The sequence below is a fragment of the Thalassolituus alkanivorans genome (assembly GCF_020447205.1).
GTDB lineage: Bacteria > Pseudomonadota > Gammaproteobacteria > Pseudomonadales > Oceanobacteraceae > Venatoribacter > Venatoribacter alkanivorans.
This window is the reverse complement of the sequence record NZ_JAJAEL010000024.1, coordinates 116,989-158,231: the sequence shown is the minus strand read 5'-3', so window position 1 is coordinate 158,231 and position 41,243 is coordinate 116,989. Positions and strand designations below refer to the sequence as shown.

The window sequence follows — 41,243 nt, the reverse complement described above, 5'->3', positions numbered from 1 at the left end:
AAAAAAAAGAGCCGCTATGCGGCTCTTTTTCTCAGATATTTTCTGTTTATCGGTCAGTCTGTTACCAAACAATTCCCCCACTCGCAGCGTACCAGCAGGTAGCTGTTATCCGGGCAACGAGCATCATACACCTCATGCGGCCAGGCATTTTTCAGCAGGTGAACTTCTGCACCGGAACAACCATTGCGCTTCGCCATTTTTTCTACCACATAAAAAGAGCGGCCATACACTTTTCCGGTTTTTTGCTCAACGGCCGCACGCTTTAAATTCAGATCCGTACCATCACGCTGTGAGCGTCGCTGTAAATTTACCAGTGATTCGTACACTTTATCCTGACTGCGCAGGTCGCGTTCGCCCTGGTTATATTGTGATAACACCCGTAAACAGAGGTCTTCTTTATCACCACTGGCACTCAGCAATTCCTGCACTTCGGCCTCTGCCGTCTCAACCACCTGCCAGGTCAGGGCCATCGCCATGCGGGCACCGGTTTCAGTACGGTCATCGGTTACATGAATAATATCGTAGGCCAGTCCAAAATCGGCGCTCTCGACAAAAGCACCGTTACGCTGCCACCAGTTTTGCTTCGCGGTATAGGCCGCCTGCTTGGCTTTGGCGCTGACATCATCACAGGCATCGACCCAGGTGCGCAGCGTGGTATCAGTCTGCAGCGCGTAATAAACCGCCTCTCCGGTGGGTGACAGCTGATTGCTGGAGCAGCCTTGTAACAGCGCCAGCGAAGCCAGGATCAGTCCAGATAAAATCCGCATGGTAATCATCCTTTTATTCAGAAATTAGTTCAGGTTGAGCGCTGCTCTGCAGCCAATTCAGCAGTTGCGTCTCATCGAAGGGCCAGTCAAGTTCAGCCCCGCTTTGTTCATTCAGCAGCACCGGAATTCGCAAACCATAGCGTTCCACCAACGCTTCTGTTTCAGCAATATCTTCGACATAAACATCGAGGGAAATCTGGCCGGCGACATTCACAATAACAGCTTGTGCCAGCTCACACAGATGACAGGCCTCTGTGCCAAATAAAACCAGAGCCATCAGGCAGTTCCAGTAAAAACAGACAGGGGAAGTATAGCGGTTAGCACCGGGGCATGACAAAAAGTCTGCCCCTGAGAAGCGGAGAAAAGAAAACGACTGTCAGGCTTTGTTAGCAAGCAGTGAATTCAACCCTTCATGGAAAGAATTCCAGACCGGTAAGCGTTCTTCTTCCGGCAACAATTGATTCACCAGATCCTGCAAAGTCTGCGGAGCATCAGCCAGAGGTCTGGCCTTTTCCAGCGCAGCCATATAAGCATCCACATAAGACGCCAGCGGTGCTTTCAGCGATTCCAGCTCTGGTGTAGGCAACTGCGGCTGAACACTGGCATAGGCTTTGGTTGAGGTCGCAACCGTTTGCTGAGTCAGATTAAGACTCATCGCCGCCAGCTGGCTGCCATCAAAGCCAAGGTCCATTGCCTGTCCCAATGCCGCACCGATATCACCGGCAAAGAAACGCTCACTCAGTGACTGTACATCATCAAACAGGCCAGCCAGCGCCGTCCGCTCGGCATCACTCAGGCTGCCATTCACTTCCATACTCCAGTTTTGCTGAGCCGAAGCCTGCAGACTGAAAGCCGAATTACCCTGCCCATCCTGGCTGATTGACGTGCTGAGACTGCTGCCCTGGGAGAAGCGTACCGTGACCCGGTCGCCTTCCTGAGTCAGAACCTGCAGAGACAACTCATTAGCCACGCTGAGCGAGCTTTTACTGGCAAGCAACGCCCGACTCTGTTCTGCCGGTCGGGCGAGCTGATCCAGTCCATCGTCGACCAGTTGGCGTCCGGCGGCAATCTGGCCTTTTAATTCGTCATCCAGCAGCCCCATACCGTCCAGCATCTCTGTTGCCTGGGCATAACCTTTGGCAATGCCTTCACGGGCGGCCTGCAGGCGCTGATCGATGCGGCTCTGATCTGCCCCCTGGGAACGCAGCTGGTTAATACCATTTTGTACATGGCGCAGGATGGCTGAAGCGGTTTCCTCCGGACTCTGTTTTTTATCCAGCTGAATAACGCCGGGAAGTGCCTTAGCCAGGGATTCGGCGGCTGCCCCCTGTTTTACATCGCTGGCAGAAGCTCCGGCCTTTTTACTGCCCTCAGGATTCTGGGTGCCGTAATTCCGGTATTGCGAGGGGGTAATTGTGATTGCCATATAGCCTCCGCTCAGACTGTGTTGCTGTTCTTTGGGTTATCGGCCAGAACAGCCGGAAATTGAACCCTGTGACAGTTTAGTCAGTAAACAAAAAAAGCCCGCAACTGGCGGGCTTTTTTTGTTTGCGCTAACAGGCTGATAAAAGTACAGGCCTGCAGGTCAGTAGCAGACAGCGCCCTGATGATAGTCGTAGCTGAAATCCAGTTTCCAGCAAACTTTATTACGCTCGATCTCATTCATGATGTGATCCGGGTGCTCATTCAGCAACTGCATGATTTTAAATGTTTTATACGCTGCATGCAGAGCATTCTGATCAAGGGCGATGACTTCTTCTTTACTCATAATTCCCTGATTGAGCAGGGCCTGACGCCATTCTGCAACGTCCTGAGTCTGCATCATGTGCTCAACCAAGGGTTGAATCAGTGATAATTTCTGCGTCTGGCTCATAACAAATCCTCCGAATAAAAACCCGATTACAATGGCTCAGGCACACGAAGAAAACCAGATCAAAAAATGAACACTATTATGACAATAAGTTAAAGATTCACGACGACTGAAAGTATTACCCTGCAAGAAAAGGCTAATCAGCCCACTTCATAACTGTTTACGCTGATTGCGGTACTCAACCGGTGTCTGGCTGGTCCAGCGTTTAAATGCCCTGTAGAAAGTACTCGGTTCAGAAAAACCGGTAAGGTAGACAATCTCGTCGATACTCTCATCGGTACCGGATAACAGACGTTTAGCCAGGTTGCAGCGGTAGTCTGCCAGCAACTGATTGAAGTTAGTGCCCGCTTCCGCCAGACGGGTACGTAATGTGCGGGATTTAATGTCCAGCCGCTCCGCGACATCTTCCAGACTGACCTGTCCCGTTTCCAGAATTTCGCCGAAGACCCTGTATACCCTGGTCACAATATCCTGACGCTCCAGCTTGGCCACATGCTCAATCGCCAGTTTTTCGTGCAGCTGCAGCAGTTCCGGCTCAGCATGGGAAGACGGCATATCCAGCAGCTGGGTATTGAAATAAATACGGTTGTCATCCTGTTCAAACAGAACCGGACAGGCAAAAATCCGCTCATGCTCCGTACTGTCAGCCGGTTTTTCATGGCTGAAATGAACGCAGGATGGCACAAAGGCATCATCGGTTACATAACGGAAGAAACGGATCAGGCCAAGCGCCATGCATTCATTCAGATGGCGCAGGCCGGCCACACGGTCGCTGGCACTCTCGACCAGAATATATGCCTGATCGCCTTCCGTGCCGGTACTGGCCTGAGAAGCATCGCTGAGCAGGCGCTGATAATTCAGTGCTCTTTTCAACCCCTCACCAAAGGTCGGACTGGACAGAAACAGGTACTGAAGCACCTGCCCCTTATATACAGGCATATGTTCGCCAAGATGCAGACCGATATCAGCATCCTGGCTGACCTCTTCCAGCACATGCCAAAAGATCAGCTGAGCTTCGTGTGGTGTGCGGATATTCCTGTCTGCCAGCAACTCAGGGGTAACCCCCAAACGCGCAAACACCGCATCCACATCCAACCCCATTTTCAGCATGGCCTGATGAGCCAGCTGGATCATGACGCCAGAGTCACGCAGTTCTGTCATTCCACCGGACATAAGTCGTTGAAATTCCTGATGAGTGTTGGCGAATTCTGCCAGATAAACAGGCCGCTGCAAGTCCTATTGACCAAACTGACGCCGCACACGAAGTGGCTGCGCCAATGGCCCTCTGCAAGCTGCCTCTATACTCCCCTTTCTCACCCTTGTCTGATCAGAATATTAATTAAGGACACCGTGGCCATGACTCAAGCTATACGCATGCAATTCAGTGCGACTCCGGGAACTCTGAGCCAATACGCCCGGGCGCTGCTGGCACGTGGCGCCGGCCAGCGTGATATACAGATGCCTGATATTGAAGCTCTGCTGGTTGGTGTGAAAGCGCGCCCGGAGCGGGTAGCGGCTTACGCCAGCGTCTGCGGCTTCCGCACTCAGACATCCTTGCTGCCGCTGACCTACCCACACGTACTGGCATTCCCGCTGCACATGGAGCTGATGCTGCATAAGCAATTTCCTCTCGCCCTCATGGGGCTGGTGCATATCCGCAATGAGATCACTCAATACCGAGCCATTCGCCAGGAAGAGAAACTGGATATCCGCTGTCATTTTTCCGGAAGCACAAAAACCGATAAAGGGCTGGAATTTGATATTCATACCGAAATAACCATCGGCGGTGAAAAAGTCTGGGAATCAGTCAGTACCAATCTGGCGCGCATGCGCAGCACTGAAGCCAAAGGAGCGAAAAAAGAGCGACCACCACTGGCCAGCTTCGCCACCGTAGAACGCTGGACGCTGCACAGTAATCTGGGTCGGCGCTATGCGCGGGTTTCCGGTGATTCCAATCCCATTCACCTCTACGCTCTGTCAGCCAAACTGTTCGGTTTCAAAAGCCACATTGCCCATGGTATGTGGAGCAAAGCCCGTACAGCGGCGGCGCTGCAACCCCTGCTGCACAGCGATGCTTGTCGCCTGACGACTGAATTTAAGCTGCCGGTCTTCCTGCCATCCGCTGTCGAATTGCACTACAACCTGCACGAAACACTCAGCAGTGATCAGCCAAACAACGCTGGCATCGACTTCGAGCTGCGCAGCGTCCGAGGCGAAAAGGTTCATATGAAAGGACGGATTGAGAAAATCTGAAGAGACAGAAGCAGCCTTCAGGCTCAGCCATGCTGAGCCTGAGCGGCTATCCCCGTCAGCCAGCATTCGGCCTCATCACGCTGATCAAAGCGTTGCACCGGATAGGCGGGAGCGTGATAACTGAGAAACATCGCCGTCAGATGACGCAGCATAAAAGAGTCGCCCACAATCGCCAGCGCTGTTGTGGTACGCAGAAGATCGGGGTGTGAAGCGAAAAGCTGCACCTCGAAATCAACGGTAAGAATATCCTGCCCCAGCAGTAATACAGGTCGCTTGCGCTGCCCCGCAATCCGCCCATGAGCATTGTGCATAAAACGGACAAGATCGATCGTCAAATGGCTGAAGCCGTGAAGGTCGTGGTAGACAATGCCGTTTTCTCCCAGCCAGGTAGCTGGCTTTGCCGGAGAATTCACACCTCGAATTGTCATATTAACCGTAGTTTTAAGAATTGATTTTCATAAACGATAGCAAAATTCGCCGGAAAATAAAGGCAATTATTGCCATATTTTCCAATATCAGAGGCTCATCGGACAGACTTAATGACAAATAGGCCTATATCTCCCGGACCTCCATCCACAGTGCGCTCTGCCAGACGCACTCCAGAACGTGCAGCCTGCTGCATCCGGCTGCGGTTTTATAACGTAAATTGCCCGAAGAGTGGCTTTATATTGAAGCGGTGGCTGGTATCATGCGCAAACGTCAGGAATCTGTAGCGAATACCGCTGAATTCCTGCCAACAAAATAACAAGATAATTCCTGCTCAGGCAGATCAGAACAACTATAAAAATGGACTCCCTCACTATGGCCTCATATTCCTGCACACCTGCACGTGGTGGCATGCTGACTTCGCTGGCGCTGAGCTCTCTGCTCGGTTTATCCCTGCTATCCCCTGCAGCACAGGCTGAAGGCGGATTTGTTGGCCTGCAGGGCGGTATCACTGACTCTCAGGATATGGACTCTTTCGGCAACACCATCAAACTGACATTCGGACCCAACATTACCGACCGGCTGGCTCTGGAATTCGGCATTATGGATATTGGTGAGGCCAGTTACGATGATCCGAAAGCCGACTTCACTGATGTGGCTGATGATAAGCCACCGACGTTTAAAAACGCGAAACACGGCACAGTAGCCGGAACCAAAGCAACAGCCAGCGAACAGGCCTATGCCACCTACACCGGCTTTGCCAGCGCCCGTCCGCAAAGTTTTCTTATTACTTTCCGCTACCGTTTCCCACTGACCGACAGTATCGATTTTTTCCTGAAAACCGGTGCCAACCTGTGGGTGGCTGATTATGACACTGTTGAAATCAAAGCATTCCAGGACCAAACCATCAGCCGCCGTATCGTCAGCACCAAACAAACATCTGCCGTTGACCAGATTTCCGGTGGCGGATTCTTCTGGCGCGCGCTTCCTGATCTGGCATTACGCGCCGAATTGGAGACAACGGCGCTGGATAGCAAAGAGTTCAGCCGTGTTCGCTTCCAATTGATAACATTGGGTGCGCAGTACGAATTCTGAAAAAGCGAACAACCGTACCTTCTTCACCTCCTGCCCGGACAAGAAAATGCTAAAAAAACCTCATTCCGGGTAGGTTTATGCCAATAATTGTTAGATTCGTCACAATATAACCTTTCTCATTAGACCAGAATGGGGGCTCGGGTAGATAAGTGCCAGCCCTTTGTTACCTACGGTAACACATGACAAATTTGGTCACATTCATTTACCATAATGCCTGCTCTTTTTACCAACCTATCAGTGGCATACCGCTTGCTATTGAGTAAGGTTAAAAAACAAAAACCGAATCAGATTAGACGCCTATGAACATGGAACAAGGTTACGTATCCACCGCATTGGTTCGTCCTCTGCTGGAAGCTGCAGGCCCTACGTTTTTTGATCAGCTGCCGGACAGTGCTTCCGGTGCGATTCAGCGTGTGCTTAAGCAACTGAAAGATCCTGACAGCCGGATCAACGCAGAAGATGCCGATGAATTAATCAGCCAGCTGGTTAAGCGTACAAATGACGAGTCACTGTGTGTGCAGTCGTCACATAAATTCAACGTTCACAGCAGCTGCCAGCTGCAGCACCTGTTTCTATGCTGCAACACCCTGCGCGAAGCACTCTATTATCTGGAGAAGTTTTCCTCCCTGCTGAGTGATCAGCTGGAAATTCAGGTAACCCGTACCCGCGATAACATCATTAAGGTAAAACTGCCGGTTGAAGAGAACTTTATTGTTTCAACTCAGCGCCGTCGCACCGAAATCATTATCAGCACCCTGCTGAGCTGGCTGCGACAGCTGTGTGGCCCGGAACTGAGCATCAGTACCATCGCCCTGCCATTCCCGGCCACGCAGTACAGTGAGCACTACAGCTCGCAATGGCGCAGCGACGTGCAGTTCAATGCTGACGAATGTTCTATCCAGTTCCACAGTAAGTGGCTGGATGAAGGTCTGCATAACACCAATCCGCACATTCTGAATATGATGAAGCGCGAGGTGGAAGAGCAATACCGCAAACTGGCACGCTCCGGCTCTCTGGCTGAGCGCATCCGCAAGGCTTTCCTGCAGAACAAAATACGCCTGAATGCCAACCAGCAGGAAGTTGCTGATTACTTCCACATCAGTGCCCGCACTCTGAACCGCCACCTGCACCGCGAAGAAACCTCGCTGAAGCAGATTGTAACCAGTGTGCGTCTGGAAACCGCCAAACGCCTGTTGGTTAATACCGATGAAAGTATTGAGCAGATTGCGCTGAATATCGGCTTGTCCGGCCGTCGCACTCTGGACCGGATCTTTATCAAAGAAATTGATCAGAGCCCGGCTCAGTATCGTCAGTCACACAAGCAGATGCCGATAGCCGCCAACGGCTGACCCGGTAACCGCCTGGTAAAAAGAGCAATAAAAAAGGCAGCGTGGCTGCCTTTTTTATTGCTCCGATGCTTCTCATCGGCTTAGCCGATACGCTCCTAGTCTGACGGTGCCAGCCTGAGAATTCGTCGCCAGTACAGCTGCATCAAGAAAAATATTCCGGCCAGTGTCCCGAACAAATGTGAGCGGGTTTCAACCCGGCCACCAATCACATCCGCCAGAGCCATATCGTCATACCAGAGAGTTTGTTCCCAGGCGACTTTGACCACAATCACCACAAAAAACAGCCAGGCGATACGACGGCCGTAAAAGGGCGAAACAAAGGGCGCAACCAGCAATAAACCATGCGAAGCTCCGGACATTCCGCCATAGCGATACAGATCCGGAGCAAACACATAAAGACCGCAGCCAACAAACAATACACACCAACACAGCAACAACAGGCCGCGCACTGAATTCAGCGAAGGGCCGGCGATATAAGCAAACAAAGCAATCCCAGCCATATTACTCAGCGCATGATTTCCGGAAATATGCACCCAGCTGGCAGTAAACAGGCGCCACCACTGGCCGTCAGCGATTGCCAGACGGTCAAAACGCAGCCACTGGCCGCTTAAGGGCTCTGCCAGTGCCAGGCAGGCAACCACAACAAGCATGAGTAAATAGAGGGTATAGCCCCGCAACAGCGAGGCAAATCTGAACGGAGAAGACAAAGCCCATCCTCGGTTTGTCGGAAAGATTACAGCAGCACTGTGCCGCCGGATTCAGATGGGATTATTCACTCTGTGCCGCGATATGGCTACGGCTGAATAAAAGAAATGCACACGTCAGACGGTGCGACGGCGTAAGCCAAGAAAGGACAAAAGAGGAAATATAAACCACAGAGCCCCCGCCGAAGATGCTGAATCCGCAGCGGCGCCGGTATCCTGACCTGAGCTGACATTGCCTTTACCCGCATCCACGGCAGGCACTTCAATGTCTGCAACAGAATCCACGCTGACCAACAGGCGTACACTGGCGTCAAACCCTGCCTCCTGATATGCCGCAGCATTATCATCCCGCACCCAGGTCTGACCACTGAGGCCACCCTGCTCATCCGTTACCAGAGGCGCCAGGCCAGACAGCGACTGCACACTGATCTGCAGCACAACACTTTCCAGCCCGCTGGCCACTACACGGTCTGACAGCAGTAACCGGTTCCAGCCATTCTGCAGCATAAACTGATGTTCCTGCCCCAGAAGATCCCACCCCTCCCGGCCATCAAAGCTACGGTACAGGGCAATATCCGCCCGGCCATCACCCAGAGCGAACAGGTCCACACCATCAAATGACAACACCCCATCTTTAACCGGCAGAGTCATCAGCACCTGAGCATAACCACCAGCAGCACCCCAGACGGCATTTGGTGGCAACTCATCCAGACCCAGATTATCGCCCGCCGGAGCCGCAGAGAGATTAACGTCCAGCTCCGCGATCAGACCAGCCTGCAGTTGCAGCAACTGTACAGCACCGCTGTTGCTGATCTGCCCTTCTGCGGCGGAATACAGGGTCTGGCCTGATACCGAGCTGAACAGATCGGAAGGCTCTCCCAGATTACTGTTGCTGAGCAGGTCATCACGGCCATCGGCTTCTTCAATGGCCAGCAACCGGCCTTCCTGTTGCGCCACATTCAGGGTGCCGAAACCGGCACGGTCGTTAATACGGCTAACCAGTACGCCACTGCCCGGCAGACCCTGGTCATAGCCAGACTGACGGCGATGCTCGAGCATCAGGCGTTCACCATGGCGGTACGCATCCAGATGCACAGTCAGCGCATCATCACCATCACTGGCGGCACGCAGTGCCACCTGGTTAACACCACTGACTGCTGACTGCGGACGGATAAACCCGGCCTGCTCTTTACTCCATGCCAGCATATGCGCCGGTGTCTCGCCAGCTGCCCCCTCTGTACGGTTCCAGCCCCCCAACCCCATCAGTCCCCAGCGGCCAATGCCCATACCATTACCGCTGCGGTCATACAGGTCAGGCAGATCAAACAGCAGGTGTCCCAGCTCATGGCAGATCACACCGATGGTCGCCAGATGCGTCTGGTGCTGCTCACCAAACATGGCGTATTCCGCCAGATAAAAATTCCCCAGACGGCCCTGATACAGAGTCGATTTATGTGCCCATACCCGAGGATGACTGGTTGCCGAGCCGGCATAGGCCTGTTCATAGCCGGCAATCAGAAACACCACACCCAGTTCATTCGGGTCGAGCCACTGATCGCCGTTGCGGTCATATTCATTCAGATCCAGTTGAGAGCCCAGCTGCGCCAGCACCTCGTGCACCAGCGCCTGACTGGCACTGCCATAGCCGTTGCCGAAATCCGGATGATTACGGCTCAGCACGACACTGACGATGCCATCATCCGCCACACCGTTTTGCTCACGAGCAGGCTGAATATCAAATTGCTGATAGGAGTTCTCGCGGTAGTAATTCTGCACGCTGCCTTCGCTGCCGAAGAAGCGTGCAGCTACCTCGGCATCACTGGCAATAAAGGCCTGATCAGCAAAGCCTACACGCACCACCAGCAGAGACTGGCGAAAGTAAGATGAGCTGGCGTCGTAACGGAAAGGTCTGCGTTGTGGAGCGGCAACAGAAGTGCTGAAGGTAGAGGTTCCGGAGGTGGATAAGCGGGAGGTCGGGGCAGCAAACGTATGAAATGATGGCTTAAGCACGGACTCTGCTGCCGGAGTACCACTGACCAGAGGCTCTCCTGCACTCAGCAGACCATCATCACCGGTCATGGCGTAGTACCAGTAGCCGTTCACTTCCAGCAGGGCTTCCCCGTCGCGGGTCTCAACCCACAACTGGCGCTGATCACCACGGGGCAACACCTCAATCACACGATCATCGCTGAGCCGGATTTGCTGCCACTGCGCCGCAGGCAGCATCGATGCCCGGGAGGCATTGCTGAAAAGCAGCAAAAACAGAAAGAACCAACGGATCATGACTTGAGGCTCGCAAAACGCTTACCTCAAACAATAGTCAACTCACGTTCAGTAAATGGCTGTTTTAACAACTCAATACACGATCACAAAATATTGACGCTGAGATTTAAAGTATTTCGTCAATTATCAGGTCACATATTGCCCACCGACTGACCAGCCGTAACCACCGGAAGACTTCAGTTACGTCAATCACACCCGCTTACATGTGCTGTTTTGCCCGGCAACACCTCAGGACACAGCCACTTCACGGGTAGCCTGTCCAGCAAGGCTTTCCACATCCGCCACAGCATCAGCAATAAAACTCATTGCCCGCTGCTCCATCCAATAGGTCTGATCGGCTGTGCGCTGAATAAACCCCACATGGCCGCCACTGTCCGGCATCTCCAGATGCAGAAATTCATGCCCCGCAGCCAGTTGTTCAGGGAAACATTCTGGCGACAGAAACGGATCATTTCGCGCGTTTACCAGCAACGTTGGAATCTGCAGCCCAGGCAGATAACGCAGGCTACTGGATTGCGTCCAATAATCTTCAGCATCACGGAAGCCATGCAGAGGTGCGGTGTAGCGGTCATCGAATTCTTTGAACGTACGGATATCATCGAAGCCATCCACGCTGACCAGATGCGGGAAACGCTGAGACTTCACCGTCATTTTCTCTTTCAGGTCGCGCAGGAATTTCCACATAAATACACGGTTCTGCCACTTAGCCAGCTGATACGCACTGCCACGCAGATCACAGGGAACCGAAAATGCCACCACCGAACGTACCTCAGTGGGCAATTGCTCAGCTTCGCGCCCGGCGTATACCAGACTCAGATTGCCACCCATCGAATAACCCACCAGGTGAACCTGCTCATAACCCTGCGCCAGAGCATGTTGCACCACCCGGTGCAGATCATCGGTTGCGCCACTGTGGTACATACGTGGCAATAAGTTGGTATCACCACTGCAGGAACGGAAATTCCACGCCAGCGCATCCCACCCCTGACGGTTGGCTTCACGTACCGTACCCAGCACATAAGGCCGGCGCGAATGGCCTTCCAGCCCATGGGAAACAATCACCAGCGTGCGCGAGCCGACACGGCTCCAGTCAATATCAAGAAAATCGCCATCATCGGTGGTGATGCGTTCGCGCAGCAGATGATCGTCATTCAGCTTGCGGAAAAAAGTCGGAAAAATGCTCTGTACATAGCCATTGGCTAATAACCACGGCGGACAGTATGAAGATGTTAAAACGGGCATGGCCATTTCCTAGGGAAAACAATGTCCGCATTCTAACGTCAGACGGTCAGACGGACGAAGGCCGTTCACGCCACAGAGCAATGCCTGAATGTACAGGGGACCAGAATCAGAAGCGGTTTTTCAGATAGTCGAGAATGGCATCCGGGCTGTACAGCCACTGGCCGCCCTGTTCATCATCGACACGTAAACAGGGAACTTTAGGAGCGCCACCGCCATTGAGCAGTTCATTACGGTAGGCATTAACACGCAGGACGTCTTTTTCTACCACACGCAAACCGAGGCGTTCACAGTGGCGTTTAATGGAGATTGAGGAAGGGCAAGTACGGCAATAATACAGGTGCATTCGGCGTGATTCACGGTCCAGCAGCATCTGTTCGTTGGCGCTGCGCATTACCGGTCGCACAGGAAGCAGCCGATCGACTATATCCAGTGCCTTGCCTTTGAGCTGTCTCGTCAGATAATTCATCAGAACTGCCGTACATCAACCTGTCAAGGGGCGGCATTGTATGCCCTTGGCAGTAAATATCCAGTCCTTAAATAGTAAAAATATGTCGCTGCAGATACGACTTTAGTGAAATTAAAGCAAACGCAGAAATAAACAGCGCTTCAGCTGCCGAGATTCAGAAAAGCAACGCTGAATAACACGACGAGAATAGTGATGGTCATCAGCCAGCGCGAACGCTGGCAGAATTTACAGGGGGCTTTCTTAACGGAAGAATTAGTGGATGGCATAAGACGATACCTGTTTATAACGTATCGTCTAAGTGTAGATCAGTCGATCCACTTATTGCGGCCAAATGATGGAATATCACCCCAGCTTTCCCAGTGCATCCACACAGCCACCGCTTTACCGACAATATTTTTCTCCGGTACAAAGCCCCAGCCGCGGCTGTCATGGCTGTTACCACGGTTGTCACCCATCATAAAGTAACTGCCTTCCGGTACATCCCACTCGCCTTCCGGCCCGGCCCAGACCACGGTCTGATTAGTACGCGGGTCACGCCCCACCATCCACTGCACCGTAGCATCAGCAGAATCCAGCTGTTCCTGCGCCAGATACTTCAGCGGACGGTAAGGAGGCTCGCCACCCAGCTCATGGGTTTCGATGATTTCACCGTTCACCTTCAACTGCCGGTTACGGTATTCAATATGGTCACCCGGCAGGCCAATAACCCGTTTAATAAAGTAACGAGGGTCATCCGGTGGGAAAAACACCATCACATCACCGCGCTGCGGCTCACTGACCGGCACCAGTGTGGTACCGAACACCGGCATACGCAGACCGTAATGGAACTTACTGACCAGAATAAAATCCCCTTTTACCAGACCCGGCTCCATCGAACCGGATGGAATCTGAAAAGGCTCAGCGACAAACGAACGCAGAACAAAGACAATGGCCAGAACAGGGAAGAAAGACTTCGATTGCTCGATAATAAACGGCTCGGTTTCAGCCTCATGAATGTCTTCCGGGTGAGCACGCTCAGCGATGAGTGCATCCGCACGCGCTTTACGGCGCTTGGCCAGCCAGAATTTATCGACGCCGGCAATCACGCCGGTGCCCAGGGTAAGCACCATCAGTATCAGGGGAAAATCGATATCCATAGCTCTGCACTTATAACTACAATCTATAAAGTTCCGCATTCTAACCGCCGCGCGGTCACAAGGCGAGCGAGTATCAAAGACCCCAATATGGAGACAAGGTTGCATGACCCACATCCGCACCCCCGATGGCATTGAGCTGGCCTACGAAAGAATGGGCAATCCGGCTGATCCGGCTGTGATCCTGATTATGGGTTTAGGCGCACAAATGCGGATCTGGCCAGACAGCCTGTGTCAGGCTCTGGTTGATAAAGGCTATCAGGTCGTTCGCTTCGATAACCGCGACGTTGGCCGCTCATCACAGATGGATCATCACGGCAACCCCAGCCTGCTTGCCACCTGGCTGGTCACCAAACTCAAACGCAAAGCACAGGTGCCCTACACGCTGAAAGATATGTCGCGTGATGTGCTGGCGTTAATGGATGAGCTGGAGATCGACAGCGCTCATCTGGTTGGTGCCTCAATGGGCGGCATGATTGCCCAGATTCTCGCCGCCAAACATAAAAAGCGGGTACGCAGTCTGACTTCCATTATGTCGTCGGCCACCAGCCCCGGCCTGCCCGACGCCAAACTGAAAGTGCTGCTGCAACTGGCCAAGCGCCCGACACCGTTTAACCGCGAGGCGTCCATCCGCTATACCATGCGTATGAACCGTTTAATCGGCAGCCCGGCCTACCCGATGGATGAAATGGAACTGCGCGCACTAGCCGAAACCAGTTTTGAGCGCACCACCAATCCCACCGGCTTCAAACGCCAGCTGGTTGCCATTACCGCCGCCGGTGACCGCAGCCACCTGCTGCGTAAAATCAAACTGCCAACACTGGTGATTCATGGCACCGACGATCCGTTAATTCCGGTGCGCATGGGCGAAGATACCGCCGCCGCCATCCGCAAAGCCAAGCTGAAAGTCATTCAGGGCATGGGCCACGACCTGCCACCGGCACTGGTGCCGCAGCTGGCAAAAATGATGGGAAAACACCTGAAAAAGGCTGAAAAACGCTGGAAGAAAAAACAGGAAAAAGAACGCCTGCGGGCCATGGAAGAAGCGGCTGCCGGAACGTCCGAAAACAGCCCTGCGGCAAACAACCCGGCAGAAGACAACGCGGCACAAAGCACGACTCCTCTGCCGCCAGCGGCCGAAGTTATCGAATTACGCGCCGGACGCAGCTGAGCTTCAGCCGCGCACCCGCGCCTTCATAAAGTCGATAAAGCAACGCACCGCCGGGCGCAGATATTCGCGCTCGGCATACACCAGGTACAGCGGCGCATCCTGCCAGTAACCCGGCAGCACAACCTGCAGTCGTCCGGCCTGCAAATCAGCGGCGATATCGAGCTGCGATTTGTAGGCAATCCCCAGACCGGCCAGCGCCCATTCGCGCACCAGTGCCCCATCGCTGGCACTGCGGTTACCGCTGACCGTCAGATCGCTCTGATTGCCCTGCTCATCATAGAAGTGCCAGTGATCATAACGCTCGCCGCGCAGGAAAAAGGTCAGGCAATTATGCTGTTTTAACGCCTCCAGCTGCTGCGGCATTCCCGCCCGTTGCAGATATGCCGGTGCGGCACAAAGCAACCGGCGGTTATCCAACAGGCGCGTGGCGATCAGCCCGGAATCACTCAGCTGACCGTAACGCAGTGCCACATCCACCGGATCACGGTAAAAATTACTCAGCTCATCACTCAGACTCAGCTGCAGCTGCACCTGCGGGTACAGTGCCTGAAAATCATTCAGCGCCGGTTGCAGCCAGTGCCGCCCCAGATCAGAAGGCGCAGAAATGCTCAGCTGCCCGGCCACATGATGCAGCTCACCGTCCAGCAAACCGCGACCTTCCTGCAGCAGACTGAGCGCCTTGCGCGCATAGGCCAGAAACAACGTACCTTCCCGCGTCAGCCGTAATGAGCGGGTTGAACGGCTGAACAGGCGCGCGCCCAGCTGCAGTTCAAGCCGCTTTAATGCCGCACTGGCCACCGCCGGGCTGCAGTCCAGCACCCGCGCAGCGGCCGATAAACTGCCTGCATCGGCCACCTGAATAAACAGCTCCAGATCGGCGAGATTCATTAATGCCTCCATTTAACAGCCACTATCAAAATATTTTTGAAAGTAACTCAAACGTTATCGTCTTTTTCAATCTCAAACAATAAATAGACTGGGCATATTCCACTCCATCCGAGGAACACGATATGTCCGCCCACGAAGCAACAACCCAGCGCTCTCAAATCACTCAACCTGCTAATAACCAGTCTGCAGACAACAGGCAGGAAGCCCTGCGCCAGCAGATTCTGCAGGCATTCCGCTTCCGCCATGCCTGCAAAACCTTTGATCCGGCCCGAAAAATCAGCAGCGAAGACTTTGCCACCATTATCGAAGCCGGACGCCTGTCACCCAGCTCTTTTGGCTTCGAGCCCTGGCAGTTTCTGCTGATTCAGAATCCGCAATTGCGCGAGCAACTGAGCGAAAACAGCTGGGGCGGTAAACGCCAGTTTGCCAGTGCCAGCCACGTGTTAATTGGCATGGTGCGCCGCGCTCCGGGCGTGCGTCATGACTCTGATTACATCCGCCATATGATGACCGAGGTGCAGCAACTGCCTGCGGAAGTGGTGAATGCAAAAGGCGGCTTCTTCCGCACCTTTCAGGAACAGGATTTCAACCTGCTGGAATCTGAACGCAGCCTGACCGACTGGGCCACCCATCAGACGTATCTGCCACTGGCCAACATGATGACAGTGGCCGCTCTTCTGGGTATCGACTCCTGCCCGATCGAAGGTTTTGTGCAGGAAGTCTGGGAGCAGCAACTGCAGGAGCTTACCGGTGTTGATAACACTATGTTCAAACCGGTCTGGGCACTGGCGCTGGGCTATCGCCTGACAGAACCAGGAGAGAAAACCCGCCGTCCGCTGGGCGATGTATTACACCGTTTTGATTAGGACCTGACAGGAGGCCATATGAGCACAGCCGTTTACTGCATTCCCGTACGGACAATGTTTCGCCATATCCGTACCTGCCGCCGTCACAACAAAGACTGGCAACTGAGTCTGGAGCGTCATTGTTTATTGCTGCGCACTCATGCAGACAGCAACGGCCAGGCCTGCGCCTACCGTTCCCGGCTGCCTTATTTATTGTGACGACAACCCATTGTTAACCGCAAAACAACCGCCGCTGACCGGCAGAGGTATAAATGAATATTCTGATTCTGACCACCAACCCCAAACTGTACGCCGCCAAAGGCGAATTAAATGCCACCCTTGCAGCATTAACCGAGGGCTTCGCACGGCGTCAGGGACATTCCGTTCAGGTGCGTAATCTGGCAGCGATTAAAGCTGTTGGCGGCTGGAACATCGAAGAAGAAATAGAGCATCTGCACTGGGCCGATGCCATTGTTTACCATTTTCCTATCTGGTGGTTTGGTGCGCCGGCGCTGTTAAAAGAATACTTTGATGAAGTATTGCAGCACCGTAAAACCTTTTTAATTACCGATATTTATGGCGAAGGCGGACAGCTGGGCGGCAAGGCTTTTATGCTGGTTGTTACTTCCAATATGAAAGCCAGCGACCTGGGCGCCTGTCCGGTGCTGGAAAATTATCAGCATATTGATGACGTTCTGGTACAGCCCATTCTCACCAACCGTTACCTGGGTCTGCGTGAACAATGGCCAACCTTTCACGCCGACAATGTAATTGCCGGCGATACCAGCCATCTGGAACAGAATTTTATTGCCCATCTGCAGCAGGTTATTCCGGCCGCAAAACAGGCAATAAAATGATTACAACGGCCCGCTGATATGGTTTGTCTGCGGGCTGTCGTTTTCTTTAATACGTGACACCATCAGCTGATCGACGCGCAGGTTATCAATGTCCATCGCCTCAAATTTAAAACCGGCAAAGGTAATAAAATCGGTCCGTTTCGGAATACGTTTCAGGCGGTAAATTAAAAATCCGGCGACGGTTTCATACTGGCCGTTATCCGGAAAATCATCGATATCCAGCTCCAGCACCCGTGCCAGATCGACCACCGGGGTGCTGCCATCCACCAGCCAGGAGCTGGCATCACGGCGGACAATCTGTTCGTCACCACTGGACGCGACCAGATCGCCCATAAAGCTGTTCATTAAATCTTTGACCGTCAGAATGCCCACCACCAGCGCATATTCATTCAATACCACGGCAAACGGCTGTGCAGTGGTTTTAAAGGCGTTAAGGCCTTCGGCCAGGGTCAGGGTGTCGGGTAAATACAGCAGCTCGCGTTCGATCATATCGTCGCCAATCTGCGCCTGTTCCCCTTTTAATACCTTGCGCAGAATTTCTTTCGACTCGACCGCACCCACCAGCTTATCCAGCGAGCCATCACAGATTAAAAACCAGTTGTGCGGATGCTCGATAATTTTGGCGCTGATATCTGCACTGCTGTCGTTAATATCGAAATAGACAATCTGCTCACGCATGGTCATCGCCGTTGGCAGCGTGCGCCCTTCCAGCTCAAACACATTACCAATCAGATGGTATTCCTGCTGCTGCAGACTGCCGTGCTCGGCACCGGCATCCATCATGGCAACAATATCGTCGGTGGTGACCGTATCTTCCCGCTGCATCGGCAAGCCAAACAGGCGCAGCAACAAGTTGGTCAGGCTGTTAAATAACATCACCAGAGGCTTAAGTAACTGCGTAACCCAACGCATCGGCGTGACGACTTTCATCGCCATGGTTTCCGGAATAATCATGCCCAGACGCTTCGGCAGCAGATCGGCAAACAGAATAAACAGCGAGGTAACCGTGGTAAAAGACAGTACAAAGCTGATCTGTTCCAGCATCGGGCCCTGATAAAACAGCTGCAGCAGATTCTGAAAATACGGCGTCAGGGTCTGCTCACCGACAATACCGCCCATGATGGCAATCGCATTCAGGGCGATCTGTATCATGGCAAAAAAAGCACCGGGCTCTTCCTGCAAACGCAGTACGGCTTCAGCCTGCTCGTTACCTTCATCGGCCAGTACCCGTAATTTGATTTTACGTGCCGCAGCGATGGATATTTCCGACACCGCAAACAGCCCGCTGAGTACAATCAGCAGCGCTATCAGTAATAATTCGTTAATCATCAGAGCACCTCACCGGCGCAAAAAAAGAAGAAAAAATACGGCGCTGATTATCAGCCGCCTGCACAGCAACAGCAACGATAAAACAACAGCATAACCCGGCGTTGTTAAAATCCACGCCCCGGTGGCTGGTAACCGGAAAACTGCCGGGCAATCTGAGCGGCATAGCTGTCGGTCATGCCGGAGATAAAATCCAGCGCGCGCATGTAGGCTTCGTACAGGCTCCAATCGGCCTGTGGCGCCGAACGGCCCATTAATTCCAGCACGCGCTGATTACGGAAGGTCGCCTGACCATCCAGTACGCGTTCACGCACGGCACTTAAAAAGGCCTCAAGCAATACCCCCAGGGTTGAATAAGAGCCGATTTCCACCGCCAGTTTACGGCTGTCTTTAAAAATCCGCTCCCGTGCCATATTTTTAGCGCCCTGCACAACGGCCTTAACCACCGGCGGGCAGTAATCAATCAGATCGCCCTGCAGCGTACCGCACAGTAACGCCTGCTCGTTACGGATAAAGGCCTGGCTGGCAGCCGTAACCAAAACTTCCATCGCCATACCGCGCAACACCTGTAAACGCCGGCGCAGGTTATCGGCCTGCTCCAGTTCGGCCTGAGCCAGGTCCCAGTGATCGGCCAGTAACGGCTTAAGCAGAGCTTCCACTTCATCGTAGCGCAGCAGATCCATTTCGATACCATCTTCCAGATCGATCAGGCCGTAACAGATATCGTCCGCCGCTTCGAGCAGATACACCAGCGGATGGCGCGCCCAGTAGTCCGGCTTTAATTCCAGCAAACCAAGACGCCCGGCAATCTCACGCAGCAGCGGTAATTCGGTCTGATAACAGCCGAACTTTTTCGCCTCGCCGCGCTGCACATAATCCACCGTCCAGGGGTATTTGAGAAAAGCACCCAAGGTACCGTAGGTTAAACGCATACCGCCCTGAAAACGGTGCGACTCTACCTGAGTAACAATGCGGAAACCCTGCGCATTGCCTTCAAAGGTCTGCAGGTCTGCACGCTGCAGTGGTGTCAGTTCCTGCAGGAAATGTGCATTTTCCTCCGCGCGGAACCAGTGACGGATAGCATCTTCCCCGGTATGGCCATAGGGCGGATTACCAATATCGTGGGCCAGACAGGCGGCCTGCACCAGTGCGCCAACATCGCTGGCATCAATGCCGGCCGGTAAGCGCTCACCCAGCGCCTGACCAACCCGGGTACCCAGCGAGCGGCCAACACAACCAACTTCCAGACTGTGGGTCAGACGACTGTGTACGTGGTCATTTTCCGATAACGGATGCACCTGGGTTTTGCGGTCAAGGCGACGGAACGCCGAAGAAAAAATAATGCGGTCATAATCTTTATGAAACGGCGTACGCCCGGGTTCCAGCGCAAAACCCAGCGAACCCTGACGCTCACCGGAACGGGCGGCCGATAATAATTGCTGCCAGTTCATGCTGGGTACTGCCTGATCGTTACTGCCGTTCATGCTGTTCTTCCTGTTTGTTGCTTTTTGTTGCTGTATCAGACTGAAAGTCTGCCCCAGTATAGCGGCGAGAGCCTGAGGCGCCCATCGCTATACGCCTGAAGAGGTATCCGAATGGCGGAATTCCCCCTTGTGGGCAGGCCTGACCGGCCTACAATCGGCCGACAATAATAATTTCTGCCTGCAGGCATTTTCACCATGATCCAAAGCTACCTACAGTGGGTTATCAGCCACCCGCGCCGCGTTGTGTTTTTTACCCTGTTAATCGTTGCCCTGCTTGCCAGCGGCGTACTGAAGCTGAGCTTTACCAGCGATTTCCGCACCTATTTCGGCCCGGAAAATCCGCAGTTAAAGGCCTTTGAAGCCATGGAACGCACTTATTCGAATCAGGATAATATTTATTTTCTGGTGCAGAACCCCAACGGCAGCCTGTTTACCCCACAGGGGCTGACCCTGATAGAACAACTGACAGAACGCGGCTGGCAGCTGCCCTATTCGCAGCGGGTCGACTCGCTGCAGAATTATCAGCACACTCAGGTTGATGGCGATGATCTGCTGATTAACGATTTTTACCGCACAGAAGAATTAACGGAAGATTTATCCGGCCTGCAACAACTGGCTGTTTCATTACCCGAACTGCTGCATAAATTAATCTCCGCCGATGGCGGCACCTCCGGCGTTAATGTGCGCTTTTTATTACCGGAAGGAAAAAGCGCCGAAAAATCCCCGGAGGTGGTATACGCCGCCCGCGCCCTGGCCGATGAATTCCGCGCCCGCTACCCGGATTTCAGGATTATGCTCAGCGGTTCGCTGGTTTCCAATGTCACCATGGGCGAAGCCATTCATCAGGATATTCAGTCATTATTGCTGGTGTCTTATCTGGTAATGATCAGCATTATGCTGCTGACCCTGCGTACGCTGTCGGGCACCCTGCTGATTCTCGGCATTATCAGTTTCTCGGTGGTTTCCACCATGGGCCTGTTCGGCTGGCTGGGTTATACCCTGACACCGCCCACCGGTTTTGTACCCACCGCCATTATGACCATCGCCGTCGCCGATACCGTGCATATTCTGGTGTCGTATTATTTTGCCCTGCGCCACGGCCAGCCACGGCAGCAGGCACTGCTTAACAGCATGAGGCTGAATTTCTCCCCGGTTTTAATCACCAGTATTACCACCATGGTCGGCGTACTCTGCCTGAATACCAGCGACTCTCCGCCTTACCGTGACATGGGTAATATGATTGCCGCCGGGGTATTTTTTGCCTGGGCCTTTGCCCTCACCTTTCTGCCCGCCATGCTGGCGTTACTGCCGGTTCCGGAAAAATTACGCGCCGAAAATAACTACCAGTGGATTGACCGTCTGGCCGATCTGATTGTGCGTCATCATAAAGGTCTGCTGCTCAGCATGCTGCTGATTGTCGCCGCCTGTGCCAGCCAGATCAGCCGCAACGAAATTACTGAACGCTGGCACGAATTTTTTGACGAAAGTTTTGAAGTGCGCCAGACCAACGACATGATCGACCGGGAGCTGGGCGGCCTGCATCTTCTGTTTATGATTGCCGACAGCCAGCAGGCGGAAGGCATTAATAATGTTGACTATCTGCAGCAACTGGAAGCCTTCAGCCAGTGGCTGCGCGCTCAGCCCGAGGTCGTGCATGTCAGCAGCCTGACCGACATCATTAAACGCCTTAATCAGAATTTAAACGGCGGCGATCCGGCCTTTTACCGCGTGCCCGACTCCGCCGAAGCGGCAGCGCAGTATTTATTGCTGTACGAACTGTCGTTACCGCTGGGGCTGGGTCTGGACGATACGGTCAATAATGACCGCTCATCTTCACGTCTGCAGGTGCGTTTATACCGCTCCGATTCGGTCAATATTATCCGCGTCGAACAGGCCGCCATTGCCTGGGCACAGCAACATGCACCGCTGTTGCATCTGAGCGAAGCCACCGGCCTGGATGTGGTGTTCGCCAACCTTACCTTCCGCAATATTCATGGCATGTTGCAGGGCACCGGTATTGCGCTGGTATTAATTTCGCTGCTGCTGATTGCCGCCCTGCGGTCGTGGAAAATGGGCTTAATCAGCATGATTCCGAATATTTTGCCTGCGGCGATGGCCTACGGTTTATGGGGCATGATCAGCGGTCTGGTCGATACCGCCACCTCGGTGGTGGTCTGTCTCAGCCTTGGCATTGTGGTGGATGACACCGTGCATTTTCTCAGTAAATACCAGCACGCACGCAAGGTGCTGACGATGCAGGCGGCCGATGCCATACGCTATGCGTTTCACACCGTCGGCGTGGCGCTGCTGATTACTTCAGCCATTCTGGTCGGCGGTTTTGCCGTGCTGGAATTTTCGCACTTTAATCCGAGCACCAATATGGGCAACCTGCTGGCGTTGTCGATTGCCGTGGCACTGCTGATTGATTTTCTGCTGTTGCCGCCGCTGTTATTACTGCTCGACCGTGGTGATGCCGGGCGCAACAGAAGCGGCCGCGGCGGCGTCAGCACTATGGCTGAGCAGACCACTCCCGGCGATACCATCAAACACGAACTGGACCGCCAGAGCGCATAATAAAACGCCCATCACGCGCGTGATGACCTGCATGCCGGTTACGCCCAGCAGCTGAGTTAACCGGCTGGCCGCCAGCAGGCACAACAGCGAGATCAGCATAACGGTTAACAACGCGGCCAGTACCGATAACTGCGCAGTCAGGTCATCGCTGGCCTGCGCCATCAGCAGCATCACCGCGCCCATGGTGCCGGGCCCGGCAATTAACGGCAGCGCCAGCGGAAACACCGCCACATCACCGCGCCGGCGGGCTTCGGCTTCTTCCAGCGGCGTGGTGCTGATGGCGCCGGAATTACGCGCAAACACCATATCCAGACCAATCAACAGCAGCATAATGCCACCGGCGGTGCGCAGTGCCGCCAGCGAAATACCCAGCGTATGCAGCACCAGATCGCCGACCAGCGCAAACAGCAGCAGTACGCCACTGGCAATCAGCACACCGCGCCAGGCCATGCGCCGTTTCTCCTGCTGGCTGGCATGCAGAGTGATGGCCGCATAAATCGCCGCCACATCCACCGGGCCGACGGTGGCAAACAAGGTTGCCAGTGCCAGCAAAAAACTGTCGTCCATCCCTCTCTCTCCGCTTGGTTTAATCGTCAGCTCTGTGGCCGCTATCGGGCGGATAAAATACGCCACCCTGAGCTTTTAGCACAAACGTACTAGCGTAGTTCAGGCCAACCCGCCGAAGCCTCCATCATAGGCTTGTCGCCCCATACAGCAAGGCATAGCGTGATACAGCCGCTGGCCGCTTCTGCCGGCCAGCGGCGCATTCTTACCAACAATAATAATCAGGGGCCTAGCCACCATGACAATCAAATACCCAACCCGCGGAGGGCTGGCATTGCTGGCCGTACCGCTGCTGCTCAGCGGCTGCATTACCGAACTGCCCGGTGAATTTCCCGATCAGGAAACGCTCTGTACTTTCGACGCCAGCCGCGAAGCACAGCGTGCGGCCTCGGCGGCCAGCTTTCCACAACCGGAGATTCAGCAATTACTGGTCAATGGCGAACTGCGCTGGAGTGCCGGTTCTGCCAATACTGCACAACTGAATGCCGGTGACGAAGTTACCTTAAAAGGCAGCGGCTTTGGTGGCGGAACCGACATCGACTTCTCAAAAGTCATGCTCGGCAATACCCGTATTCTGGAAACCGACCTGCGCATGTTCACCCAGTACCTGGCCATTAACGATCAGGTGAATTTTGAAAGCGACGAGCAGTTCGACAGCTGGGATAAAAACATTCTCAGCTGGAACGACAGCGAAATCCGCTTCCGCGTACCCGACCACGCCAGCAGCGGGCCGTTAATTGTGCAGATACAAAAGCGCACCGGGTTTAATGAATCATTAAAACATCCGGGCCAGGCGCATAACGTGATTGATGCACAAACCTCACGCATTATTTCCGATACTTTTGAGCACGACTGCGATGTGGTCTCGACCCTGAGCGATGCAAAATCCACCACGCCGATAGCCGTCAGCGTTAATAACCCTGGCTTTGAGCAACTGGTGGAAAAAGGCCGTCAGGCTTTCTGGTCTTACGATTACAACATCGGTGTAGCGCACAGCGTGCGCAAACTCGACTGGAATGCGATTTTTAATTACAAAGCCAACGACCCGATTACCGGCGGTAAAGCCGACCCGGCGAAACTCTTTGGTGCAGTAAAAACCGTACGCGGTGAAGTACCGGACGAAGCCATCGACGATGTGTATTTTAATTCCTACCCGATGGCGACACCGATTCCCGGCTTTTTAACCACACAACCGGCGAAATTCAAAGGCAATACCCGCGACAGCGGCTGGGTGGGTTACCGCTACGCCGAAGCCAGCGAGCCTTATAAAGGCAATGGCGAATGGATTGGTTTTAACTGTGCCTCCTGCCACGGCTATAAAGTCAGTTATGAAAAAGCACCGGGCCAGGCCATCAGCAAAGTGATTCCGGGTTTACCTAACCCCAACTGGTCGATGAAATGGACAGTTCTGCAAACCCTCACCAACACCTTCGACGGTATTTATACCAGCGAAGAAGGCCCGAGCTGGAACAGCGGTAAAAAAGACATCGCCAAAGATATGCTGCTTTACCATATGCCCGCCGGTGCCGGTGAACACAATATGGTGCGCGTGGTTGGCGAAGGCAGCCATACCGACAACGACTACCAGTTCTCACCCATTGCCATTCCGAACGTGACCAATTACATGGCCATCCGCCGTTCGTTATCGCACACTGAATCCTATGTGGGTTTTGAAGGCTCTTATATTCATTCCGAAGAACCGGACGGCGCCCAGGGTGCCATGAGCAAAGAATGGCTCGAAGCCCTGACCGCCTATATGACCACCCTCGATCAGGACGACGATGACCTGCGCAACGTCGGTTTATACCGCTGGCTGAAATACAGCAATAAACTCAGCGCGCAAACCGGCACTGCTCAGTTAAGCGAAGGGGAATTTGTACAGAGTGGCTGGCAACAATACGCCGATGTCAGCGCCGCGGTTAACCGTGGTAAGGCCACTTATGAGCGCGACTGCAGCAGCTGCCACAGCGACGGCGTAGGTGCCAATACCAACGAGAAGATGGTACGGCTGGATGAAGTCGGCCGCTTCTTTACCCCGACTATTTATCAGAAAGAAACCGAATCGGTGCGCGCGACTTTCCTGCGCGATCTGTACTGGACTCAGCACCGTGGTTTATTGTCGGACGGCCATGTGCGCAACCTCGAAGATCTGGTCAGCCCGCAACGCTGCACACCGGGCAGCAACCTGTATAACAACTACTACACCCTGCACGCACCGGTACGCCCGGATGCCGGTGGCCCGGATCATGTCACGCCATTCCCCGACCTGAACCGCAAAGGCGATGTGTTCCGTGTACCTAAATCGAAATATTTAACCAAGCTGGATAAAGGCTACAAACGTAACCTCTTTATCGAGCGGCATAAATATTTTGTCAGCGTACCCTGGGATAAAGACCACTATTACTGGGATTACCAGAAAATGCGTACCGAATACGGCCCGGATGAAATGGGCACCGCCGAGCCGATTGGCATGCCAGCAGCTCCGCACCCGTGGTGTGCGCAGAACAGCGCTGAGGTGGATGATTTAGTGCAGTATTTGCTGACGCTTTAATTTTTTCGCGCAAGTGCGCGGGAGAATTTAAGCAGAATTATCTGCACTGAGATGTAATAAAACCGGAGTGTCTGCTGTTGAGTGCAGCAGAGGCTCCGGTTTTTTTATGGCTGCGATTTGTAGCCGGGCAGTACGGTTTGGGATGAATGGTTTTTGAGGTGGGAATGGCCTGTAGTGGTTTTGTGGGAGTGCCTTTGTGGAAGCGGCTGTAGGAGCGGCTGTAGGAGCGGCTTTTAGCCGCGATACTGTTTCAGTGGCCGCTGCGCGGGCTGGCTTAATTAATTCAAAGCCAATGCGGGGCAAGCCCCTGCGCCCCAATCCGGGGAACTTCTCCCCGGGCCCCTGCTTCGCGCTGTGCAGGACTTAATCCGCTCTGAATAATCCTGCGATCTCGGTACCGCGAATAATGGGCCGTCCATGGCCCTATTCGCTCGCCCGGCATCCATGCCGGGACGTACCGGCGCAGCATTATTCAAACCGGCGTCCTGCAGGCGCATAAAACCATAACGCAAAGCCACTCTTCAGAACGAATATCTGCTTTCGTTGAAAAGCCCCATATCAGTTCAGGCGCAGCGTTGTAGGAGCGGATCTTATCCGCGACATGGCCAGCCATACGCTCACTCCGAAATGTAGGGTGGGCACTGCCCACCAAAGCTATTGTCGTCATTTGCCACTTGTAACCAAATCTATCAACAGATTGAACCTCCTCCCAAACTTCAGTACTCTCGAACCACAGCAGGGAGGCAGCTATACACTTAACGGACAGATATCCAATCCGATCCCCCTCCCCGCCTGAAACCCCTATATCAAACATGCGCTACTCCTGCCCTGCGCTTATAAGGACGGGCGGCAGCGTGTCTGGAATAAAAAGAGCAGATAAAAGCTGTTTTCTGCCGGAAATTGATAACGCCCCAAGTACAAAGATCAGTTCAGGGTAAAAATGCGCTTGCGTGTTCATATCCTGACAAGAAAGGAAATAACGATGATTTTCCAGCCCGAACAGTGGGTTAGGCTGGGAATCTGAATAAGGGCTTAGGTGTATTAATGAGCATGCCTACTAAGAAACTGTTATGGCAGGCCACAGCGTAGAAGGCACATTGGACTTTGGAATTAATAAATGATCCAGACTAAATACGGAACTTTTGACGGGGATTCATGGGAAGACCTGTGTCAACTAGTTTTCAAATCAAAGTATAAAGATCAACAATACCAAGAGATGGTTGCATCCCCTGGTGATTTCGGGATCGAAGGCTTTACGAAATTAGACGGCGTGGCATTTCAGTGTTATTGCCCCGATACCCACTACACTCAAAAAGAATTGTACGAAAAGCAGAGAGACAAAATAACTAAGGACCTTGAGAAGCTTCGATCCTACGAAAATGAAATATCTCGTCGAATGGGGAATACGAAAATTAGGGAGTGGGTTTTCGTTACTCCGCTAATCACCGACAATAAATTGCTAAGTCATGCGCAAACGAAGCAAGTAGAGGTTGTCAAATGGGGACTCTCCATTATAGACCCTGAATTCAAAGTTATTCTGCAAGACGCTGATTATTTTGCTACGGAAATTAACACAATACAAACAGCGAAAGGGAAAAAAATCACTCTTTTTTCCGCATTAGAATTAGAAAGCCAAGCAGAAGAACAAGAAGTCTCAGAATATGAAAAAAATATTAGCAAGAAGAATAAAGTTCGCTGTACATTCAATGGAGTTTTAGATGAAGAAAAGCATCTAAAATTGAATCGCATAACATCAAGTAAATGGCTAAAAAACGATCCATTCCTAAAAGAAATAGAGAAAAACGCTTCGGAAATCTACTTTCACGTGTTGAGAGCAATAAATCAGTACGAAAGTGAAGTAGAAGAGTTGTGTATAACTTGGCGCGGAGATGCTGAAGAATTGATATCTAAGGTTCGAGACGAATTAGCCCAAAGATTAAGTGAGGCAACACCTACTTTAGGAGAGGCAGAGATATACCGGATAGCTGATCAAATGACGTCTAAATGGATTGCATTGTGTCCGTTAGGTATTGAATGATGAGTAAACTTACATTTCACAGAAAGCCTATGCCTCTTATGGCTGAGCATAGGCCTATCTATAAAATCACCCAACTATTACTGGTATTATATCTCTCATCACGAGGAAAGAAGTCTAGCCTAATTCGACTACATTTATTCAGCTGGGTTTTGAAAGATGAGATAAGAAAGAAAATGTTGTTAGAGTCGGCGAACCAAAACCAAATTTTATTTGGGGTATGGGGGGTTGATCCAGCAGTCAATATATCACTTCAGTATGCTGAAGCTGAAGGGCTGATTAGTAAATCTGGACTTTCATATAAGTTAACTCAAGATGGCGCCAAATACGTTTCAGAAATTGATAGTGAGATGGCTTTCAAAGATGATTACTTTTTTCTTCAGTCAATAGGTTCAAAAATAACTGAAGGCATGGTGGAAAATATTATTAGGGAATGGGAATGATTGGTTTGCACTTAGAGAAATTTAAAATAGTTCTCAATACGACCGGCGGTGAATACGGTTTTGAATGTGAATTTAAATCTGGATTAAACATTGTGCGCGGTAATAATTCCTCTGGCAAAAGCACATTGGTTAATTCTCTTATCTATTCTCTTGGTATGGAGGAAATTCTTGGTGGGAAAGGTGAAAAGACCTTGCCTTATGCATTAAAGGAATATGTTGAAGGTGAAAAGAAGGATAAGATAAGGATAGTATCATCTTATGTTTACTTACAGATCTCAAATAAAAATAGTGATGTTGTAACTCTAAAAAGAGCGATTAACTCTACTGATAAAGATACGAAACTAATCGAGGTGATACATGGGGATTATCTTTCGGGGAAAAATCGAGAATTTGATATATATCCTAAGTATTTGCATGATAAAGGCTCAGCACAGAACGCTGAATCGGGGTATTTTACATTCCTTGAGAATTTCGTCGGTTTAAGTCTTCCTTTCGTTCCTGGTGCCAATGGTGGTGAGATAAAACTTTATATTCAAACTATTTTTTCAGCGCTCCTAATTGAGCAAAAGAGAGGGTGGACTGATTACATAGCTAATACACCCTATTACGCTATCCGTGATGTGAGAACAAAAATCGTTGAATTTATTCTGGGGTTGGATGTTTTCGAAAACGAAAGACTCAAATCAACTTTGATGTCAGACTTGACTAATATTCAATCAAAATGGTCGGAGGAGAAGGTTAAAATTGGATTGTTGGAAGAGGACCAGTCTATCAATGTGATAGGTATTAAACGCACAGCAGACGATATGTTTGACCCACAACTAGTCAGAATTACGAAGCAAGTTGGAGATGCTACCTTCTCGCTAAGTGATTACATTGTTGAATTGGTAAGAAAAATTGAGGCTATTGACGAGGCTAAGAATAAAACAAGAGATGATGTTTCTATCGATTTGATAGAGGCATATGAGAGTTCAAAAGCAGAATTAGACCAGCTAGTTTCTATGCTTGATTCCGCTAATGCGGAGATTCGGCTTTCCAAATCAAGGCTGACTGAGTATTTATCACTTAGATCAGAAATAGAAAAAGACTTAGAAAAAAACAAGATTGCTAAAAAACTCAAAAACTTTGGTGCCGAGAGTGGTTTGAGCCTTGCGCTTGATAGTTGTCCGGCTTGTCATCAACACGTAGATGACTCCTTGTTTTTAGCAGATACCCTTATACAGCCGATGAGTATTGACGAAAATGTAAGGTACCTCGATAGTCAGAAAAAGATGGTATCTAGGTATATTTTAGGGTTAGAAAAAACAATTACAAAATTAGAGTCTCAAGCTCGTGAATATTCAGAAAATGTTTCTGATAAGCGTGCAGTATGCTTGAGCTTTAAAAAGCAGATACGGTTATCTGGCAATGCAGAAGAGGCTGACTTAAGAGTTAAACTACAACTTGAACTTAAAGTGGAAAGCCTCTTAAAAGCAGAAAGGATCATAAACAGTTCGGTCAGTAATTTAGTAAATTTCAGCAATGAGTTTCGGAATATTAAGGCCGAGTTATCAGGCTTGCCGGAACGAAAATCATCTGCTGAGGATGTCAAGAAATATAATAAATTTCAGAATCATTTCCGAAGCTATGCGAGCCTTTTTGGCTATAAGAGTGCGCCAACTTCAGATATAGAAATAAATAGAGACACATTGTTTCCATATTTGGCAGGGCTGGAGTTGAGAGAAGTAAATACGGATATAAAATCTGATTCTTCAGCAAGTGACTTTGTGAGGCTCATCTGGGCTTACTTACTAGCAGTATATTCGGCTTCAGAAGAGTTAGGCGGGAATCACCCTGGATTAGTTCTTTTGGATGAGCCAGGTCAGCATTCTATGGGGGTCACAAGTGTAAATGCACTTTTGACGAATATCTCTAAACAGAGAAATATTCAAGGTATTGTGGCTGCATCTTTTGATGAGAGTGATGAAGTATTTGATGAGTCTGTGCTCGGAGTAAATCATCACTTAATAGAGTGCGGCTACAAGCTTTTGAAACCTGTGAGTCAAATGCCATAACAAACGCCTGCAACCTGACCTTGATCTTCCCCCGCTTTAACGGACACCAAAGTCAAACTGACGAGGTGTGACCCTGCCCCGCGTTAACGGACACCACCAAAGCATCCGTTAAAGCATCACTCCACTCCTCTGCACTCCAAAAACCCTGATCTGAACTCGGTTCAGGGCTTTTCTCCCCGCGCCAGACGCGCATTAATATCGGCAATCACACCCGGTAAATCCGCGACCGAATCAATCACGTAATGTGCTCCGGCATCGTTAAAGCGCTGGGTTGCTTTGCTGCGGCGCTGTGCCTGCCCGCTGGCGGAAAGCGTCGTTAACTCTCGGTCTTGCTCAGATATCAGAAACCTGACGAATCATCAGCCAGGCGGGTTAATTCGGACAACAGCTATTAAAAAAACGCGTATACTCGTCCGTTGTACTGAAGAGACGTTGAACGTAATGGTTTTCAGATTTATCGAAGCCATACCAGGCTGAGAACAGCGACTTTATGAGTTTATTTTATGTCAGAGTCCAGGCAATATATCAGGAATACAAGCGGCGAGTTACTTGGCTATTCCAAATTTGGCGTACTTTGGAATCCGGATCACTCGTCACGCCTAGGTGAGTTTTTCGCCGGAAAAATCTATGACAATGCCAAAATAGTCATTGCCGAACTAGAGCTCGGAAAAGTAATCACTGCCGATGGGGCTTTAGTTGGTGAGGTAAAATCGGTTGGTAATCTTCGTCATGACATTTACCGGCACGGCCAGTGGGTAGGCTATCACGAAGGTGATGACATCCTGTCTGCTGCAGCGGCGCTAATGCTTATATTTGATAAGCTTTAAAAAGAAGCATAATCGGGTATGGCAATGGTTACCTCCCCATCGATTCAAGGTTTAGAATTCATGAAATACACATACTTACTCCCTCTGATCATTGCATACTCACTTGCCATTGCCGATGCCGATGCGCTACCGGATCTGAATACAATGAGAATTGGGCTGAATTCAGCGGATGCGAAAGAATATGCTTTTTCACTTTATTCTCACGGATCAAAGTTCAGTACTATTCTTGAAAGAATAGAATCCGGTGATCCTGACTGGCTGACATTAGGAAGATTGCTGGAAAAGCACGCAGATGGCTGGATAGCCACTTCATTATTTTTATCGTTCGCCAACGCCATTCAGAACAATCCAAAGTCAGCCTTATCAATCATGACTGACCATGAGATATTTTTATCATGCTCCGTGCCACTATTAGAACCCACTAAGTCTGATTTCGATACATTCGTTAAAAATACGATGGGAGCGGTTCAGGAGCTTGATGATGTGGAATTATCAGAAAAGAAGAAGCTTTGCCTGGGTTACTTAGAAGAAGCCCGATACTTCTCTGAAAACAATTGGCCAGACTCATTTTAGAAGCCATCCAGAGTTAACCATGATAGCTCTTTCGGTCACGGAATCGTTGGCGGGAAGCAAGTGATAACATTGGTGTTTAAAAATGTGGTGTAGGAAAGCCTATGCAGGCGCCATGATCAGGAAACAACCTATCCAATCAAGCTGACATATAAGCTCTCAACTTTTAGCACCACTCTGTGGGGGATGCATGGAGAACAGAAAAATAGGTTCATTAGTAGGCCTGGCCATTGGTGACGCCGTCGGAACAACAGTCGAGTTTGAGATTCGAGGCAACTTTGAACCTGTCACCGATATGATGGGTGGTGGGCCGTTCAGGCTTAATGCTGGCGAGTGGACAGATGATACATCCATGGCTTTATGCCTGGCTCACAGTCTTGTATTCAGAAACGGTTTCGATGCCGTTGATCAGATGAACCGATACTGCAATTGGTATCAATATGGTTACATGAGTTCAACGGGAGAATGCTTCGATATTGGATTCACAGTATCAACTGCCTTACGAAGCTATCTTGAAAGCGGCAATCCGTTTTCAGGAGCTGCGGATGAATACTCTTCCGGCAATGGCTCTTTAATGAGACTTGCACCAATTCCAATGTTCTTTTCAGATCTGGAAGAGTGCATACAATTTGCTGGTGAAAGTTCTCGCACAACGCATGGATCAGCAGAGTGCATCGATAGCTGTAAGTTATTCGCGAGTCTTCTTTACCATGCTTATGCAAGCACTGAAAAAGCTGAGATTTTTACCCGGAATACTTATAAACCGGCCACGGATAAAGTTTCCGGCATATCCGAAGCGCGATTCCTCGATAACTCATATTCACAGCTAACCGGCAGCGGCTATGTTATTGAGAGTCTGGAGTCCGCACTCTGGTGTTTTATGAATAGTAATAGTTTTGAAGAATGCGTGCTTATGGCTGCTAACATCGGGAATGATGCGGATACAACGGCTGCCATTGCCGGGCAAATCGCAGGAGCCTTTTACGGTCTTGAGAATATCCCCTCACATTGGGTAGATAAATTAGCAATGAAAGATGAAATACTTGAAATTGCCTCTAAGCTCTCGAATGCCGGAAAAATAGATATCATGCTTCGTGAATCATGATCGCCATTGCTTTAACGGACACCATACCCAAAGCATCCGTTAAAGCATCCGTTAAAGCATCACTCCACTATTCTGCACTCCAAAAGCCCTGCCCTGAATTCCGTTCAGGGCTTTTCTCCCCGCGCCAGACGCGCATTAATATCGGCAATCACGCCCGGCAAATCCGCGACCGAATCAATCACGTAATGTGCTCCGGCATCGTTAAAGCGCTGGGTTGCTTTGCTGCGGCGCTGTGCCTGCTCGCTGGCGGAAAGCGCCTGCCAGTCGGCCAGATCCAGGCCGACTTCGTTGCCGCTGATGCTGACACCGACGGTCCACATACCGGCACGCAGGCCTTCTTCAATACCCGGTAAGGTATCGTCTACTTTAATGCAGGCGTGGACGTGGTTAACGCTCAGTTGCAGCGCTAACGCCAGCGCCATATCGGCGTATGGGCGGCCACGCAATACATCGGTGGCGAATACACAGGCATCCGGTTCGTACCCCTGATCTTTGGCGGCGGCCAGCGCCGGTTCCATCATGCCGGGGCCGTAGCCGGTATTACCGCCGATTTTTAACCCCTGCGCACGCAGCTGGTCGTAAGCGGCTTTCCAACCCGGAATTAATTGCGCACGCTCGCCAACGATGCGCGTCTGAATCGGCGCAAAGGCATGGTACAGACGGTCAATTTCGGCGCTGTCGGCTTCCTGCCCTTTCACTTCCAGCCAGCGTGCATGAATACGCGGATTGGCCAGCATACGGGTAATGTGTTCGCGTTTTTCGGTACCCATGGGTTCACGCGCTTCGGCCTGGGTTACTTCAATACCTTCGGCGGCGAATAATTCCATAAAGGCGTAAACCGGTGCCAGCGAGCCAAAATCAATGGTGGTGCCCGCCCAGTCGAGAATAACGGCTTCTGTTGGCCCGGCAAAAAAACGTTGCGATTTAAACATGGGGATTGCGCTCCTGCACCACACGGGTGTGCTGAATTAATAGTTCGTAATAATGGTCAATGCCCGGTACTTTTAAGGCCGGTTGTTTACCCTGTTCGTCGTATTTACGCAGCCGTAAAGCGTCAACAAACCAGGGCGAGGATTCAAAGGCACGACAGGTGCTTTCATCCATCCAGCCGCCCTGCAGTTCCAGACTCTGCTGCGATGCCGCCGACAGCGACTCGCGGTATGCGGCATCGGTGGAATACAAATAACGCTTGGCCGCGACATGCAGACGAATGGGTTTGGTCACGTCATCGGCAAAATACTCACTTAAAAAAGCCGCGCCGACTTTTTCGTGGTAGCCGTTATCGCCACCGGCTTCCGGATGCAGCCCCTGTTCCTGCCAGGTAATTAAATGGCCAACATCATGCAGCAGCGCGGCAATAACCAGATGCGCTGGCGCATTATCCTGTTCGGCAAACCAGGCACATTGCAGAGCATGCCGGGTCTGGGAAATATCTTCCCCCAGTGGCATATGGCCGTATTCGGCAAAGGGTTGCCAGACCTGATCCACGGCTTTGCGCGCCAGCGTGCGTAAGCGCATGATGATTCCTCCGTTGTCGGCTGTCAGAGCCAGAAGCGGTGCTTTTCCAGCGCCTGCAGCAAACGCTGCATATCCTGCGGAAAAACATCACCGATATGGCCAATGCGGAAACACGGCGTTGCCGTTACCTTGCCCGGATAAATCACAAAGCCTTCCTGCTTTAAGCGCTGATACAGCTGGTTAAAATCGAACGCCGGATTATCGGGATATTTAAAGGTCGAAATAAACGGCGATTGTTTATCGCGGCTGACCACACACTCAAACCCCAGTGCCTGCATACCATCGACCAGGGTGCGGTGGTTTTCGGCATAACGCTGTGCCCGGGCGCTGATGCCACCCTCTTCTGCCAGTTCTGCCAGCGCCTGCTGAAAAGCGCGCACCACATGGGTTGGCGAGGTAAAACGCCATTTACCATGGCCCTGCTCCATGCACTGCCACTGGTCAAATAAATCCAGACTTAACGTGCGCGCACGACCGGCACATTTGGCCAGCGCATCGCGTCTTGCAATCACAAAGCCCATACCGGGCACGCCCTGAATGCATTTATTAGCCGAGCTGATCAGAAAATCGATACCCAGTGCTGCCAGCGGAATTTCGATACCACCAAACGAGCTCATGGCATCGACAATCAGGGTTTTGCCGGCGGCTTTAATCACTTCAGCATAGGCCGCCAGCGGATTCAGAATGCCGGAGGTGGTTTCACAATGAACCAGCGCCACATGAGTAATGGCCGGGTCATCATGCAAAGCCTGATTCAGTTCTTCCAGACTCACCCATTCATGTTCGGCGGCGGTTAACAGCACATAATTAATACGGTGTACCCGCGCCATATCGGCAATGCGCTGACCGTAAGCGCCATTGGCTAAAATCAGCAATTTATCATCGGCCGAAAAGGCACTGCTGATGACACTCTCTACCGCAAAACTGCCACTACCCTGCAGCAGCACCGCACTGTATTCCTCTGCAGCGCACTCTTTTTCACCACAGAGCGCCAGCTCTACCAACTGTTCACGGATAGGCTGCACCACCCCCAGGTTGTAATCGTCATCCCAGGTACACCAGTCACGCAGCATGGTCTGCTTTACACTGGCCGTGGTACTCAGGGGGCCGGGAGTGAGTAATAAATAAGGGTTATTCATAAGTCCGTCACGTTTGCGCCGAGTTGTTTTTTGTATTTCACTTATTCTGGTCTAGACCAGAATGCGCAAACTATAAAAGCTAACGGAGTGAGCGGCAACGGCAGTTTAATGAAGTTTTTGTGACAGTAATGCAGAGTGTTGGGCTGCTATAAACAGACAGGCTTTGCACAAGCGGAATGAGGTTTAATCAGAAGAGGTTTGTACTGCGGCGCTACGCGAGCGGCTTCTATAGCTAAGTTGAAGCCTTTCCGGATATCGGTGTAGCCGCTGCGCGGGCTGGATTTTGTAATCATCTCTGAGCCTTTGCGGGTGCTCCGCCCCCTGCGCCCCCATGCAAGGAGAGGTATCTCCTTCCGATCCTCTCTTGCGGCTGTCCGGTGCTGTTCAGTCAACTGCGTGGCCAATCCGGCCCGCACAGCAATTCGCCCGGAGCCTTTTACCGTTTGATAATTGAAATGAATAGGCTCCGGGCCGTACTGTGCTTTCCACCGGATTGTCTGCCTGGTTGACTGGCACCGCACAAATGCCGCGTTTATTCAGACGCAACGCGGCTTTTTAAAATACACAAAAGCAGAAGCTGAAAAGCGGTTTCGCGCTATGGTTTTATGCGCCTGCAGGACGCCGGTTTGAATCATTCTGCGCCGGTACGTCCCGGCATGGATGCCGGGCGAGCGAATAGGGCCATGGACAATTTTGTCGGGAACAAAATTGAGCAGCCGAAGGCTGACCCGCAGGGCGAAAGGCAGGATGCCTGAAGTCTCGCCCATTATTCGCGGTACCGCGACCGCAGGATTATTCAGAACGGATTAAGTCCTGCACAGCGCGAAGCAGGGGCCCGGGGAGAAGTTCCCCGGATTGGGGCGCAGGGGCTTGCCCCGCAAAGGCTTTGAATTATTTACAAAAGCCAGCCCGCGCCGTGGCTAAAAGCCTTCGACAGGCTCAGGCTGAACGGTATCGCGGTTCTAAAACCTTCGACAAGCCCAGGCTGAACGGTATCGCGGCTGAAAGCCGCTCCTACCAAGCCCCTCCCAAAAAACAGCTGAAAAAAGAAAATCAGTGACTGGGAATCCGCAGCTCTATCGCACTGTGAACCCAGTGCTCAATATCAAACTCCACCGCCTTACGCTCCCCTTCATAACGAATACGGCGAATTTCCAGACAGGGCGCGCCGTTAATATGCGACAGCGCGTCGGCCACCTGATCGTACACCGCCGACACGCAGATGCGGTTATCTTCGTGCGTAATTTCGACGTTGTAATCGCGCTGCATCAAGGTGGTAAGCGAGCCTTCCAGGTCTTTTTTCATCAGTTCCGGAAAGCGGCTTTCCGGCAGGTAGATAAATTCGTACAGCACCGGACGACCATCGAGGGAGCGCAGACGCACAAGCTCAATCAGTTTTTCATCAGCGGCAACGGCCAGTGCTGTGCGTGCGGCCTGTGGGCCTTTAATGCGCTTTTGTGAAATTAATTCGGTGGCCGGAGTGCGTTGTTGTTGCTCCGCCAGCAGGTAGAAATTCACCCGCGAAGACGGGTCATATTCCAGCCGTGGCGGTGAGACAAACCAGCCGCGGCGGTTGGAGCGGTAAATCAGCCCTTCCGATTCCAGCTTCGACAGCGCATCACGCACGGTAATTCGCGTGCTTTTAAACTGCTCGACCAGTTCGCGTTCGGATGGCAGGCGTTCGTTCTGTTTCAGGCGTGACTGTTTGATCAGTCCGGCCAGGTAGTCGCGTATTTCGATATTGGCTGGCAGCATTTTTTTCAATCCGGCATCGGTATGCATGGCTATTTTAGCCTCGCCGCAGCAACAGAAGCCAGCGGCTGTTTCTGGAGCTCTTCCTCAGACTGCTGTCCATTGCGGAAAAAGCGCCAGCGGAAATACAGCCACGACAGCGTGACCAGCGCCCCACCAATAATAGCGGTACTGTAAACGGCACTGACAAAGAAATTCAGCCAGCTGATGTCCGCTGCATAAAAATGCTTAACCAGCAATAACCCCACGCTGCCGGTATAACCGGCGCTGTCGGCCAGATAAATCAGAAAACCGGCATTGGCCACGCCACCGGCCAGGGCGACAAAACGGTCAAACAAAAAGCAGTTAAACGGAATATAGGCCAGATACAAACCCGTACCTAAGGCGACCATCCAGATTTTACTGTCGAGCCAGTGTTGCTGATGCAGCCAGGTGCTGTAACCCAAAATAAAGCAGCCCAGCACAATGGCAATATGATTGGCAGTAAAGGCGCGGAAGTTATCGCGGATAAACATTAATAACGCCAGCGCGACCAGAACCATACCGGCGATGCGCACCCCGGCGTAGGTAAAAATCGCGGGTTCATTGCCATAACCCAGCGCCTGCCAGATTTCTGCAGAAAAGTTATCGCGGAAATCACGTAAGCCGGTGAACAGTAAAAACGCCAGAATCAGCAGACTCAGACCAAACCAGTACTGGCCAAATAACCGCCAGCGGTCGGCGGCGGTCATAGGCTGGCGTTTCATGCGTTCGGCCTCATCTGTCGCATCCGGTTCCGGAATCATCGACAGTGCATAGACCGAAATCAGCAGCAGCGGCATAAAAATCAGGCCGGTTAAAAACGGCATCCAGAATTCCGGCACATCGGCATAAACAATTAACGCTTTGCCCACACTGCGCACCATGCCTGAGGCAACAATAAAGGTGGCACTTAACCCTGCTCCGAGTAATTCCGAGGTTTTACGCCCTTCCAGATAGCTGAATACCAGCCCCCAGATCATGCCCAGTGGTAGGCCATTAAAAAACATCGCCAGAGGTTTTAATGGCGCCGGTAATACCGCAAATAAAAACAATGCCAGTTGTGCACTGGCGACCAATAACACAATGGCCAACGCGCGGCGGTCGTGCATCATGCCCGACACCACACGGATACCGATAAACTTCGACAACAGATAACCCAGCACCTGAGCAAAAATCAGAATCACTTTGTAATCCATGCCAAACAGGGTCTGGCCATCGTACATCGCCACCGAGAAAGGCTTGCGGAAGGCGTACATAGAAAAGTACGTCATAAAGGCGGCGCTGATGGCAAACACCACAAACCAGAGTGCAGACGCCTGCTGCAGACGCTGCTGAACCCGCTGGTGAAAACGCTGAAACGGCATAATTAACATGGCAATACTCCCGCTGCGGCACCTGTGCCTGCAGCGCAATCAGTTCTTATAAACAGGAAATACCCGAGGGATATGTCGGCTGTATGAAAATGCTGCATTCAGCCGGTACTCTTGCCGCTGCGCGCACGGGCACAGTGCTGGCGGAATTCCGCACTCATCGGATCGGCTGGCGGCTGCAGGGTGGCAAAACGGGCCGGTGAGAATTCTTCGGCGGCAACAAAGGTGGGCTTGCCAAGAATCTGTTCGCTCAGAAAACGGCCAATACCGCCACTGAAGGCAATACCGGCACCGGAGCAGCCTGTGGCAACAAAGGCATTGCTGTATTGCTCCAGACGACCGAGCAAAGGCTTGCCATCCGGCGTATAAGACGACACACCGCTTAAGTAATGCGCCAGTTGCGCCTGCTCCAGCAGCGGACAGAGCGCCAGCAGGTTATGCCAGTGCTCTTCCAGTGCCAGCCAGCCGTTGGCATCTTCGGCAAAATGAAAACTGTGAATATCGTGCGGTAATGCACGCGGGTCGGCGACACAGCATTGGCTGTCGCGCACACCGAATAACAGTGCCGATTGTTCACTGCGGAAATAGGCTTTGGCCGAAGGAATAATTGCCATCGGCTGCTTGGCATCAACCTGCGGCTGGTTGTTGGTTATCCAGTAATGGCTGCGTACCGGTGCCATCGCCAGCGCGATATCGTAGTCATAGGCCAGTGCCGCACTCCAGGGGCCGGCCGCCAGCACCACACTGTCGGCACGGATAAATTCACCGCTGGCTAAATATACCCCGGTAAATATACCGCTCTGTGATTCCAGCCGGCTGACCGCACAATGAGCAATAATCTGTGCTCCTGCGGCACGGGCCGAACGGGCATAAAGCTGTGCCAGGGTATAAGGGTCGGCGTGGCCGTCATCGGGGTAATACAGCGCACTGCTGTCTGCCGTGATTGCCAGCCAGGGCAGCAGCCGCTGAATTGCACTGCTGTCCAGCCATTGTGTGCCAACGTCCAGCTGCTGCGCCTGCTGAAAATAACGTTGCTGTTGCTGACGTTCGTTATCGTTAACGGCGATGTGCAAACAACCGCTGCGTTGCGCAAAGGGCAGATTAAAACGCTGCTCCAGCATACGCAGGGTGCTGTGAGTTTCGTGCACCATTAATGCGGCACTGTCGCTGCTGCGCGCCCGGGTTAATAAGGCCGCCGCCTGACTGGTAGTGCCTGAGCCTAATTCGCCGCGTTCAAATAACCAGACCTGTGCCTCACCGCTGTTCTGCAGATAATGGGCAATGGCGAGGCCAAGAATACCGCCGCCAATAATAACCACCTGCTGTTTTACCGCCATCTTAATACTTCTTTTGGTCTAGTCCAGATGGAAGTATTTAAAAGAGTACGGATGACAAAACGATGACAGGCAGGTTCAGAGAAAGAAAACGTTGCATCAAGGCAGAACACAAATAAAAACACCGGCCAGAGCCGGTGTTCTTTGTTACTGCAATAAATCAGAAGAAGCTGTATTTAACCCCCAGATTGGCGCGGTAACCGTAGTATTCCACCTGCAACGGACGGCGTTCGCTGCCGAGATAGTACTTCATCGGTTCGTTGGTGATGTTATTAATATCGGCGTACACCATCAGATCGCTGGTTGCCTGATAAGACGCGCTCAGATCAACGCTGGTGTAATCACCGTAGTAGCTGTCTTCATCGCTGCTGTCACCGTGTTCCTGAATATAAGCGCCTTTATGGTTAACAGCGATGCGCACGGCAAAGGTGCTGTCATCGTAGAATAACGCGGCGTTATACAGAGAGTCGGCCTGACGCGGAATATCGGCTTTGCGGCCATTGGTTAATTCCATCACCGAACGCATGCGGGTGTAGTTAGCCTGTACGCCGACATTTTCCAGCGCATCGGCAATAAAATCGAGGCGACGACTGAAGGCAAACTCAGCACCGGCCAGCCAGGCATTATCACCGTTCACCGAATCCACACGGTCAACGGTTTCACCTTTAAAGGTTACTTCAGAGCGCTTGCTGAAAATCGGATCGCTGATCTGCTTATAGAACAGGCCGCCGGAAATCACACCGACATTGTCGTAATAACGCTCAAATAACACATCCAGATTATTGGAATACGTCGGGTTCAGTCCCGGATTGCCTACCACCAGTTCACCATCGGCTTCAGAATAGGCCTGACCCGGAGCCAGCGAACCAAAGTCCGGACGGGCAAAGGTACGGCTGAAGGCAGCGCGCAGGTTGCTGTCGTCGGTCAGGGCGTAGGTCATATGTACAGACGGCAGCACCGAGGTGTAAGACTTGGTCTTTTTAACCGGCACAATCACCAGCGTGCCGGCATTGTCTTCGGCGCTGTAACCGGACACTTCGGTCTCGGTGCGTTCGACGCGCACACCGCCCACCAGGCTGACATCATCGTTCAGCTGATAAGTCGCCATACCGTAACCGGCCATCTGGGTTTCGTTCACATCGAAGTTACGACCCAGCGCCCCACCGTTGGCTACGGTGTAGGATTCGCCATCAATCAGTTCGAACTGATCGCGGTTTTTGTTCCAGA

General features: G+C 51.9%; 39 protein-coding genes and 1 pseudogene (1 of these 40 running past the window's edge). 16 read left to right on the top strand and 24 right to left on the bottom strand.

The window, feature by feature from the left end; translation table 11 throughout:
- Nucleotides 1-53: 53 nt before the first annotated feature.
- The 5 genes from LGT44_RS09605 to LGT44_RS09585 form a co-directional block, all read right to left on the bottom strand.
- Nucleotides 54-767 carry a hypothetical protein gene (locus LGT44_RS09605; protein WP_145469441.1) on the bottom strand — a complete coding sequence of 238 codons (714 nt, stop codon included), beginning with the start codon at nucleotides 765-767 and terminating at the stop codon, nucleotides 54-56.
- Nucleotides 768-780: 13 nt separating this feature from the next.
- Complete coding sequence (locus LGT44_RS09600; protein WP_145469440.1) at nucleotides 781-1,044, bottom strand: glutaredoxin family protein; 264 nt, start codon at nucleotides 1,042-1,044, stop codon at nucleotides 781-783.
- Nucleotides 1,045-1,143: 99 nt separating this feature from the next.
- Nucleotides 1,144-2,193, bottom strand: coding sequence for a DUF5610 domain-containing protein (locus LGT44_RS09595; RefSeq protein ID WP_230330636.1), 1,050 nt, complete (start codon nucleotides 2,191-2,193; stop codon nucleotides 1,144-1,146).
- 159 nt (nucleotides 2,194-2,352) lie between these two features.
- The gene (locus LGT44_RS09590) at nucleotides 2,353-2,640 is read right to left on the bottom strand and encodes a hypothetical protein (RefSeq protein ID WP_145469438.1); all 288 of its coding nucleotides are present in this window, start codon (nucleotides 2,638-2,640) and stop codon (nucleotides 2,353-2,355) included.
- A gap of 147 nt (nucleotides 2,641-2,787) precedes the next feature.
- Nucleotides 2,788-3,810, bottom strand: coding sequence for an AraC family transcriptional regulator (locus tag LGT44_RS09585; RefSeq protein ID WP_255605903.1), 1,023 nt, complete (start codon nucleotides 3,808-3,810; stop codon nucleotides 2,788-2,790).
- A 183-nt stretch (nucleotides 3,811-3,993) separates the two neighbouring features.
- Between LGT44_RS09585 and LGT44_RS09580 the strand changes: the two genes are divergently transcribed.
- Nucleotides 3,994-4,890, top strand: a complete 897-nt coding sequence (locus LGT44_RS09580; protein WP_230330637.1) for a MaoC family dehydratase — start codon at nucleotides 3,994-3,996, stop codon at nucleotides 4,888-4,890.
- A 23-nt stretch (nucleotides 4,891-4,913) separates the two neighbouring features.
- Here the strand turns inward: LGT44_RS09580 and LGT44_RS09575 are convergent, their stop codons facing one another.
- Entirely contained in the window at nucleotides 4,914-5,318 is a 405-nt protein-coding gene (locus LGT44_RS09575) for a SpoIIAA family protein (protein WP_230330638.1), read from the bottom strand.
- Between the two features lie 373 nt (nucleotides 5,319-5,691).
- Between LGT44_RS09575 and LGT44_RS09570 the strand changes: the two genes are divergently transcribed.
- Entirely contained in the window at nucleotides 5,692-6,411 is a 720-nt protein-coding gene (locus tag LGT44_RS09570) for a porin family protein (RefSeq protein WP_186435941.1), read from the top strand.
- 299 nt (nucleotides 6,412-6,710) lie between these two features.
- Entirely contained in the window at nucleotides 6,711-7,760 is a 1,050-nt protein-coding gene (locus LGT44_RS09565) for an AraC family transcriptional regulator (RefSeq protein ID WP_145469434.1), read from the top strand.
- Between the two features lie 95 nt (nucleotides 7,761-7,855).
- On the opposite strand, the gene rrtA is transcribed toward LGT44_RS09565, so the two are convergent.
- From rrtA to lepB, 6 genes are all read right to left on the bottom strand, one after another.
- Nucleotides 7,856-8,467, bottom strand: coding sequence for a rhombosortase (rrtA, locus tag LGT44_RS09560; RefSeq protein WP_230330639.1), 612 nt, complete (start codon nucleotides 8,465-8,467; stop codon nucleotides 7,856-7,858).
- Nucleotides 8,468-8,581: 114 nt separating this feature from the next.
- Nucleotides 8,582-10,747: a M6 family metalloprotease domain-containing protein gene (locus LGT44_RS09555; RefSeq protein WP_230330640.1), complete on the bottom strand. Its 2,166-nt coding sequence runs from the start codon at nucleotides 10,745-10,747 to the stop codon at nucleotides 8,582-8,584.
- A gap of 228 nt (nucleotides 10,748-10,975) precedes the next feature.
- A complete protein-coding gene (locus tag LGT44_RS09550) occupies nucleotides 10,976-11,989 on the bottom strand; it encodes a YheT family hydrolase (RefSeq protein WP_230330641.1) in 1,014 nt (337 codons plus the stop codon).
- 106 nt (nucleotides 11,990-12,095) lie between these two features.
- Entirely contained in the window at nucleotides 12,096-12,455 is a 360-nt protein-coding gene (locus LGT44_RS09545; RefSeq protein ID WP_145469430.1) for a glutaredoxin family protein, read from the bottom strand.
- A gap of 140 nt (nucleotides 12,456-12,595) precedes the next feature.
- Nucleotides 12,596-12,721: a hypothetical protein gene (locus LGT44_RS20015; RefSeq protein ID WP_255449037.1), complete on the bottom strand. Its 126-nt coding sequence runs from the start codon at nucleotides 12,719-12,721 to the stop codon at nucleotides 12,596-12,598.
- A gap of 39 nt (nucleotides 12,722-12,760) precedes the next feature.
- Nucleotides 12,761-13,591 (bottom strand): signal peptidase I, encoded by an 831-nt coding sequence (gene lepB, locus LGT44_RS09540; RefSeq protein ID WP_225691723.1) that lies wholly within the window; start codon nucleotides 13,589-13,591, stop codon nucleotides 12,761-12,763.
- A gap of 103 nt (nucleotides 13,592-13,694) precedes the next feature.
- Between lepB and LGT44_RS09535 the strand changes: the two genes are divergently transcribed.
- Nucleotides 13,695-14,759, top strand: coding sequence for an alpha/beta fold hydrolase (locus LGT44_RS09535; RefSeq protein WP_230330642.1), 1,065 nt, complete (start codon nucleotides 13,695-13,697; stop codon nucleotides 14,757-14,759).
- A 3-nt stretch (nucleotides 14,760-14,762) separates the two neighbouring features.
- Here the strand turns inward: LGT44_RS09535 and LGT44_RS09530 are convergent, their stop codons facing one another.
- Entirely contained in the window at nucleotides 14,763-15,647 is an 885-nt protein-coding gene (locus LGT44_RS09530) for a LysR family transcriptional regulator (protein ID WP_230330643.1), read from the bottom strand.
- Nucleotides 15,648-15,769: 122 nt separating this feature from the next.
- On the opposite strand from LGT44_RS09530, the gene LGT44_RS09525 reads away from it, so the two are divergent.
- From LGT44_RS09525 to LGT44_RS09515, 3 genes are read left to right on the top strand one after another with little or no spacing between them, the layout of a single operon-like run.
- Nucleotides 15,770-16,513, top strand: coding sequence for an NAD(P)H-dependent oxidoreductase (locus tag LGT44_RS09525; protein ID WP_230330644.1), 744 nt, complete (start codon nucleotides 15,770-15,772; stop codon nucleotides 16,511-16,513).
- 18 nt (nucleotides 16,514-16,531) lie between these two features.
- Nucleotides 16,532-16,711: a hypothetical protein gene (locus tag LGT44_RS09520; RefSeq protein ID WP_145469425.1), complete on the top strand. Its 180-nt coding sequence runs from the start codon at nucleotides 16,532-16,534 to the stop codon at nucleotides 16,709-16,711.
- A 53-nt stretch (nucleotides 16,712-16,764) separates the two neighbouring features.
- Entirely contained in the window at nucleotides 16,765-17,349 is a 585-nt protein-coding gene (locus LGT44_RS09515) for an NAD(P)H-dependent oxidoreductase (protein ID WP_230330645.1), read from the top strand.
- On the opposite strand, the gene LGT44_RS09510 is transcribed toward LGT44_RS09515, so the two are convergent.
- Nucleotides 17,350-18,678, bottom strand: coding sequence for a hemolysin family protein (locus tag LGT44_RS09510; protein WP_230330646.1), 1,329 nt, complete (start codon nucleotides 18,676-18,678; stop codon nucleotides 17,350-17,352).
- A gap of 104 nt (nucleotides 18,679-18,782) precedes the next feature.
- Nucleotides 18,783-20,159, bottom strand: coding sequence for a deoxyguanosinetriphosphate triphosphohydrolase (locus LGT44_RS09505; RefSeq protein WP_230330647.1), 1,377 nt, complete (start codon nucleotides 20,157-20,159; stop codon nucleotides 18,783-18,785).
- 195 nt (nucleotides 20,160-20,354) lie between these two features.
- On the opposite strand from LGT44_RS09505, the pseudogene LGT44_RS09500 reads away from it, so the two are divergent.
- Nucleotides 20,355-22,565, top strand: a pseudogene (locus LGT44_RS09500) (efflux RND transporter permease subunit); the annotation flags it as partial.
- Nucleotides 22,566-22,610: 45 nt separating this feature from the next.
- On the opposite strand, the gene LGT44_RS09495 reads toward LGT44_RS09500, so the two are convergent.
- Nucleotides 22,611-23,300 (bottom strand): MarC family protein, encoded by a 690-nt coding sequence (locus LGT44_RS09495; RefSeq protein WP_145469422.1) that lies wholly within the window; start codon nucleotides 23,298-23,300, stop codon nucleotides 22,611-22,613.
- 235 nt (nucleotides 23,301-23,535) lie between these two features.
- On the opposite strand from LGT44_RS09495, the gene LGT44_RS09490 reads away from it, so the two are divergent.
- The 7 genes from LGT44_RS09490 (at nucleotide 23,536) to LGT44_RS09460 (ending at nucleotide 32,882) form a co-directional block, all read left to right on the top strand.
- A complete protein-coding gene (locus LGT44_RS09490) occupies nucleotides 23,536-25,848 on the top strand; it encodes a hypothetical protein (protein WP_230330648.1) in 2,313 nt (770 codons plus the stop codon).
- A gap of 1,117 nt (nucleotides 25,849-26,965) precedes the next feature.
- Nucleotides 26,966-27,886, top strand: a complete 921-nt coding sequence (locus LGT44_RS09485) for a hypothetical protein (protein ID WP_230330649.1) — start codon at nucleotides 26,966-26,968, stop codon at nucleotides 27,884-27,886.
- A 149-nt stretch (nucleotides 27,887-28,035) separates the two neighbouring features.
- A complete protein-coding gene (locus tag LGT44_RS09480) occupies nucleotides 28,036-28,326 on the top strand; it encodes a hypothetical protein (protein ID WP_230330650.1) in 291 nt (96 codons plus the stop codon).
- Nucleotides 28,323-30,380 (top strand): AAA family ATPase, encoded by a 2,058-nt coding sequence (locus LGT44_RS09475; RefSeq protein ID WP_230330651.1) that lies wholly within the window; start codon nucleotides 28,323-28,325, stop codon nucleotides 30,378-30,380. The genes LGT44_RS09480 and LGT44_RS09475 overlap by 4 nt, the downstream gene beginning before the upstream one ends.
- Before the next feature lie 503 nt (nucleotides 30,381-30,883).
- Complete coding sequence (locus tag LGT44_RS09470) at nucleotides 30,884-31,207, top strand: hypothetical protein (protein ID WP_230330652.1); 324 nt, start codon at nucleotides 30,884-30,886, stop codon at nucleotides 31,205-31,207.
- Nucleotides 31,208-31,225: 18 nt separating this feature from the next.
- Entirely contained in the window at nucleotides 31,226-31,780 is a 555-nt protein-coding gene (locus tag LGT44_RS09465) for a hypothetical protein (RefSeq protein ID WP_230330653.1), read from the top strand.
- Nucleotides 31,781-31,967: 187 nt separating this feature from the next.
- On the top strand, nucleotides 31,968-32,882 hold the full coding sequence (locus LGT44_RS09460; RefSeq protein WP_230330654.1) for an ADP-ribosylglycohydrolase family protein: 915 nt from the start codon (nucleotides 31,968-31,970) through the stop codon (nucleotides 32,880-32,882).
- A gap of 104 nt (nucleotides 32,883-32,986) precedes the next feature.
- On the opposite strand, the gene phnX is transcribed toward LGT44_RS09460, so the two are convergent.
- The 4 genes from phnX to LGT44_RS09440 form a co-directional block, all read right to left on the bottom strand.
- Nucleotides 32,987-33,814, bottom strand: a complete 828-nt coding sequence (phnX, locus tag LGT44_RS09455) for a phosphonoacetaldehyde hydrolase (protein WP_230330655.1) — start codon at nucleotides 33,812-33,814, stop codon at nucleotides 32,987-32,989.
- On the bottom strand, nucleotides 33,807-34,400 hold the full coding sequence (locus tag LGT44_RS09450) for an HD domain-containing protein (protein ID WP_230330656.1): 594 nt from the start codon (nucleotides 34,398-34,400) through the stop codon (nucleotides 33,807-33,809). Before LGT44_RS09450 ends, phnX begins: the two co-directional genes overlap by 8 nt.
- A 23-nt stretch (nucleotides 34,401-34,423) precedes the next feature.
- Nucleotides 34,424-35,539, bottom strand: a complete 1,116-nt coding sequence (phnW, locus tag LGT44_RS09445) for a 2-aminoethylphosphonate--pyruvate transaminase (protein ID WP_230330657.1) — start codon at nucleotides 35,537-35,539, stop codon at nucleotides 34,424-34,426.
- Between the two features lie 536 nt (nucleotides 35,540-36,075).
- Nucleotides 36,076-36,306: a hypothetical protein gene (locus LGT44_RS09440; protein WP_230330658.1), complete on the bottom strand. Its 231-nt coding sequence runs from the start codon at nucleotides 36,304-36,306 to the stop codon at nucleotides 36,076-36,078.
- A gap of 119 nt (nucleotides 36,307-36,425) precedes the next feature.
- On the opposite strand from LGT44_RS09440, the gene LGT44_RS09435 reads away from it, so the two are divergent.
- The gene (locus LGT44_RS09435; RefSeq protein ID WP_230330659.1) at nucleotides 36,426-36,599 is read left to right on the top strand and encodes a hypothetical protein; all 174 of its coding nucleotides are present in this window, start codon (nucleotides 36,426-36,428) and stop codon (nucleotides 36,597-36,599) included.
- Here the strand turns inward: LGT44_RS09435 and LGT44_RS09430 are convergent.
- The 4 genes from LGT44_RS09430 to LGT44_RS09415 form a co-directional block, all read right to left on the bottom strand.
- Nucleotides 36,593-37,321: a UTRA domain-containing protein gene (locus tag LGT44_RS09430; protein WP_145469411.1), complete on the bottom strand. Its 729-nt coding sequence runs from the start codon at nucleotides 37,319-37,321 to the stop codon at nucleotides 36,593-36,595. The two genes, LGT44_RS09435 and LGT44_RS09430, sit on opposite strands and share 7 nt — an antisense overlap.
- Nucleotides 37,322-37,323: 2 nt before the next feature.
- On the bottom strand, nucleotides 37,324-38,685 hold the full coding sequence (locus tag LGT44_RS09425; RefSeq protein ID WP_230330660.1) for a DUF5690 family protein: 1,362 nt from the start codon (nucleotides 38,683-38,685) through the stop codon (nucleotides 37,324-37,326).
- 98 nt (nucleotides 38,686-38,783) lie between these two features.
- Nucleotides 38,784-40,019 carry an NAD(P)/FAD-dependent oxidoreductase gene (locus tag LGT44_RS09420; RefSeq protein ID WP_230330661.1) on the bottom strand — a complete coding sequence of 412 codons (1,236 nt, stop codon included), beginning with the start codon at nucleotides 40,017-40,019 and terminating at the stop codon, nucleotides 38,784-38,786.
- A gap of 157 nt (nucleotides 40,020-40,176) precedes the next feature.
- Nucleotides 40,177-41,243, bottom strand: the end of a protein-coding gene (locus LGT44_RS09415; protein ID WP_230330662.1) for a TonB-dependent receptor. The gene runs 1,729 nt beyond the window's last position; only the last 1,067 of its 2,796 coding nucleotides appear in the window; its start codon lies beyond the right edge, outside the window; it ends in the stop codon at nucleotides 40,177-40,179.

Excerpts from the sequence above, each read along its gene's own strand:
- LGT44_RS09495 (WP_145469422.1), bottom strand. The coding sequence starts at position 23,300 with ATGGACGACAGTTTTTTGCTGGCACTGGCAACCTTGTTTGCCACCGTC.
- LGT44_RS09505 (WP_230330647.1), bottom strand. The coding sequence starts at position 20,159 with ATGAACGGCAGTAACGATCAGGCAGTACCCAGCATGAACTGGCAGCAA.
- LGT44_RS09570 (WP_186435941.1), top strand. The coding sequence starts at position 5,692 with ATGGCCTCATATTCCTGCACACCTGCACGTGGTGGCATGCTGACTTCG.
- LGT44_RS09565 (WP_145469434.1), top strand. The coding sequence starts at position 6,711 with ATGAACATGGAACAAGGTTACGTATCCACCGCATTGGTTCGTCCTCTG.
- phnX (WP_230330655.1), bottom strand. The coding sequence starts at position 33,814 with ATGTTTAAATCGCAACGTTTTTTTGCCGGGCCAACAGAAGCCGTTATT.
- LGT44_RS09545 (WP_145469430.1), bottom strand. The coding sequence starts at position 12,455 with ATGAATTATCTGACGAGACAGCTCAAAGGCAAGGCACTGGATATAGTC.
- LGT44_RS09555 (WP_230330640.1), bottom strand. The coding sequence starts at position 10,747 with ATGATCCGTTGGTTCTTTCTGTTTTTGCTGCTTTTCAGCAATGCCTCC.
- LGT44_RS09470 (WP_230330652.1), top strand. The coding sequence starts at position 30,884 with ATGTCAGAGTCCAGGCAATATATCAGGAATACAAGCGGCGAGTTACTT.
- LGT44_RS09520 (WP_145469425.1), top strand. The coding sequence starts at position 16,532 with ATGAGCACAGCCGTTTACTGCATTCCCGTACGGACAATGTTTCGCCAT.
- LGT44_RS09420 (WP_230330661.1), bottom strand. The coding sequence starts at position 40,019 with ATGGCGGTAAAACAGCAGGTGGTTATTATTGGCGGCGGTATTCTTGGC.
- LGT44_RS09600 (WP_145469440.1), bottom strand. The coding sequence starts at position 1,044 with ATGGCTCTGGTTTTATTTGGCACAGAGGCCTGTCATCTGTGTGAGCTG.
- LGT44_RS09465 (WP_230330653.1), top strand. The coding sequence starts at position 31,226 with ATGGCAATGGTTACCTCCCCATCGATTCAAGGTTTAGAATTCATGAAA.
- LGT44_RS09525 (WP_230330644.1), top strand. The coding sequence starts at position 15,770 with ATGTCCGCCCACGAAGCAACAACCCAGCGCTCTCAAATCACTCAACCT.
- LGT44_RS09605 (WP_145469441.1), bottom strand. The coding sequence starts at position 767 with ATGCGGATTTTATCTGGACTGATCCTGGCTTCGCTGGCGCTGTTACAA.
- LGT44_RS09490 (WP_230330648.1), top strand. The coding sequence starts at position 23,536 with ATGACAATCAAATACCCAACCCGCGGAGGGCTGGCATTGCTGGCCGTA.
- LGT44_RS09440 (WP_230330658.1), bottom strand. The coding sequence starts at position 36,306 with ATGGGCGAGACTTCAGGCATCCTGCCTTTCGCCCTGCGGGTCAGCCTT.
- LGT44_RS09450 (WP_230330656.1), bottom strand. The coding sequence starts at position 34,400 with ATGCGCTTACGCACGCTGGCGCGCAAAGCCGTGGATCAGGTCTGGCAA.
- LGT44_RS09475 (WP_230330651.1), top strand. The coding sequence starts at position 28,323 with ATGATTGGTTTGCACTTAGAGAAATTTAAAATAGTTCTCAATACGACC.
- LGT44_RS09590 (WP_145469438.1), bottom strand. The coding sequence starts at position 2,640 with ATGAGCCAGACGCAGAAATTATCACTGATTCAACCCTTGGTTGAGCAC.
- LGT44_RS20015 (WP_255449037.1), bottom strand. The coding sequence starts at position 12,721 with ATGCCATCCACTAATTCTTCCGTTAAGAAAGCCCCCTGTAAATTCTGC.
- LGT44_RS09585 (WP_255605903.1), bottom strand. The coding sequence starts at position 3,810 with ATGTCCGGTGGAATGACAGAACTGCGTGACTCTGGCGTCATGATCCAG.
- LGT44_RS09575 (WP_230330638.1), bottom strand. The coding sequence starts at position 5,318 with ATGACAATTCGAGGTGTGAATTCTCCGGCAAAGCCAGCTACCTGGCTG.
- LGT44_RS09535 (WP_230330642.1), top strand. The coding sequence starts at position 13,695 with ATGACCCACATCCGCACCCCCGATGGCATTGAGCTGGCCTACGAAAGA.
- phnW (WP_230330657.1), bottom strand. The coding sequence starts at position 35,539 with ATGAATAACCCTTATTTATTACTCACTCCCGGCCCCCTGAGTACCACG.
- LGT44_RS09460 (WP_230330654.1), top strand. The coding sequence starts at position 31,968 with ATGGAGAACAGAAAAATAGGTTCATTAGTAGGCCTGGCCATTGGTGAC.
- LGT44_RS09580 (WP_230330637.1), top strand. The coding sequence starts at position 3,994 with ATGACTCAAGCTATACGCATGCAATTCAGTGCGACTCCGGGAACTCTG.
- LGT44_RS09430 (WP_145469411.1), bottom strand. The coding sequence starts at position 37,321 with ATGCATACCGATGCCGGATTGAAAAAAATGCTGCCAGCCAATATCGAA.
- LGT44_RS09425 (WP_230330660.1), bottom strand. The coding sequence starts at position 38,685 with ATGTTAATTATGCCGTTTCAGCGTTTTCACCAGCGGGTTCAGCAGCGT.
- LGT44_RS09515 (WP_230330645.1), top strand. The coding sequence starts at position 16,765 with ATGAATATTCTGATTCTGACCACCAACCCCAAACTGTACGCCGCCAAA.
- LGT44_RS09595 (WP_230330636.1), bottom strand. The coding sequence starts at position 2,193 with ATGGCAATCACAATTACCCCCTCGCAATACCGGAATTACGGCACCCAG.
- lepB (WP_225691723.1), bottom strand. The coding sequence starts at position 13,591 with ATGGATATCGATTTTCCCCTGATACTGATGGTGCTTACCCTGGGCACC.
- LGT44_RS09510 (WP_230330646.1), bottom strand. The coding sequence starts at position 18,678 with ATGATTAACGAATTATTACTGATAGCGCTGCTGATTGTACTCAGCGGG.
- LGT44_RS09550 (WP_230330641.1), bottom strand. The coding sequence starts at position 11,989 with ATGCCCGTTTTAACATCTTCATACTGTCCGCCGTGGTTATTAGCCAAT.
- LGT44_RS09530 (WP_230330643.1), bottom strand. The coding sequence starts at position 15,647 with ATGAATCTCGCCGATCTGGAGCTGTTTATTCAGGTGGCCGATGCAGGC.
- LGT44_RS09485 (WP_230330649.1), top strand. The coding sequence starts at position 26,966 with ATGATCCAGACTAAATACGGAACTTTTGACGGGGATTCATGGGAAGAC.